At 38.4% G+C, this 57,671-nt stretch carries 57 protein-coding genes and 1 tRNA gene (2 of these 58 cut by a window edge); 38 read left to right on the top strand and 20 right to left on the bottom strand.

The features are described 5' to 3' along the window. The 3 genes in view from gmd to G9X63_RS05175 are tightly spaced (at most 2 nt apart) and all read left to right on the top strand, a layout consistent with a single transcriptional unit that may run on beyond the window. A protein-coding gene (gmd, locus tag G9X63_RS05185) for a GDP-mannose 4,6-dehydratase (RefSeq protein WP_130895875.1) crosses the window boundary here: on the top strand, positions 1-619 show its 3' portion. 461 nt of this gene lie to the left of the window's left edge; the window shows 619 of its 1,080 coding nt (coding positions 462-1,080); its start codon lies beyond the left edge, outside the window; its stop codon occupies positions 617-619. 1 nt (position 620) lies between these two features. Continuing rightward, a complete protein-coding gene (locus tag G9X63_RS05180) occupies positions 621-1,874 on the top strand; it encodes a nucleotide sugar dehydrogenase (RefSeq protein ID WP_252624756.1) in 1,254 nt (417 codons plus the stop codon). Positions 1,875-1,876: 2 nt separating this feature from the next. Beyond that, positions 1,877-2,353, top strand: coding sequence for a UpxY family transcription antiterminator (locus tag G9X63_RS05175; RefSeq protein WP_130922431.1), 477 nt, complete (start codon positions 1,877-1,879; stop codon positions 2,351-2,353). A 301-nt stretch (positions 2,354-2,654) separates the two neighbouring features. Here the strand turns inward: G9X63_RS05175 and G9X63_RS05170 are convergent, their stop codons facing one another. Together G9X63_RS05170 and G9X63_RS05165 are read right to left on the bottom strand one after the other, a co-directional pair. Next, complete coding sequence (locus tag G9X63_RS05170) at positions 2,655-3,014, bottom strand: four helix bundle protein (protein ID WP_252624749.1); 360 nt, start codon at positions 3,012-3,014, stop codon at positions 2,655-2,657. A gap of 230 nt (positions 3,015-3,244) precedes the next feature. Further along, positions 3,245-4,480 (bottom strand): nucleoside recognition domain-containing protein, encoded by a 1,236-nt coding sequence (locus G9X63_RS05165; RefSeq protein ID WP_252624748.1) that lies wholly within the window; start codon positions 4,478-4,480, stop codon positions 3,245-3,247. A 48-nt stretch (positions 4,481-4,528) separates the two neighbouring features. Between G9X63_RS05165 and G9X63_RS05160 the strand changes: the two genes are divergently transcribed. The 10 genes from G9X63_RS05160 (at position 4,529) to G9X63_RS05115 (ending at position 15,809) form a co-directional block, all read left to right on the top strand. Next, a complete protein-coding gene (locus G9X63_RS05160; protein ID WP_252624747.1) occupies positions 4,529-5,212 on the top strand; it encodes a M15 family metallopeptidase in 684 nt (227 codons plus the stop codon). A gap of 94 nt (positions 5,213-5,306) precedes the next feature. Beyond that, the gene (locus G9X63_RS05155) at positions 5,307-6,659 is read left to right on the top strand and encodes a TolC family protein (protein ID WP_252624746.1); all 1,353 of its coding nucleotides are present in this window, start codon (positions 5,307-5,309) and stop codon (positions 6,657-6,659) included. 358 nt (positions 6,660-7,017) lie between these two features. Next, positions 7,018-8,415, top strand: a complete 1,398-nt coding sequence (locus G9X63_RS05150; protein ID WP_252624745.1) for an efflux RND transporter periplasmic adaptor subunit — start codon at positions 7,018-7,020, stop codon at positions 8,413-8,415. Between the two features lie 76 nt (positions 8,416-8,491). After that, positions 8,492-8,565, top strand: a tRNA-Asn gene (locus tag G9X63_RS05145). Between the two features lie 870 nt (positions 8,566-9,435). Beyond that, positions 9,436-10,296 carry a DUF3347 domain-containing protein gene (locus tag G9X63_RS05140; RefSeq protein ID WP_252624743.1) on the top strand — a complete coding sequence of 287 codons (861 nt, stop codon included), beginning with the start codon at positions 9,436-9,438 and terminating at the stop codon, positions 10,294-10,296. Further along, positions 10,296-10,856, top strand: a complete 561-nt coding sequence (locus G9X63_RS05135; RefSeq protein ID WP_252624741.1) for a helix-turn-helix domain-containing protein — start codon at positions 10,296-10,298, stop codon at positions 10,854-10,856. Before G9X63_RS05140 ends, G9X63_RS05135 begins: the two co-directional genes overlap by 1 nt. 100 nt (positions 10,857-10,956) lie before the next feature. Beyond that, positions 10,957-11,670 (top strand): heavy-metal-associated domain-containing protein, encoded by a 714-nt coding sequence (locus G9X63_RS05130; RefSeq protein WP_252624740.1) that lies wholly within the window; start codon positions 10,957-10,959, stop codon positions 11,668-11,670. Between the two features lie 2 nt (positions 11,671-11,672). Beyond that, positions 11,673-13,901, top strand: coding sequence for a multicopper oxidase domain-containing protein (locus G9X63_RS05125; protein ID WP_252624739.1), 2,229 nt, complete (start codon positions 11,673-11,675; stop codon positions 13,899-13,901). 52 nt (positions 13,902-13,953) lie between these two features. Next, positions 13,954-14,514: a DUF2911 domain-containing protein gene (locus G9X63_RS05120; RefSeq protein ID WP_223130141.1), complete on the top strand. Its 561-nt coding sequence runs from the start codon at positions 13,954-13,956 to the stop codon at positions 14,512-14,514. 425 nt (positions 14,515-14,939) lie between these two features. Then, positions 14,940-15,809, top strand: coding sequence for an alpha/beta hydrolase family protein (locus tag G9X63_RS05115; protein WP_252624738.1), 870 nt, complete (start codon positions 14,940-14,942; stop codon positions 15,807-15,809). A gap of 330 nt (positions 15,810-16,139) precedes the next feature. On the opposite strand, the gene G9X63_RS05105 is transcribed toward G9X63_RS05115, so the two are convergent. The 4 genes from G9X63_RS05105 to G9X63_RS05090 all read right to left on the bottom strand — a co-directional run bounded on the left by G9X63_RS05105 (position 16,140) and on the right by G9X63_RS05090 (position 24,314). Further along, entirely contained in the window at positions 16,140-16,523 is a 384-nt protein-coding gene (locus G9X63_RS05105; RefSeq protein ID WP_161566399.1) for a hypothetical protein, read from the bottom strand. 79 nt (positions 16,524-16,602) lie between these two features. Continuing rightward, positions 16,603-18,633, bottom strand: a complete 2,031-nt coding sequence (locus G9X63_RS05100; RefSeq protein WP_252624737.1) for a heavy metal translocating P-type ATPase — start codon at positions 18,631-18,633, stop codon at positions 16,603-16,605. A gap of 25 nt (positions 18,634-18,658) precedes the next feature. Continuing rightward, positions 18,659-19,915: an efflux RND transporter periplasmic adaptor subunit gene (locus G9X63_RS05095; protein ID WP_252624736.1), complete on the bottom strand. Its 1,257-nt coding sequence runs from the start codon at positions 19,913-19,915 to the stop codon at positions 18,659-18,661. 1 nt (position 19,916) lies between these two features. Next, complete coding sequence (locus tag G9X63_RS05090; RefSeq protein ID WP_252624735.1) at positions 19,917-24,314, bottom strand: CusA/CzcA family heavy metal efflux RND transporter; 4,398 nt, start codon at positions 24,312-24,314, stop codon at positions 19,917-19,919. 18 nt (positions 24,315-24,332) lie between these two features. Here G9X63_RS05090 and G9X63_RS05085 point away from each other — a divergent pair, with 18 nt between their 5' ends. Continuing rightward, positions 24,333-24,551, top strand: a complete 219-nt coding sequence (locus tag G9X63_RS05085; protein ID WP_252624734.1) for a hypothetical protein — start codon at positions 24,333-24,335, stop codon at positions 24,549-24,551. Between the two features lie 46 nt (positions 24,552-24,597). Here the strand turns inward: G9X63_RS05085 and G9X63_RS11120 are convergent, their stop codons facing one another. The 3 genes from G9X63_RS11120 to G9X63_RS05075 form a co-directional block, all read right to left on the bottom strand. Then, the gene (locus G9X63_RS11120) at positions 24,598-24,912 is read right to left on the bottom strand and encodes a DUF6660 family protein (protein ID WP_329958174.1); all 315 of its coding nucleotides are present in this window, start codon (positions 24,910-24,912) and stop codon (positions 24,598-24,600) included. A gap of 130 nt (positions 24,913-25,042) precedes the next feature. Next, positions 25,043-26,407, bottom strand: a complete 1,365-nt coding sequence (locus tag G9X63_RS05080) for a DUF3987 domain-containing protein (RefSeq protein ID WP_252624733.1) — start codon at positions 26,405-26,407, stop codon at positions 25,043-25,045. A gap of 456 nt (positions 26,408-26,863) precedes the next feature. Then, a complete protein-coding gene (locus G9X63_RS05075; RefSeq protein WP_130895642.1) occupies positions 26,864-27,517 on the bottom strand; it encodes a recombinase family protein in 654 nt (217 codons plus the stop codon). 244 nt (positions 27,518-27,761) lie between these two features. Between G9X63_RS05075 and G9X63_RS11115 the strand changes: the two genes are divergently transcribed. Together G9X63_RS11115 and G9X63_RS11110 are read left to right on the top strand one after the other, a co-directional pair. Next, complete coding sequence (locus tag G9X63_RS11115) at positions 27,762-27,887, top strand: type I restriction enzyme endonuclease domain-containing protein (protein WP_223130146.1); 126 nt, start codon at positions 27,762-27,764, stop codon at positions 27,885-27,887. Between the two features lie 24 nt (positions 27,888-27,911). Further along, positions 27,912-28,175, top strand: a complete 264-nt coding sequence (locus G9X63_RS11110) for a DNA/RNA non-specific endonuclease (protein ID WP_338078491.1) — start codon at positions 27,912-27,914, stop codon at positions 28,173-28,175. Positions 28,176-28,222: 47 nt separating this feature from the next. On the opposite strand, the gene G9X63_RS05070 is transcribed toward G9X63_RS11110, so the two are convergent. Together G9X63_RS05070 and G9X63_RS05065 are read right to left on the bottom strand one after the other, a co-directional pair. Continuing rightward, positions 28,223-28,618, bottom strand: a complete 396-nt coding sequence (locus G9X63_RS05070) for a hypothetical protein (protein WP_252624732.1) — start codon at positions 28,616-28,618, stop codon at positions 28,223-28,225. Positions 28,619-29,055: 437 nt separating this feature from the next. Further along, positions 29,056-29,736, bottom strand: coding sequence for a recombinase family protein (locus G9X63_RS05065; protein ID WP_252624731.1), 681 nt, complete (start codon positions 29,734-29,736; stop codon positions 29,056-29,058). Positions 29,737-30,109: 373 nt separating this feature from the next. On the opposite strand from G9X63_RS05065, the gene G9X63_RS05060 reads away from it, so the two are divergent. The 11 genes from G9X63_RS05060 to G9X63_RS05015 all read left to right on the top strand — a co-directional run bounded on the left by G9X63_RS05060 (position 30,110) and on the right by G9X63_RS05015 (position 42,699). Further along, positions 30,110-31,222, top strand: a complete 1,113-nt coding sequence (locus tag G9X63_RS05060) for a hypothetical protein (RefSeq protein ID WP_252624729.1) — start codon at positions 30,110-30,112, stop codon at positions 31,220-31,222. Between the two features lie 112 nt (positions 31,223-31,334). Further along, the gene (locus G9X63_RS05055; protein WP_252624727.1) at positions 31,335-32,624 is read left to right on the top strand and encodes a DNA-methyltransferase; all 1,290 of its coding nucleotides are present in this window, start codon (positions 31,335-31,337) and stop codon (positions 32,622-32,624) included. 166 nt (positions 32,625-32,790) lie between these two features. Further along, positions 32,791-33,117 carry a hypothetical protein gene (locus tag G9X63_RS05050; protein ID WP_252624721.1) on the top strand — a complete coding sequence of 109 codons (327 nt, stop codon included), beginning with the start codon at positions 32,791-32,793 and terminating at the stop codon, positions 33,115-33,117. Continuing rightward, on the top strand, positions 33,071-34,711 hold the full coding sequence (locus G9X63_RS05045; RefSeq protein WP_252624719.1) for a hypothetical protein: 1,641 nt from the start codon (positions 33,071-33,073) through the stop codon (positions 34,709-34,711). The genes G9X63_RS05050 and G9X63_RS05045 overlap by 47 nt, the downstream gene beginning before the upstream one ends. Continuing rightward, on the top strand, positions 34,701-35,006 hold the full coding sequence (locus G9X63_RS11105; protein ID WP_420840746.1) for a helix-turn-helix domain-containing protein: 306 nt from the start codon (positions 34,701-34,703) through the stop codon (positions 35,004-35,006). Before G9X63_RS05045 ends, G9X63_RS11105 begins: the two co-directional genes overlap by 11 nt. Then, a complete protein-coding gene (locus G9X63_RS05040; RefSeq protein WP_252624717.1) occupies positions 34,993-36,222 on the top strand; it encodes a tyrosine-type recombinase/integrase in 1,230 nt (409 codons plus the stop codon). Before G9X63_RS11105 ends, G9X63_RS05040 begins: the two co-directional genes overlap by 14 nt. A gap of 42 nt (positions 36,223-36,264) precedes the next feature. Beyond that, complete coding sequence (locus G9X63_RS05035) at positions 36,265-38,406, top strand: KAP family P-loop NTPase fold protein (protein ID WP_252624716.1); 2,142 nt, start codon at positions 36,265-36,267, stop codon at positions 38,404-38,406. Positions 38,407-38,748: 342 nt separating this feature from the next. Beyond that, a complete protein-coding gene (locus G9X63_RS05030; protein WP_252624715.1) occupies positions 38,749-41,160 on the top strand; it encodes a TonB-dependent receptor in 2,412 nt (803 codons plus the stop codon). A 182-nt stretch (positions 41,161-41,342) separates the two neighbouring features. Beyond that, positions 41,343-41,537, top strand: coding sequence for a hypothetical protein (locus tag G9X63_RS05025; protein WP_252624713.1), 195 nt, complete (start codon positions 41,343-41,345; stop codon positions 41,535-41,537). Positions 41,538-41,573: 36 nt separating this feature from the next. Further along, on the top strand, positions 41,574-42,389 hold the full coding sequence (locus tag G9X63_RS05020; RefSeq protein ID WP_252624711.1) for a helix-turn-helix domain-containing protein: 816 nt from the start codon (positions 41,574-41,576) through the stop codon (positions 42,387-42,389). Between the two features lie 67 nt (positions 42,390-42,456). Then, positions 42,457-42,699, top strand: a complete 243-nt coding sequence (locus G9X63_RS05015; RefSeq protein ID WP_252624709.1) for a hypothetical protein — start codon at positions 42,457-42,459, stop codon at positions 42,697-42,699. A 91-nt stretch (positions 42,700-42,790) separates the two neighbouring features. Here G9X63_RS05015 and G9X63_RS05010 read toward each other — a convergent pair whose 3' ends face one another. After that, positions 42,791-43,402 carry a beta-class carbonic anhydrase gene (locus G9X63_RS05010; RefSeq protein ID WP_252624707.1) on the bottom strand — a complete coding sequence of 204 codons (612 nt, stop codon included), beginning with the start codon at positions 43,400-43,402 and terminating at the stop codon, positions 42,791-42,793. A gap of 194 nt (positions 43,403-43,596) precedes the next feature. Between G9X63_RS05010 and G9X63_RS05005 the strand changes: the two genes are divergently transcribed. Further along, positions 43,597-43,935 (top strand): carboxymuconolactone decarboxylase family protein, encoded by a 339-nt coding sequence (locus G9X63_RS05005; RefSeq protein WP_252624706.1) that lies wholly within the window; start codon positions 43,597-43,599, stop codon positions 43,933-43,935. A 169-nt stretch (positions 43,936-44,104) separates the two neighbouring features. On the opposite strand, the gene G9X63_RS05000 is transcribed toward G9X63_RS05005, so the two are convergent. Together G9X63_RS05000 and G9X63_RS04995 are read right to left on the bottom strand one after the other, a co-directional pair. Next, entirely contained in the window at positions 44,105-44,611 is a 507-nt protein-coding gene (locus G9X63_RS05000) for a cupin (RefSeq protein WP_252624705.1), read from the bottom strand. A 9-nt stretch (positions 44,612-44,620) separates the two neighbouring features. Beyond that, positions 44,621-45,532: an alpha/beta hydrolase gene (locus G9X63_RS04995; protein ID WP_252624704.1), complete on the bottom strand. Its 912-nt coding sequence runs from the start codon at positions 45,530-45,532 to the stop codon at positions 44,621-44,623. A gap of 201 nt (positions 45,533-45,733) precedes the next feature. Here G9X63_RS04995 and G9X63_RS04990 point away from each other — a divergent pair, with 201 nt between their 5' ends. Further along, positions 45,734-46,087 carry a hypothetical protein gene (locus G9X63_RS04990; RefSeq protein WP_252624703.1) on the top strand — a complete coding sequence of 118 codons (354 nt, stop codon included), beginning with the start codon at positions 45,734-45,736 and terminating at the stop codon, positions 46,085-46,087. A gap of 129 nt (positions 46,088-46,216) precedes the next feature. Then, complete coding sequence (locus G9X63_RS04985; RefSeq protein WP_252624702.1) at positions 46,217-47,413, top strand: FAD-dependent monooxygenase; 1,197 nt, start codon at positions 46,217-46,219, stop codon at positions 47,411-47,413. 343 nt (positions 47,414-47,756) lie between these two features. Here G9X63_RS04985 and G9X63_RS04980 read toward each other — a convergent pair whose 3' ends face one another. Then, positions 47,757-48,212 (bottom strand): helix-turn-helix domain-containing protein, encoded by a 456-nt coding sequence (locus tag G9X63_RS04980; RefSeq protein WP_252624701.1) that lies wholly within the window; start codon positions 48,210-48,212, stop codon positions 47,757-47,759. A 119-nt stretch (positions 48,213-48,331) separates the two neighbouring features. After that, complete coding sequence (locus G9X63_RS04975) at positions 48,332-48,682, bottom strand: hypothetical protein (protein ID WP_223129786.1); 351 nt, start codon at positions 48,680-48,682, stop codon at positions 48,332-48,334. A 71-nt stretch (positions 48,683-48,753) separates the two neighbouring features. On the opposite strand from G9X63_RS04975, the gene G9X63_RS04970 reads away from it, so the two are divergent. The 5 genes from G9X63_RS04970 to G9X63_RS04950 all read left to right on the top strand — a co-directional run bounded on the left by G9X63_RS04970 (position 48,754) and on the right by G9X63_RS04950 (position 52,171). Further along, positions 48,754-49,143, top strand: coding sequence for a DUF1398 domain-containing protein (locus G9X63_RS04970; RefSeq protein WP_130922393.1), 390 nt, complete (start codon positions 48,754-48,756; stop codon positions 49,141-49,143). Position 49,144: 1 nt separating this feature from the next. After that, positions 49,145-49,519, top strand: a complete 375-nt coding sequence (locus G9X63_RS04965) for a putative quinol monooxygenase (RefSeq protein ID WP_201738089.1) — start codon at positions 49,145-49,147, stop codon at positions 49,517-49,519. A 206-nt stretch (positions 49,520-49,725) separates the two neighbouring features. Beyond that, on the top strand, positions 49,726-50,526 hold the full coding sequence (locus tag G9X63_RS04960) for a type II toxin-antitoxin system antitoxin SocA domain-containing protein (RefSeq protein ID WP_252624699.1): 801 nt from the start codon (positions 49,726-49,728) through the stop codon (positions 50,524-50,526). 420 nt (positions 50,527-50,946) lie between these two features. Further along, entirely contained in the window at positions 50,947-51,819 is an 873-nt protein-coding gene (locus G9X63_RS04955) for a sugar phosphate isomerase/epimerase family protein (protein ID WP_130895660.1), read from the top strand. Between the two features lie 100 nt (positions 51,820-51,919). Then, entirely contained in the window at positions 51,920-52,171 is a 252-nt protein-coding gene (locus tag G9X63_RS04950) for a type II toxin-antitoxin system Phd/YefM family antitoxin (protein ID WP_252624698.1), read from the top strand. Positions 52,172-52,192: 21 nt separating this feature from the next. Here the strand turns inward: G9X63_RS04950 and G9X63_RS04945 are convergent, their stop codons facing one another. Continuing rightward, the gene (locus tag G9X63_RS04945; RefSeq protein ID WP_252624697.1) at positions 52,193-52,894 is read right to left on the bottom strand and encodes a type III pantothenate kinase; all 702 of its coding nucleotides are present in this window, start codon (positions 52,892-52,894) and stop codon (positions 52,193-52,195) included. 55 nt (positions 52,895-52,949) lie between these two features. Here G9X63_RS04945 and panD point away from each other — a divergent pair, with 55 nt between their 5' ends. Continuing rightward, on the top strand, positions 52,950-53,300 hold the full coding sequence (panD, locus tag G9X63_RS04940) for an aspartate 1-decarboxylase (protein WP_130895662.1): 351 nt from the start codon (positions 52,950-52,952) through the stop codon (positions 53,298-53,300). On the opposite strand, the gene panB is transcribed toward panD, so the two are convergent. Beyond that, positions 53,297-54,112, bottom strand: a complete 816-nt coding sequence (panB, locus tag G9X63_RS04935) for a 3-methyl-2-oxobutanoate hydroxymethyltransferase (RefSeq protein ID WP_130895663.1) — start codon at positions 54,110-54,112, stop codon at positions 53,297-53,299. The two genes, panD and panB, sit on opposite strands and share 4 nt — an antisense overlap. Further along, positions 54,109-54,909, bottom strand: a complete 801-nt coding sequence (panC, locus tag G9X63_RS04930) for a pantoate--beta-alanine ligase (protein ID WP_130895664.1) — start codon at positions 54,907-54,909, stop codon at positions 54,109-54,111. Before panC ends, panB begins: the two co-directional genes overlap by 4 nt. A gap of 52 nt (positions 54,910-54,961) precedes the next feature. On the opposite strand from panC, the gene coaBC reads away from it, so the two are divergent. Both coaBC and G9X63_RS04920 read left to right on the top strand, forming a co-directional pair. Beyond that, complete coding sequence (gene coaBC / locus G9X63_RS04925) at positions 54,962-56,152, top strand: bifunctional phosphopantothenoylcysteine decarboxylase/phosphopantothenate--cysteine ligase CoaBC (protein ID WP_130922388.1); 1,191 nt, start codon at positions 54,962-54,964, stop codon at positions 56,150-56,152. 55 nt (positions 56,153-56,207) lie between these two features. Continuing rightward, entirely contained in the window at positions 56,208-56,654 is a 447-nt protein-coding gene (locus tag G9X63_RS04920) for a DinB family protein (RefSeq protein WP_252624696.1), read from the top strand. Here the strand turns inward: G9X63_RS04920 and G9X63_RS04915 are convergent. Then, positions 56,651-57,671 carry the final stretch of a TonB-dependent receptor gene (locus tag G9X63_RS04915; protein ID WP_252624695.1) on the bottom strand. Its footprint extends 1,403 nt past the window's final position, so the window shows 1,021 of its 2,424 coding nt (coding positions 1,404-2,424); the start codon falls outside the window, past its right edge; the stop codon is at positions 56,651-56,653. The genes G9X63_RS04920 and G9X63_RS04915 overlap by 4 nt on opposite strands.

Genomic DNA, 57,671 nt, shown 5'->3' with positions numbered 1-57,671 from the left:
CTACCCGCGTTCTCCTTACGCTGTTGCTAAATTATACGGCTACTGGATCACGGTGAATTACCGCGAAGCTTACGGGATGTTTGCGGTAAACGGTATTTTATTTAACCACGAATCCCCCCTTCGCGGCGAGACCTTCGTGACGCGCAAGATTACTCGCGGTGTGGCCCAAATCGCTTTGGGACAAGAGAAAAAGATTCACTTAGGCAACCTGGACGCGAAACGCGACTGGGGCCACGCGAAAGATTACATCGAGGCGATGTGGTTGATTTTGCAACAAGATACACCGGAAGACTACGTGATCGCAACTGGCGTTACGACGACTGTTCGTGAGTTTATTCGCCTTTCATTTGCGGAATTAGGCATTGAAGTAGCCTTCTCAGGTGAGGGTGTGAACGAAAAAGGAACCGTCGTTTCTTGCTCGAACCCGGCCTACCAAGTACCGGTGGGACAAGAAGTGATCGCGATAGATCCACGTTATTTCCGCCCTACGGAGGTAGAATTGTTGATCGGAGATCCTACGAAGGCCAAAGAAAAACTAGGCTGGACCCTCAAATACGACTTAGCCGCGCTAGTGAAAGACATGATTCAGGCGGACGTAAAACTTTTCTCGAACAAATAAGATGAGTACACGGATCGCCATCATTGGCTTAGGATATGTGGGTTTTCCGCTGGCGGTGGAGTTTGGAAGAAACATCCCTACCCTCGGATTTGATATTGATACCAGCCGCATCGCGGAACTAAATACGGGTTTTGACCGCACACAGGAAGTGACCGCGGAGCAATTAAAGGAATCTGTTTCTTTAACTTTCTCTTCGAATGCCGCCGATTTAAGCACCTGCAACACCTTTATTGTTACGGTGCCTACCCCCATTGACCACTTTAAAAAGCCGGATTTAAGTCCCCTTTTGAAGGCATCGGAGATGATTGGGAAGGCCCTTAAAAAAGGCGACTTAGTCATTTACGAATCCACGGTTTACCCGGGTTGCACGGAGGAGGATTGCGTTCCGGTTTTGGAGAAATTCTCCGGATTAAAATTCAATGTAGACTTCTTCTGCGGCTACTCGCCAGAGCGCATTAACCCAGGGGACAAGGTGAATACCTTGACCAAAATCAAGAAAGTAACCTCCGGCTCCACTCCCGAAATCGCCGAAAAAGTCGACCAGCTTTACCGCTCCATCATCACCGCAGGCACGCACAAAGCGCCTTCGATGAAAGTTGCCGAAGCGAGCAAGGCCATTGAAAACGCCCAACGCGACGTCAATATCTCGTTCGTAAACGAATTAGCCTTGATTTTCGACCGCATGGGCATCGACACCACCGAGGTGTTAGAAGCCGCTGGAACGAAGTGGAATTTCTTGAATTTCAAACCCGGATTAGTAGGCGGCCACTGCATTGGCGTGGACCCCTATTACTTATTGCACAAATCAGAAAGCCTAGGTTATTACCCACAGGTTATCCTTTCGGGTCGCCGCGTGAACGATAACATGGGCATTTTCGTGGCGAATAAATTAGTCAAACTATTGATTAACAAAGGCCAAAAAATCGGCGGCGCCAAAACCCTCATGCTCGGCATCACCTTCAAAGAAAACTGCCCAGACATCCGCAATTCCCGCGTGGTGGATATCTACAAGGAATTGGTGGACTTTGGCATGGACGTAGACGTCTACGATCCCTGGGCAAACGCAGCCGAAGTGAAGCACGAACACGGCATCGAACTAGTCTCAAAACTAGCTGATAAATACCAAGCGATCGTTTTAACCGTAGCCCACAACGAATTCCTTGACCTCCCCTTCGCTGCCCTGAAAGCAGAGAACGGAGTCATTTTCGACATCAAATCTATTCTTTCCAAAGACCTGGCTGACGCCCGCTTATAAACATGGCTTGGTACGCGATTTATACGAAATCCAGAATGGAGAAGAAAGTCTCCTTGCGCCTCGAAGAGCTAGGTATCGAAGCCTATTGCCCTACCACCAAGCGTAAGAAGCAATGGTCTGACCGCAAAAAATGGGTCGAAGAAGTCCTCTTCCGCTCCTACGTTTTCGTTAATATCGACCTCGAAAAGCAAAGTGGCCTAGTCCGCCGCACCTTCGGTGTTGTGAACTTCGTGTACTGGCTCCACAAACCTGCCGTCATCCAAGACGCAGAAATCCTCGCCATCAGACAATTCCTTTCTGACCACCTCGAAGTAGAAACCATCGGCACCACCGCAAAAATCGGCGACTACATCACGATCGAATCAGGCCCACTCACCGGCCAAACCGCCAAGATTGTAGGGCTAAAGAATAAGCACGAGGTCCGCCTCAAAATAGAAAGCTTAGGATTTGAGTTGGTGGCGGCATTAGCAGATAAATAAAGGCATTAGCCTTTATTTATCTGCTAACTAAAGCATGTATTTAAAGCATAGAGCATAAAGAATAAAGATTGTATCAAAATGGGCGAAGCCTATTTTGATGACTTTAGAAATATTTCAGATACGGATACCCGCTCATTACTTTAAGATTAAATTCTAGGTATAGTATATGAAAGCATAGAGCACAAAGAATAATGATGGTTCAAAATAGGGCTTCGCCCATTTTGATGACTTTAGAAACATTTCATATATGTATACCCGAAGGGTATTCCTCCTTTATACTTTATGCTCTATTCTTTATGCTTTAAAATCGTTCTTTATTGAGAGTTTTGAGCGTCGCTGTCAATATTTTTAACAACTCTTCCAAGTCCTTCAAAGCAGAACACCCCTCTTCACCACTAAGAATTTTTGATCGCATTAATAAACGAATCCAGTAGTGTGTTTCTCGTGCTTCTTTGTATGCAATTGATATTTTGTATTTGAAATCGTTGCGTGAAAACCCTCCAATAGCCTCTTCTAAATTAGCCCCGTTTGAGGTTGAGCAACGCAATAATTGTTTTCCTAAAACGAATTCTTTGTCCTCATAAATCAGCTTTCTACATAGAGATACCATTTTTAGGGAAAAGTCAAAGGATTTTGTAAGTGCTGGATTTTCTGTCATCATAGTGGTTATTTGATGACAAGATTAGGGAATGTTTTGCGGAGGAGCTATCTAGTTATTTATAATTTATCATTATAAAGAATAGAGCATAAAGCACAAATAATAAAGTATAGAGTTGGAATTAAAATTGGTTATACCAATTTTAATGACTTTGGAAATATTTCAAATACGTATACCCGCAGGGTATTCCAACTTTATTCTTTGTGCTTTATTCTTTATGCTTTAATGTGGGTTTATCCAAAAAAAAGATAACTCACAAAAATAGCTGTAAGGATCCCCACTAAATCCGCCGTTAACCCCGCCCACAGCGTGTAGCGAATGTTGCGTACCTGGACAGAGCCGTAGTAAAGGGCGATGACGAAAAGGACCGTTTCCGCGGAGCCTTGGAATACACAAGAAAGGCGGCCGGCGAAAGAATCGGGGCCGAACGTTTTCATCGTGTCAATCATCATGGCGCGCGAGCCGCTACCAGAAACGGGGTGTAAAAGGGCGGTCGGCATCGCGTCTGTGAAGCGATTGTCTATGCCAATATAGTTGACGGCCATTTTCATCCCGTCTACGATGAAGTCCAAAACGCCTGAGTTACGTAGGCAAGAAATGGCTACGAGCATGCCTACGAGGTAGGGAATGATGCGGACAGAGGTTTCGAATCCGCCTTTGGCGCCTTCCACGAAGGTTCCAAAAATGTCTACTTTCTTATAAAAGGCAGCGGCAATGAAGGAGAAAATGAGGGCGAAAAGGATACCGTTGCTGAAGAGTTTGGACTGGATGTCGATTTGCTCTTTTGGGAGGCTGCTGAAGTACCATAAGATGCCCGCCAGGATGGCAGTTATACTGAAAAGCCAGCCAAAAAGAACGGGTTCAAACAGACGAATTTTTTGCTTGAAGGAGACGAAAATTAGACCTGTGATGGTGGCCGCGTAAGTGGCCATAAGGCAGGGAATAAAGACGTCTGAGGCATCTTGGGCACCATAAATGGCCCGCTGAGCCATGATGGAAAGTGGGATCAAAACGGGGCCTGCGCTGTGGAGCACGAGGAACATGATTTGGGCGTTAGAGGCGGTTTCTTTGACCGGATTCAAATCCTGTAAACCCTGCATCGCTTTTAAACCGAATGGAGTCGCAGCGTTATCTAATCCTAACAGGTTTGCGGAGAAGTTCATGATCATTTGGCCATGAACGGGGTGGTCTTTTGGAACTTCAGGAAAAAGTCGAGAGAAGAAAGGTTGGATTTTGCGGGCCAAAAAATGAATCGCACCCGCCTTCTCTCCTACTTGCAAAATGCCCATAAAGAAGGCCATGACACCCGTTAGTGGAAGAGCGACTTTCATAACGGCGACTTCTGCAGAGTCAAACATCCCGTCTACCAGGATTTTAAATATGTCGGTATTACCGAAGAAAATGAATTGAATGAGGGCGACGACGAAGGCGACACCGAAGAACAAAAACCAAATCCAATTTAAAGCCATAGGTAAGAGAGGTAAAAAACGATTAAATTTAGGGAAAATTCCGTCAAAATGAAGAATCTATTCGCTAAAGCAGTCCTCATGCTGCTAATTAGTCTATCAGTAAAGGCTCAAAAAACGACTTGTGCTGCCGAATTATCCATGCAGAAACAGGGGCTACAAGAGGTTACGTCCCATGTTCCAGGCGTTTTAGTTGAATTAAAATATGCGACAACTGATAATTTTATGAAGAAGGACGTGTATGGTTGTTTGACGCATGCGTATTTACAAAAAGAGACGCTGGCGATGTTGAAGAAGGCGCAGGAGAATTTGGAAAAAGCGCATCCTGGCTATCATTTGTTGATTTATGATGCGGCCAGACCGCTTTCGAAGCAGTGGGAACTTTGGAATACCTTAACGGAATATAGTCCAGAAAAACGCCGGACCTATGTGGCGGATCCCAAGGAGCATTCGATTCACAATTATGGAAGTGCGATCGATTTGACGGTGGCGGATGAGACAGGAAAGCCGCTGGAGATGGGGACGAAATATGATTTCTTTGGCGAAATGGCCTACCCGAAAGAAGAAGCGAGGTTATTGAAGGCGGGAAAATTAAGCCAAAAAGCCATCGATAATCGCCTCATTCTACGCAAAGCCATGAAAAGTGCGGGCTTTATGCCCATCGAATATGAGTGGTGGCACTTCAATGCTTTTTCGCGCAAAGTGGCAAAAGAAAAGTTCTCCGTTATACCATAAATGGGGTTTCATCCTGAAGCCTTGCCGTTTATCCTAAAATAAGGAGCGGCTTTCGCGGGATTGTTTACCTTTGCATACATTTTATTGTTGACCTATGTCTTTAAAAATATTCAGTCTTTCTGCTTTGCTTTTGGCCAGCGGAATATCAGCGACAGCTCAGAACGCTTCAGCGATTCAGGCGAACGGAAATACAGTTCAATTATCGCTTTCGAAGGCGGTTGAAATCGCGTTACAACACAATCTAAATGTGAAGTCTTACGAGGTGAGTTTGCGCAACGCACAATTTCAGTTGCAGCAGTCGAAGAACAACGCCTTGCCTAATTTAAGTGCGAATATTAACCAATCTGCTTCTTTTGGACGTAGTATTAACCCCTTCACGAACGGCTACGATTCCCGTAACATTAATTACAATAACCTGGGTTTAAACGCAGGAATGCTTGTTTTTAATGGGGGCCAAATCCGTAACACGGTTCTCCAAAACGATTACAACCTGAAGGCATCGCAAGAAGATTTGGCATCCATCAAAGAAAATATCTCTCTACAAGTGGTGCTTTCGTACTTAGCCATTTTGAATTCGGAAGATCAATTAAGCATTGCGAAGTCACAGACTGAAATTACGAAATTACAGATTTCTCGTACGGAGAAATTGGTGAATGCGGGCTCCCTTGCCCCTTCTAACCTCTTGGATTTGAAAGCGCAGTTAGCGAATGAAGAATCGAACGTGGTGAGTTTCCAGAGCTCTTTGGACCTCAATAAATTGACCTTAATTCAATTGTTAAATGATTCGAGCATTTCGGCCATTTCGTTACAACGCATTCAGGTTCCTACGCCTAGTTCTAACGGATATGACACGGGAATGGATGATTTATATGCCAAAGCTTTGGCGATCCAGCCTCTAGTGAAAGCCGCTGATCTACGTGTACAAAGTGCCTTAAAAGGTATTTCGGTGGCCAAAGCAGGTACCATGCCTACCCTATCCCTAAGCGCAAGTATGTCTGCGAACCAGTCGAATGCCTTAACGATGGGCTACTTTGATCAATTAAATAATACTCAAAACAAGGTGATTTCGCTAGGATTAAACATCCCGATCTTCGCGCGTTTTGCGAACAAAACGAGAATTGCACAGGCAGGTTTACAACGCGAGAACGCTTCGATTGAAGCCTCAAAAGCGCGCTTAACGCTGCGCCAAAACATCGAACAAGCCTACGTTAATTTAAATAACGCGGCGATGAAATACGAAGCAGGCCTTTCGCAAGTATCCGCTTTAGAAGAGTCTTTCCGCGCAGCTGAAAGCCGTTTTCAAGCAGGAACAATCGATTTCGTAAGCTATAACTTACAAAAAACGAATTTAGACAAGGCGCGCTTGAGCTTGGTACAATCGAAATATGACTTCGTGTTTAGAACGAAGATTTTGGATTTTTATCAAGGGAAGAGTCTGGTTTTTTAGTTGCAAAGCAACTGAAAAACCATAGTCGCCGCGTTGCGGCTTAGTCACCTCTACGAGGTTTAGTCAAAGAGTCGAATAGGTTGACTTTTTTACTAAGACGAAGTCAACTAGATTGCGGAGCAATGACTAAACAACAAAGTCGTGACCCATTGACTAAATCGCGAAGCGATGACTAGAAAAAGAATTATAAACAATAAATAAAGTTACAAAGACTAAGACGAAGTCGACCAAACTGCGAAGCAGTGACTAAATCGCATCGCGATGACTAAGCCGTGGCGCGGCGACTAGATCGCGAAGCGATGACTCATTGACTAAGCGACGTAGTCGCGACTAAGTCACAAAGTGACGACTAAAAATTATGGCAACAAACAACAACAGTAAGCGGACTTGGATGATCATCGGAGGCGCGGTGGTATTGATTTTTGGTGGATTATTTCTAGCCAAAAAAATGGAATGGATCGGGAAAGTAGAGCCTACAGAAGTAGAGTTCGCGAAGGTTTCTCGTTCGACGATCATTGAAAAAGTAAGTGCGTCTGGAAAGATCCAGCCGGAAGTAGAGGTGAAATTATCGCCCGACGTTTCTGGGGAGATTGTTTCCTTGAACGTAGCGGAAGGCGATTCCGTAGTGGCTGGCCAGGAATTGTTGAAGATTCGTCCTGATAACTATGTGTCTCTTTTGGCACGTGCAGAAGCACAAATGAATGCGACGAAAGCAAACATGGAGCAAAGTAAGGCAGTGTTAGCCCAAAGCGAAGCACGTCTTTCTAAGGCCAAAATCGACTACGATCGTAACGCGAAATTGCACAAGGATAAAGTAATCTCTGATGCGGACTTTGACCAATTCGTATCAGCCTATACAGTAGCTAAACAAGATTTGGAAGCGGCAAAAGCAAACGTAAACGCCGCGAATTACAACGTTAAATCTTCACAAGCGACCTTAAAAGAAGCGAAAACGAATCTAACGAAGACGACGATTTATGCCCCACAAAGCGGTATCATCTCGAAGTTAAACGTAGAATTAGGGGAGCGTGTCGTAGGAACGTCACAAATGGCGGGAACAGAAATGTTGCGTATCGCGAACTTGAACAAAATGGAAGTACGCGTAAACGTAAACGAAAATGACATCACTCGTGTAAGCATCGGCGATACCGTATTAATTGATGTAGATGCATTCTCTTCAAGCGAGCGTAAGTTCAAAGGGGTGGTATACGAAATTGCGAGCTCAGCGAATTCAAGTGGAGCGTCTGCTGTTTCAAATGATGCAGTAACGGAATTCGAAGTGAAGATTCGGGTTTTGCGTTCATCTTATGCAGATTTAATTAAAGGCAAATTATCGTATCCTTTGAAGCCTGGAATGACAGCGTCTGTGGAGATTTTGACCAACAGAAAAGAAAACATCGCTACGGTACCTTTATCTGCAGTAACCACTCGTGAGATCGGTGCTGAGGTGAAAGAGGGCGAAAAGAAGGAAGAGGACGGAACGAACGCGACGAACTCTAACGATGCCTTAGAAGCGAAGAAACGCAAGGAAAACACGAAAGAAGTAGTATTCGTGATGGAGAAAGGTAAAGCGAAAATGATCCAAGTGAAAACAGGCATCTCAGATTTTGAAAATATCGAAATCGTGAACGGCTTGAAAGACGGACAAGAGATTATCGCAGGGCCATATGCGACAGTTGCTAAGAAGCTGAAAGAAGGAGACTTAGTGAAGAAGAAAGATCCGAAAGCAGCAGAAAAGGCCGCTGACAAGAAATAAATTCAAAAAAAACAGGGGGCTATCTTGCATTTAATGATTTAGCCCCCTATTTTTGCAGTCCCAATAGGAACAAAATTCCTTCTTAGCTCAGTTGGTTAGAGCACATGACTGTTAATCATGGGGTCCCTGGTTCGAGCCCAGGAGAGGGAGCAAACAAGAAAGTCACTAGAAATAGTGACTTTTTTCGTTTAAAATCCATCCATATTTCCTCTATTCAACGATTTTTGTGGTTCGAGCCCAGTAGAGGGTATGGTGGTTTTAAGACCTTTTTCTAAGAGGATTATATCTGATATTTTCGTTTTGTGCCAAGAATGTGCCAAGAGTTGGTTTGGATATTGGAAATCCGACAAGTGTTTTTCTTTTAACTTCGTTTAAATTGGAGGTAGTATTTGACATTCATCACTTTTTCATTCATTGTAAGAAATTGCACGTTTTATCATTAATTGTGAAATTAGTATAACAGCACTTTATTTGAAGGAAGTATTAAAATTTAGAGCTAATTCATTAAAAATTGAAACAAATTCGTACTTTTATCGTTATAAGTACCATGTTGCAAAAATTTCACATACTTCTCATAATTACATTTCTTGGCTGCCTAACCGTGCCCGTGAAATCCTATGCGTGTGGAACAAAGCACACTAAAGAAGAAAAATCATGTTGTTTGAAAGAAAAACCTGAGAAATCTAATAAAGATAATTGTTGCGGAAAACACAAAATGACCGGACAAAACGAAGGGAACAGTTGTGGAGGGAATTGTGATAATTCTACGTGCAGTTGCCCATCACCTTTCTCCACATTGGTAATACCTGATTTTTTAGTAAAATTCAATATCAATACATTCACAGCTCGCAATTCAGTAAAATCGTTTTATAACCAAACTTACCATTCATCAGGTTTTGGTTACATTTGGACACCCCCCAATATAGGTTAATTTATTACCTTGACAGCCATTGGTCTGTCTTATCGGAAGCAAAGTATTGCTTTAAAAATCAATTGTTTTTTACGTAAAATTATTAAAAAATGAAATCAATAAAATTATTGATGGCAATAACATTATTGCTATCCATCTCGACATGTTTTGCAGAAATTAAAAATGCCAAGGTAGAAACTGTTCACATTTATGGAAATTGTTCTATCTGTAAAAAGACCATCGAATCGGCGGCCAATGTAAAGGATATTGTTCAGGTGGAATGGAATAAGGATACAAAAATGGCCTTCATAACCTATGATGAAAAGAAAACAAATCAGGATGAAATTCTAAAACGAATTGGTTTGGCAGGTTATGATAGCGACAAATTTCTCGCTCCTGACAATGTTTATGCTAAACTTGAAATTTGTTGCCAATATGAACGGACAGGAAAAGTTGTTGCAAAAGTTGAAGAATTAAAAGCTGTAAGTCTTGATGTGGAAGAAAAAGTTGTCATGCCAATTTTAGTAACAAAAACACAAGGAGTGCAACTAAAAGAGGTCTTCGATTCTTATTTTGCAGTCAAAGATGCTTTGGTAAAAACGGATGGTAGCTTGGCAGCCACCAAAGCTGTTTTGCTGTTAAATTCTATAAACGTAGTTAAAATGGAAAATTTAACGAATGAAGAACATGTAGAATGGATGAAAGTGATGAAAGATTTGATTTTTGATGCGGAACATATTTCGGAGACCAAAGATGCCAGCCATCAAAGAGACCACTTTACATCTCTATCTAAAAACATGTATTCGGTGATGAAAGTCTCAAAACAAGAGACACCAACATATTATCAATTTTGTCCAATGGCTAATAAAGGAAAAGGTGCAAATTGGTTGAGTAAGGAGAATATCGTTAAAAACCCCTATTATGGTTCTAAAATGTTGGGATGTGGTAAAACTGTTGAAACAATAAATTAATGAAACTATACATTAAAAACATGGTTTGTAATCGATGTAAAATGGTAGTGAAGTCTGAGCTAGAAAAACTTGGACTTCACCCAATTCACATTGAGTTAGGTGAGGTAGAAATAAAAGAAGAAAATATAGATTCCATAAAATTGGATGTAATCAGTGTCTTCAAGTCTGTTGGGTTTGAATTAATTGATGACAAAAAAGGTAGAACAATTGAACAGGTAAAAAATCTAATTATTGAATTGGTTCATCACAAAAACAATGACTTAAGAGTTAATCTTTCTAATTATTTATCTCAACACTTAAATCAAGAATACAAATCTCTGAGTAAGCTTTTTTCGGTAGTAGAACAGCAAACCATTGAACAATTCTTTATCAAGCAAAAAATTGAAAAAGTAAAAGAATTGCTCATGTATGAAGAATTAACATTGAGCCAGATTGCATACCAATTGAATTACAGTAGTGTTGCGTATCTAAGTAATCAATTTAAAAGGGAAACAGGTTTTACAACGTCCTATTTTAAACAACTTAAATCAAGTAAAAGAACCGGTATTGACAGTGTATAAGACAGGAAATCTTATAAGATTTCTAAAAAATAACGTAACGTCACGATAGTTTTAATTTGGGAAATTTGCGTTTTATATAACTCTGTTTAAAAACACAAATATGACACATACATATCAATTAACTGGAATGACTTGCACAAGTTGTGAAGCAAAAGTAAAATCATTGTTAGAGAGGGTTGAAAATGTAACCAATGTTGAGGTTTCTAAGGAATACGATTCGGTTACAATTTCAATGGATAGGCACATCAACTTGTCAAATTTCCAGAAAGTATTAGATTTAAAATATACCATTTCTGCAAAACAAAACATTGAATTAGAGGAACAAGCAAAATCGTGGTTTCAAACTTATGCTCCAATTTTACTGATTTTTCTCTATGTCTCTACCATTACTTTATTGATACAACTGAAAAGCGGACATTTTATTTTAATGGAGGCGATGCAGCATTTTATGGCTGGGTTCTTCTTAGTGTTCTCATTTTTCAAATTGTTAAATCTAAAAGGTTTTGCTGAAAGTTATGTCATGTATGATGTGGTAGCAAAAAAATTCCCCTTTTGGGCATATTCATACGCTTTTGTAGAGGTTGGCTTGGGTATTTCTTATCTTTTAAATTACAATCCTTTAGTAACAAATGCCTGCACGTTTGTGGTCATGAGTATAAGTATAATAGGTGTTTTGCAGTCAGTATTTGATAATAAGAAAATACAATGTGCTTGTTTGGGGGCAGTTTTTAATTTGCCAATGAGTACTGTGACAATTATCGAAGATGCATTGATGATTGTAATGAGCGGATATATGATTTTAAATTTATTTTAAACATGAGATTGATACCAATAATTGCCATTTTTGTCCTGTTTTCACCAACTGTTTTCGCCCAAAAAGTTGTTCGTTATGACCTTAACGTAAAAGACACCTTAGTGCATTTTGCTGGCAAAGAAAAACGAGCTATTGCAGTTAATGGTCAAATACCTATGCCTACTTTGACTTTTACCGAAGGCGATACGGCTGAAATACATGTTCATAACCAGCTTAAGGAGGAAACCTCTTTGCATTGGCACGGTCTATTTTTACCCAATAAAGAAGATGGGGTTCCCAACCTGACACAAATGCCCATTCGGCCAAATACAACTCATATCTATCGTTTCCCAATTATTCAAAATGGTACTCATTGGTATCACTCACACTCAGGGTTACAGGAACAAATAGGAATGTATGGCAATTTTGTCATGTTAAAAAGACCCAATGACCCAACCTTTAGAAAGGGAATAGATGACTTACCAACGCTTCCCATCGTATTGAGTGAGTGGACTAATCTCAACCCTGAGAATATCCATAGGATGCTGCATAATGCTAATGATTATCCTGCATTGAAAAAGAACTCGGTTCAAAGTTATGGTGAAGCAATATCAGCCGGTCATTTTAAAACTAAAATGAAAAATGAGTGGAAGCGAATGATGGCGATGGATGTGAGTGATGTCTATTATGAAAAAATATTCATGAATGGTCACCCAAGTTCTGAACTTAAAAGTATCTCAGGAAATGAGTTGAAAGGCAGAGACAAGGTTAGATTAAGAATTTCAAATGGGGGTGCATCATCCTATTTTTGGCTGACTTACGCCGGTGGTAAAATTACAGTAGTCGCAAATGATGGCAATGATGTGGAACCGGTTGAGGTAGACAGATTGATTATTGCGGTATCGGAAACGTATGATATTATTGTCAATATTCCAGCAGATAAAACCGCCTATGAATTCTTAGCAACGACGGAAGACCGGACTAATTCAGCATCCATTTATATTGGAAATGGAATTAAACAGTTGAAATCACCTTTACCCCGATTAAAGTATTTTGAAGGGATGAAGATGATGAATGACATGATGAAGATGAATGGCGAATTGGATGATATGGGTATGGCCATGAGTTTAAATCAAATGGATATGAATGTGGTGATGTATCCTGAAATAACTGGCGATGCTAAGCCAAAACAAGATGACAATGACCCCAATCGTTATAATGCCAATGCACTGGGAGACATTGTTACCCTGAATTATGCCATGCTGAAGTCCCCTAGCATAACAGCATTGCCCAAGGATGCTCCAGTAAAAGAATTGTACTTTAAACTCTCCGGTAATATGAATCGATATGTTTGGAGTTTAGACAATAGGGTCGTTTCAGAAGCCGATAAAATCCTTATCAAAAAAGGAGAAAATGTTAGAATTATTCTCTACAATGGTTCCATGATGCGCCATCCGATGCACCTACATGGGCATGATTTTAGGTTACTTAACGGTCAAGGACAAAATGCTCCTTTAAAAAACATTGTGGATGTTATGCCGATGGAGACGGATACATTAGAATTTAACGCCAATGTTGAAGGTGATTGGTTTTTCCATTGTCATATTTTGTACCATATGATGAGCGGAATGGGTAGGGTATTAAGTTATGAAAATCAGATGCCCAATCCATTGATTCCTAATCCAAAACTAGCGCAACGGAAACTGTTTGCAGACGACCGCAAGTTTCATTTTATGGCTGAGAATGATTTTGCAACCAACGGTAATGATGGAATGGCCATGTTACAAAATACGAGGTGGAGCATTGGTTCAGAATGGCGATTGGGCTATCATGATTTTCACGGATATGAGGTAGAAACACATATTGGTAGATATGTTGGGAAAATGCAGTGGTTAATGCCATTTATTGGCTTTGATTGGCGTTATAGAAAGTTTGGAATAGATGAACAGGAAACAAATCTATTTGGGCAATCAAATAGTAAGGACCTAAGAAGTCTTGTTACAGTCGGCGTAAATTACACGTTGCCATTACTCATTGTTGGACAAGCTGAAATCTATCAGGATGGAAATATTCGTTTTCAACTTATGAGAGAAGATATGCCTATTACCAAACGACTTAGAGTGAGTTTTATGCTTAACACCGATAAGGAATACATGGCAGGTTTTCGTTACATCGTAAACAAAAACATGGGCATTACATCACATTATGATAGTGATATGGGATTGGGTGCTGGAATAACTTTTTCTTACTAAAAACTTTTTAATTGTCTATTGAGATAATTTAACTTCAATAAAAAACAAAATCATGAAAAAAAACATTGTTTTAAACCTCTTGTTGACATTACCTATTGGCGTTTTTGCCCAACACCAAAACCATCAACCCAAAGTCGATACCAGTCAAACAGCAGTCAAGCCCAAAAGTCCAAAAATGACGGCAATGGCAATGGTAGGCACAAATCATGTACATATAGAATACGGTTCACCGAGTGTGAGAGGGCGGAATATTTGGAATGGTTTAGTTGCCTTCAATCAAGTATGGTCATCGGGAGCTCACAAAGCTACTTGGATAGATTTTGGTCATGATATAATGGTTGAAGGTAAAGTTATTACAAAAGGTAAATATGGATTTTTTACTATTCCTGATAAAGAAACGTGGACTTTGATTTTGAGTAAAACGTGGGATATGCACTTATCGGACGATTATAAAGAAGAAAATGACATCATCCGAATTAAGGTAAAACCCTTCAAAAGCGATAAATTAGTTGAAGCCCTTACGTATGAAGTAATGCCGACCAATGCTAACGAAGGCAAAATAAAATTGAGCTGGGAGTATTTGAATGTTGAGTTTCCATTTAAAAACAAGTAACTGATTTTTTTGGAAAGAAATGACTGATTTCCAACGTCCAAACCAAGCCTTTGCACATTCTTGGCACAAACGGAAAATCACGGTTATAATCCTCTTAGAATGGACACTTATATTTTGAAATATTCACTAAGTAAATAAAACCGTCAAAATATAACATCTGACCCATTTTACTTTCGAATCTAATCGTACGCTAATTGATTAAAATCGGTTTCAAATATGATGGTTTTGCAATTACCATATTAAAAATTAGGGAATTAAATTGACCCATCTATTTTTGATTACTGCTCCCCTTACAGACGAAAGATGCAGCTATAATGTGATGATAGAGTATGTGACTATTAGGAAATTAAAGGGTTGAACTTCGTGTCAATTTGCAGAAAGTGAATGCTTTGTCTTTCCAAAATGAAATTAGTTACCTTTAAGGTATGATGAAAGTTATCTTTTTATTACTCATACAGACGGTCATTGTTAATCAAGGTTTTGCCCAAAAATTTAACCCTGTTATAAAACAAGATATTATAATCAATAGTGAAGGGGTTAATCTTGCAGGAACTATATATAAACCTAAAAACGCTTATGCCTCTGTTGTAGTTGTACACGGTTCGGGCCAAGAAACAAGAATGACTGAATTCGCTGAGTTACTTGCAAATAATGGAATTTCAGTACTTACCTATGATAAACGGGGGGTTGGTAAATCTGGGGGAGTTTATGCTGGTCCAGAGGTTGGAACAAATAATGTTGATTCCCTTAATATCAATTTATTAGCCAAAGACGCACTTGCTGCATTGAATAAAATAAAAAATTATAGTAATGGTACGCCAATAGGACTTCTAGGTTTCAGTCAAGCTGGATGGATTATTCCTATTGCAGCAAATAATAATCCACTTGTGAATTTTATGGTTTTATTTAGTTGCCCTACAATCACTTCCCTTGAACAACTTAGGTTTCAGTTTTATACCAACGGGAATACTGATTTTTGGGTAAACCATACTGAAGAAGACACTCGAAACCATATCAAAAACGATTCAGACCGTTATCAATTTATCAGTACTGACCCAAAGGTTGCTTTAAGAAATATTTCGGCGCCATCACTTTGGCTATTTGGGGAAAAAGATATTCAGATTCCCGTAAAATTATGTATTGAACAAATCAATACCCTTAAATCAGAAGGAAAACCATTCGAATATACTTTATTCTCAAATTTAGGACACAATACTGCATTTACTGATGACAAATCCCCTGTAGAAAATGCTATTAACTGGATAAAGGAGAAAACTAAAAATTTCAAACCTTAAAATATTTTTAGTTTAAGTGTCTGATTAAAAGATGCAAAACTTAACCCGCTGATAGACAACAAAAAAGGCGACATTTCTGTCGCCTTGTGCACTTGTGCTCCCCTTACAGACGAAAGATGCAGCTATAATGCGATGATTGAGTATGTGACTATCAGGAAATTAAAGGGCTGAATGCTATATATAAATTCTTTAGCGGTTTTGATATTTTAGTTAAAGAAAAGAGTATGTAAATATCTACCTGGTGCAAGAATGGCAAAACTTCCTGCAATGATAATACCTCCGATATATAACCTAATCATTGAATTTTTGTGTGTTTTAATATCCCCTCGTTTAATTGCAAACCAAGCCTTTGGGACAGTATATATAGTTAAAATGCTCAGAAGGTGAAGTAACCCAAAATGATTGAAAATCCGTTGACCTACTTGAGCTGGTATAAATAAAGTTAAGATGCCTGTAATAATGTTGGGCAAAGTATTTACATTCGGTAAGATTTATTGAAATGAGAATTGCATTTTCTTTGGCAGGTGCAAAATCCGTGTAAAGCCAATTACCATAATGCAGTTCGCTTTCGTCAATGATGCCTTCAATTGCTCCGTTTAAATCGTCTTTGTGTATTGGGCAATACCCATCTTGCTTTGAAGTATAAAAAGCAAATTCAGCCTCTTGCACTGGGGCTGAAAATGGGATGATATTTAATTGAAGTGTCTGCTGCATAACTTACTTGTTGTGTTGTTTATTTATAAATTATATTGATGGTTGGTTCCTCACTTTGTTTTGTTTGAATATTACAAATTTAAAACTTCATCCGTTGTATTCGCACCGCATTTAATATTGCCAATAAAGCCACTCCAACATCCGCAAAAACGGCTTCCCACATGGTGGCTAAACCACCTGCACCCAATACCAATACAATGGCTTTTACTGCAAATGCTAAAATGATATTCTGTATTACAATGCCCCTGGTGGCTTTGCCTATTTTAATGGCGGTGACAATCTTTAAAGGCTGGTCTGTTTGTATCACTACATTGGCTGTTTCTATTGCTGCATCGCTGCCCATTGCACCCATTGCAATGCCCACATCGCTTAAAGCCAATACGGGTGCATCGTTGATGCCATCGCCTACAAATGCAATGATTTTTGTCTTGTCCTGTTTTAGTTCTTCTACTTTCTGTACTTTGTTTTCTGGTAGCAAATCGCCAAAGGCGGTATCAATGCCAATTTGTTTTGCTACTTTTTGGGTAATGGAATTTTTATCGCCACTAAGCATTATGGTTTGTTTAATGCCGTTGAGGTGCATTTGCCTGATGGCTTCCTTTGCATCCTCTTTTACTTCATCGGCTATCAATACATAACCTGTATACTGGTTGCCTATGGCTACCAGTACAATGCTTTCTATAATTTCGTCAATAGCTGCATCGTATGTGATATTATATTTCTTTAGCAGTTTTGTATTACCTGCCAATACTTCTTTCCCGTTCACATTTCCCTTTAAGCCATGCCCTGAAATTTCTTCTATCTCTGTCGCCTGGTAAGTTTGTGTTTCGTTCTTTTCATACTCGGCAATGGCTTTGGCAATAGGATGTGTTGATTTGCTTTCTAATGCAGCTAATGTTTTTATGAAATCTGTTTTGTCCATTCCATTAGTTACAATTGCCTGCACTTTAAAAACACCTGCCGTTAGTGTGCCGGTTTTGTCCATCACAACGGTATTTATTTTGGTCATTAACTCTAAATAATTAGAACCTTTAAACAAAATACCATTTCTTGAAGCCGCACCTATGCCGCCAAAATAGCCCAATGGAATAGAGATAACCAATGCACAAGGGCAACTGATAACTAAGAAAATTAAAGCCCTGTACAGCCAATCATTAAACACATAATTGCTTAGAACAAAGTAGGGAACCACCACCAATGCTACTGCCAAAAAGAAAACGATAGGTGTATAGATTTTGGCAAATTTTCTTATCAGCAATTCTGTTTTTGCCTTTCTTGCAGTAGCATTTTGCACCATTTCCAAAATCCGTGCAAGGGAACTATCGGCAAATTTTTTGGTTACTTTCAGTTCAATTACTTTATCAAGGTTTAGCATACCTGCCAATACCTGTGCTCCTTTATAAATAGATTTTGGTTTGCTTTCTCCTGTAAGTGCTGCGGTATTGAAGCTGCTGCCCTCACTTAACATTTCACCATCTAACGGAATTTTTTCGCCTGCTTTAATTTGTATGGTTTCGCCTATTTCTACTTCTTCGGGTTTTATTTCTTCGTATTTATTATTCCTTAAAACGCTGGCAGAAGATGGACGGACATCTAATAAGGCTTTGATATTGTTTTTTGCTTTATTAACTGCTGCCTTCTGAAACAATTCACCAACGGCATAGAATAACATTACCGCAACACCTTCGGGATATTGACCGATGGCAAAAGCCCCCATAGTGGCCAATACCATTAATGTAAACTCGGTGAAGAACTCTTTTTTAAGACTGGCTTCCCATCCTTCTTTTATTACCGGTAAACCAACAGGTAGGTATGCAATAGCATACCATGCAAGGCGTACATAGTTTGTAAAGAATGAGGGTTTGAAATAATTATCCAACGCAATGCCAATGAGCAACATAACGAAACTGATAATGGCTGGCAGGTATTGTTTCCATACACTACTATGAGCTTGCAATTGGACTTTATCTTGTCCACTATCAATGGTTTTCTTTTTATGCAGCAGTTGTTCTGCACCTGCTTCGGTATAGATTTTTTCTTCTAATGTGCAGCAGGTCATCCTGCCTTGTTCATCGTAAGTATGCTTATGATTTGGGGCTGTATTTATCATTTTATGAAAATTGATTTAGTTATTATTATTCTTCCTCTTTACCACCACTGGTTTTTGATAATACATAAAATGCACCTTTGGTTGCAATCCTTGCACCTTTCGGTATTTCTTCCAATGGCGTAATTTCTATGTAGCCCAATTCTGTTACACCTGTGGTTACTTCTATCTTTTTAAACTGAATATGCTTTTCAGCTTTGGCTTCTGTATTCTTTTCTGACTTTTCCCCTGCTTCCTTTTTTTCAGCCTTCTCTTTACCTTCGCTTTCCTCATCCACAACCATAAAAATATATTGCTTGCCTTCTGCACTTACCACTGCATCAACAGGAACTGCCTGCACTGTTTGATTACCTACATTAATCAATGCAGATACATACATACCCGGTAACAATTTGATGCCGCCTGTATTGTTGATTTTGGCATGTACAATTACCGATTTGTTTTCATTTTCAAAAGATTGATTGATACCGTAAATAGTACCTGTTATTTGCTTATTGTTCTGATTGGATAGAATGAACTCTACTGTCTGCCCATTCTTTACTTTAAACAAATCCTTTTCATACACCTGCAAATCACAATGAACTTGTGAGTTATCTACAATATCCATTAAGGAGGTTTGCATATCAATATAGCTGCCTGTTTTTATGGGAATATGCCCTATTACACCACTGATAGGTGCAGTGATGGGAATTTGATTTACAAAATTCCTGTTTGCTACAGATGCAGGACTGATGTTTAATTGCTGTAATTGTGTTTCTATCCCTTTCAGCCTTGCTTTATCCGTTTCATATTTGGATGCTGCCTGTTGAAACACTTTTCCTGTACCTGCACTTTCGGTATTCAGTTCCTTTTGGCGTTGGTACTCCTGTTCAGAATAAACAAATTCTTTTTTCAGCATGAGGTAGTCCTGCTGCAACTTCACAATGTCTGTGTTTTCTAATATTGCTACTGTTTGCCCCTGGCGAACATAGTTGCCTTCCAACACTAATATTTTTTTAATGATGCCGGACACCAATGAATTTACATCGGCTTTATTTTGTGAGGGCACTTCCAATTGTCCGCTTGACTTTACCACACTGTTTAGATTTTTCATTTCTATTGTACCTAACTCAATGCCTACGGCTTTCATTTGCTCCTCCGAAACTTCTATGGTTTCTGAATGGGTTTCCTCAACTTTAGTTGTTTCTTTTGTTTCCGTTTTATTGCCCGATTTGCAGGATGTAAAACCGATTGCAACTACAAAGAGTGCAAATGCTATGATTGATTTTATATTTATTGACTTCATTTTATTTATTTCCTTTTAAGTAGTTTAACAATATGATGGACTGATTGAACTGGTTTACTGCATCAGTGTATTGCAGCCGGGTATTGATAGCGGTTTGCAGGTTTTGGATGTACTCCATATACCCAATTTCGCCTTTGGTATATGCTGTGTTTGAAATCCTGATAATATCGTCTGCCTGTTTTAAACCTGTGGTTTCGTAATACTGCAAACCTTCTTTTGCTTTCAGGTATTCGTTGTATTGCACTGCATAACTACTTTGCATGTATAGCAAGGTTTGCTGCCGTTCTGTTTCAATCAACGTATTATTAATTTTGGCAGCTTTTATTTTTGCTTTTTGTGAACCAAAGAATAACGGCACTCCAATACCTACCTGAAATCCTGCTATCCTTGTACCAGGGAAATAATTACGGTTAATTTTTGCTGGGTCAAACCCTTTGATAATAGCCTGATGATAATAGCCCACATTCAAATCAGGAAGTAGCTTGCTTTTCTCCAAATTTATTTGTGATGTACTTACATTCAGCCGTTGATTATAATACTCTATCAGCGGATTTGATTTTATTGCAGCCGTGTCAAACTTGTAATCATCCGGCATCTTGGGTAATTCATTTTCTTTTGGCATTACCGGTTCGGATGTATTCAGCCATTTCTGCAATACCAATTGATAACTGCTTAATGTTGTATTGGCTTGCTTTAACTGCAATTGGTTTTCTTTGTATCTGCTTTCGGCTTGCATTTTCTCCAACTGGTTTGTTTCACCTGTATTATAGCGAAGGGTAGCCCGTTTGAGAAAGTTGCTGTAAATACTATCCTGCTGTTGCAACAGCTTTATTTTTTGTGAACTATAAACCAAATTGTAATAGGCTTCGGTTACTTCTTTTATTATTTCATTCTGTGATAGCAATTTTGATTTTTGTGCTAATAATGTTTCCTGTTTCAGTAGTTTATTTTGATTAGCATACACAGTAGGGAAAGCAATGGTTTGAGTAATGCCTATGCTGTTATCAATATTGCCGCCACTTGTTGGGTCTTGCACTAATTGCAGGTTTGTTTTATCAGGATTAAAACCTGTTTTTTGCAGTACCTGAGATTGCCGAATGTATAGGTCGGCTCCCTTTATTTGCAGGTTATTTTTTAAAGCTATATCAATACATTCCTGTAAAGTTTTTTGATTGCTTTGTGCATAAGATTTTTCTGCAAACAAACTGATGAATGTAAACAGCAACAACACAGCCGCTGTATTGCCGGGGAGTTTTGTTTTTTTCATTTTATTTAGTTTGAAATTAATTTTAGTGTTGAATAAAATGTAGAGTGCAGGAAGTACAAGCAAGGTGAAAAGCGTAGCTGTAATTAAACCGCCAATAACTACGGTGGCTAATGGCTTTTGCACTTCACCACCTGCACCTGTGGAAAGTGCCATTGGTAAAAACCCTAATGATGCAACTGCTGCCGTCATAATTACAGGACGCAGCCTTATGGCTGTACCTTTTCTTACCCTTTCATATATATCGGTAATGCCTTCGTCTTTTAACTGGTTGAAGTAACCAATCAATACAATGCCATTTAATACTGCTACACCAAACAAAGCTATAAAACCAACACCTGCCGAAATACTGAATGGCATACCTCTTAGCCACAAAGCAATGATGCCACCAATGGCGGATAATGGAACTGCGGTAAAAATCAGGAATGATTGTTTTACACTGTTGAAAGTAAAGTAGAGCAATACTAAAATGAGTAATAATGCTACCGGCACTGCAATACCTAACCTTGCCTTTGCTTCTTTCAGGTTTTGAAACTGACCACCATAGGTATAGTAATAACCTGAAGGTAGTTTTAGTTTTTCATCTAATATGGGTTGTATTTCTTCTACCGTGCTTTCAACATCTCTGCCATGAACATTGAAACCTACAAAAGTTCTACGCTGCCCATCCTCATGACTTATTTGTGCAGGGGCTGTTTTGAATGAAATATTTGCTACCTGGTTAATAGGCACTTTGTTGCCTGATGGCAATGGCACATAAAGGTTTTCAATATTGCTGAAGTCTTTCCGCAAATCTTTTTGCAACCGTACTACCATGTCAAACCGTTTATCTCCTTCAAACACAACACCTGCCACATTTCCTGCAAAAGCAGTTTTCAGCACCATGTTTACATCACTGATGTTTAATCCGTATTGTGCAATTTTATCACGGTTATACTCCACTTGTATTTGTGGCAAGCCGCTTATTTTTTCTACAAAAGGTTCACTTACTCCTTTTACATTTTTTATCAAACCTGCTATTTTATTTGCCTGAGCATTCAGTATTTCCAAATCTTCACCATAGATTTTTATTGCCACATCCTGTTTGATACCTGTAATTAATTCATTAAACCGCATCTGCATTGGTTGTGTAATTTCAAAATTTACACCGGGTAAAATGCTTAGTGCTTCTTCCATTTTTTCCATCATTTCTTCCCTGGTATGTGCAGATGTCCATTCTTCTTTAGGCTTCATGGAAAGCATCATATCGGCTCTTTCTATCGGCATCGGGTCGGTTGGAATTTCAGAACTCCCTATTCTTGTTACCGCCTGTTTTATTTCAGGAAACTTATCCTTTAAAATTTTCTCCGCCTTGCCAAATGTTTCTACTACCTGCGTTAATGATGTGCCTTGTGCCATGCTTATTTCAACGGAAAGGTCGCCTTCTTCCAATGTGGGGATAAACTCACCGCCTAAGCTGTGGAACAGGATTAAGCTGCCGGCAAATAATACTACCATAGCAGCCACAATAGTTTTTTTCCAATGCAAAGCCCAATTGAGTAATGGTGTATAAAGTTGTTGCAAGAAATCAATTATTTTATCTGATATATTGCGTTTATGTATTGCCTTTTTACTAAGGAACAATGCACTCATCATTGGCACATAAGTCAATGAAAGAATAAATGCCCCTAAAATAGCAAAGGCAACTGTTTGTGCCATTGGCCTAAACATTTTGCCCTCAATACCAACTAAGGCAAAAAGGGGCAGGTAAACAATCAAGATGATTATTTCGCCAAAGGCAGCACTATTACGGATTTTGGATGCAGCCTGAAATACTTCTTCATCCATTTGCGGCTGTGTAAGTTTTTGCAAATCGACATGATGATGTTTACTCATGTAAATGCGGTGTACAATTGCTTCTACAATAATTACCGCACCATCTACTATAAGCCCAAAATCAATAGCTCCCAAACTCATCAGGTTGCCACTTACACCAAATAAATTCATTAAAATGATGGCAAAGAGCATGGCTAAGGGAATAACAGAAGCTACTATAAGACCTGCCCTTAGATTTCCTAACAGCAACACCAATATAAACACTACAATCAGTCCTCCTTCAATCAAATTCTTTTCTACCGTACCCATTGCCCTGTTTACTAATTCTGTTCGGTCAATAAATGGTTCTATTACTACGCCTTCGGGCAATGATTTTTGTATTTGTGCCATTCGCTGTTTAACATTTGTAATTACCTGTGCAAAGTTTTCACCTTTCAGCATCAGGGTAATACCTGCCACTACTTCGCCTTCACCGTTTCTTGTAACTGCACCGTACCGTGTTGCACTGCCAAACTGTACCGTTGCCACGTCCCGGATTAATACAGGAATGCCGTTTACGTTTTTTACAACTATTTTTTCAATATCACTTAATGACTTTACCAGTCCCAAACCACGAATGAAATAAGCATTGCTGCGTTGTTCTATGTAGCTGCCCCCGGTGTTTTCATTGTTACTCTCTAATGCTTTGTAAATTTCAGGTATGGTAATATTCATTGCATTGAGCTTGTCGTTATCCAAAGCAATTTCATATTGCTTTACATAACCACCCCAACCGCTTACTTCTGCCAAACCTTCTGTACCTGCCAATTGCCTCCGCACAATCCAATCCTGCATGGTACGCAAATCAGTAGCGGTGTATTTGTTTTCAAAGCCTTTTTTGGCATGAATGATATATTGATATATTTCACCCAATCCCGTAGTAATAGGCCCCAAAGTGGGCTCACCCAATCCTTGCGGAATTTGTGCTTCGGCTTCTTTAAGTCGTTCACTTATTTGCTGCCTTGCCCAATAGACATCAGCATTGTCTTTAAAAACAATTGTGATTACGGATATACCACTACGGCTAATGCTCCGCTTTTCAATTACATTGGGAATATTTGCCATTGCCAACTCAATAGGTGTGGTAATAAACTGCTCTACCTCCTGAGCACCTAATGTTGGAGCTTGTGTAATTATCTGTACCTGGTTGTTTGTGATGTCGGGCACGGCATCAATTGGTAACCGCATAGCGGATATAACGCCCCAAATAATGAGAGCCAATGTAAAAGCCCCCACTACAAGTTTGTTTTTTATTGAGAACTGAATTATTTTTTGAAACATTGAAAATTTTATTTGTTTATGAATTTTATGTATTGGTTAATCCTTGCAGCAATAGCGAACAACATCAAGATGCATATTATCGCTATCCCTACCGCTTTGAATACCTGCAAAAGAGTAAGCGGTTTACGCTTTTTCTTTTTGCTTTTAATGGACAATTTGTTTTTGATTTATATGATTAATCACGGCTATAAACCGGGAAGCATACCACAACGTAAAATGAATTACATCAAACTATAAAGCCTGATGAATAGCATTAAGGAAACGAAATGTTGTGATTTGTAGATTAACCTATCTTAGGCGGTTGCCAAACAGAATGGAAGTCGTAGGAGTTAAACACTATTTCGTAATGAAACTTCACAGATTGAAATAGCATTTTAGGCATTTTGTATAATGCCAAAGGCTGATAAAAAGCTGATGCAGGACAGTGGGAACAAGTACAGAAGGGAGTACAGGCTTCGTCACCAGTTTGGTGTTGTTGTTGCTGAGTAGTAGCAGAAATCTTTTGCTCAGCCATTACATTACGCTCCTGCCTGTCAATGCATGGAAGGCATGACAGCACCAAAAGGTAAATGCTCATTATGAAGGCAAAAAATTTCATTGCGGCAAATATAAGCAGAAATATGAAAGGTTGTACCCCCAACCTGCAAAACTTGCAAAGTCTTCAAAGTCTGCAATGTGTAGAAGGGTTTGAACTGGTGGGGCAAAAAAAAACCCCCGAAGGAACAGTTTCAAATGCGTTGGTATGAACCTGCTTTGATTTTGGTAAGGGTGTACCCGGTTGCAGATTTTAGCACATCATCAACCGTTCTGGCAGATAGCTTAAATTTAGTGCCTACTTCGGTTGCTTCCTTCCTTGTAAATTCTTGGGGCAAAGCCTCAAAGAATTTGCGTTTGCCATCGCCTGAATGAAACTGCATGGTTTCATTTTGCTTGGGTAGGTTATTGAACATTAGTAAACTATGCTCTAAGTAGGTTTGAACTATTAGTAAGACTGTATTAAAATCTTCATCGGTACAAATAATTGTAGCGGTCATTTCTCCATTTTCAAACTTTCTTAATGCTGATAGTATCATACAAAGCCTAAAGAAAATTAAACCCATACGATAAACTACCCCTGCTGCATCTTCACTGGTGAATGTAACTACCTCTGAAAGCATTAAAGGAAATTCTGTATTGATTGTGAGCCATTGTGAGGGGGTTAATTCAATTGTAGTGTGTGATTGTTCCATTAAACTTATCAAGCCTAAAACCTGTTCAGAAAGTGCCTCAAAGTGGTCGTTAAAAACAATGGTGTTGCTCTGAGGTGATGGGTCTTGCCATTCAATTTTATTTTTATAGTTATAGAATAAGAAACGGCTAAACAAACCATCTTCTGCGGATGATAATAACCTGGGGGCTTGTGCAGGTGTGCCTGTTAAGGCCACCGCCAAACATGGGTCGTTTATTTCATCGTATTGGTTATCCGTTTTTCGGGTACTTGATACTGTTTCGTGGTGAAATGCAGTTCTTAGAATGGTTGAATAATCGCCCCAATCCTGTTTTTTTGCTCCACTCATTGTATCGGCTTCTGTTTCGCAAATAATGCCTTTGCCGTCATTGGCTTTTAAGTGTTCTATCATTCTTGCCTTACTGCAATCGGCTGGAATGAATACTATTTTGAAAGGTGGCTTTTCAGGTTTTTCGGGTGCTGGCTCTCCTTTGCTCTTGGTACGTTCCAACTGTTTAAAATCTGCCATTTCATTCTCATGTACTTTTTGAGCATCCCTGCTTTGCTGTAATATCTTCTGATGGTACTTGTCCGCTAATCGCTTTGCATTTTTCAATACTCCTTTGCCACTTGCTGCCGGTGCAATGATGAAAGTGTACAAGTGAGGAAAAACTCTTTCCTGAAAATACACACCAGTTACGTTTGGTAAACAACCGCTAAGAATAGAAATAGCACCAGTAATGAATACATCTCTTTTACGTTTGTCGGTAAATGCCCTCGCACCTTCTTTAATGATATTAGGCAAAGCCTCAAATACTTCGTCAGGGATTGTAGGAGTAGTTTTTAAATAATCTTCTAAAGGGTCTTCATCTGTTTGAGGGTGCAACTGCTAAGACTATCAATGCGACTCTTTTGACTTGCGATGGAGATTTTGACCACATTCCAAATTCTATGCTGAAGGTTAAGAAGTTTGAGTACGCCAAAATAAACATAATTTGACAGTTGGATGAAGAATTATACCAATAAACATTACAGCTCAAATAGACTTAATCTTGATATTAAAAATATGTACACTAGACTTTTAGATACAAATAGTCCGGCCATAGATAAATTCTGTCAAGAGCATAAATACATTTACCGTTATTTGCCTTTTGAAAGATTTTTGGAGGTACTTCATAAAAAGCAGCTTGCATTCATATCGCCAATAAAATGGAATGACCTCTTTGAGATTTACTGGTGAGTTTTTTGGTGAATTCACTGCATGTAAAAAATCAAACTTGTTACCGGGATGATTAAATTGGAAACGTGGTCCCGGTATCTTCATTTTTAGATGAGCAACAGTTTAGACCGTCAGGATTCCTCTTTTGATTGCTGTCTTTTTAACTTTCAATATGGTGTTGGTTGATGTATTGTTTGTTAGTCCTGATACTTGGCGGATTGATAACCCTTTTTTCAGATACTTTAGTACCTGTGGGTACTTGCTGAGTAATTCCTCTTCTGTTTGAAACGAACCTACCTTTCTCCCGATAGGATTAGTCTTACGGTACTGCTCAAAACCGGAGCGTAATCGTTGAACAATATTATTTCTCTCCAGTTGGTTTAACGTGTTTATGATTTCCAACATGAACTGGGTCATAGGGTTGATATGGCCTTTATCATCCAAGGTCTCTATGTTAAAGTTCTTGATGAATATAGACACCTTCATAGCATTACATTGATTCAATATCTGTAAGACCTCAAGAGAATTTCTGCCGATACGACTAAGTTCCCAAATTAAGATTTTCTGAACGGGATTGTTTTCTATGTAGGTTAACATGGATTGAAGAACTGGTCTTTCAGATGTCTTCTTGGTGCCGGATATTTTCTCCTCAAATATCTGTAAGACCTGATAGTTCATTCTTTCAGCGTATTCCTTTAATTCTTCTGTTTGACGAAGGGTGTCTTGTATCAATGTACTTACCCTTGAAAAGATGACAACTTTGGTTTTTTGTTTCATTTTATGTTTTTAGCCAAAATTAGAGCAGTATTTTGACCGGTGCGGCATCTTTTTCAAGGTTTTTTTGAGACAGTTTTAAATTGAGACATTTTTATCTCGATTGATGAAGTCATTCAATGCTTGGTATGACATGTTTCGGTATTGGTATTCTTTCTTAGCATACTTCCTGTACTTTTTTGCTTCAGGATGGTCGCAACTAATCAATTCAAGAAATTGGTCTCTGGTTAATTGAGATAAAGATGTGATGAGACCAATTGCTGTAAAGAAGATACTTCGTAAACACGGTTATCCACCTGATATGGAGTTGAAAGCAACCGAGACGGTGATAGAACAGGCAAAGTTGTTGGCAACAGATTATTCAAGTAATTAAGACAAGTGCAATTCATTAAGGTTAATTTTCTATTTCTTTTACTATTATTGGTATCATGTGCTAAAGAAGAACCAATCACACCTGATACCGGAGATTACACCCCGACAACATCCAAAGATTATTGGATTCATTTTATCTAATTCGGGGTCATCTTCACCAGTTAGGAGTTTCGCAGTAACTGTTGATGAGATAGAGAAAAGGACAGGTATCGATTTCTTCCCACAATTGGAAGATGGTGTGGAGAATCAGATTGAAGGAGTTGTTAATTATGGGGGTTGGAACTTGTAACAAGTCAACCGGTATTGATGACTTCCTGTAACTTACATTAAGATGTACTAATCGTCTAAATCATCCACATCGTAGTCCTCAAGATTGAGTTCGAAGTCTTCATCACTTAAATGAATATTCCTTCTAAGTGGACCAATATAGAACATGTTTTCATTAACAAATTCAATGTGTTGATTTTGGATTGATGAAATTATCGATAGATTAAAAATAAGTTCTTTCAACGAGGTACTTGTAATTGCTACCATGTCATTTTCTTCCAGTTTTAGGTCTTCTAATACTTTGTAGAATAACGCTTCATAGAACTTAACCTCCTTTAGAAGTCCAAGGTTTCCAATTGTATGTGAGGCATCAGGGTTAGTAAATGTTATATTCAAGACCTTTAATTTTGACAAATTCTCTCTATCAAAATTGTCTTCTATCTGAGTAAATCCTTGTAATCTCATTTTCGTGTATTCTTTACTTTCAATTCGTTTATTATGTTCTGAGATAACCGCTCAAATTGGGATTCTGATAGAATGATTTTCTTCGAAATAGTCTTAGTCTTGATGGTATTTTTCATAAATGTCCTTTACTATAAATACCGGAAAAAATGCCAAAATTTTTGAAATGAGATTTCACTTTAAAAAGTTTTCTTTAGGATTTTAGAGGATTAAGTTCCCTTTTGGATTAAAATTTCTGGCAGATTTTTATTTCCATTAAGTCATTGAAATGGGTTTTAAAGGTAAAATACCCCTTTAAGCAATTTCGGATACGGGGACTGCCGGCACCACCTCCTGCAGGGAAGAGGGGGCCAAGTTACAACGTCCGATTGCTGGTTCATTTTACCGGGAGTTTATTAATTATACTTGTTCCCCGTAACCTGATTAAATAGAATCTGTTATTAAGTTGTAAGAATTCCCAATTTTAACGCAGTCTTTTTAACCTTCATGATTGTAGTTAATGATTTCTTTTCCGTGAGTCCTGAGATTTGGCGAATACTAAGATTTCGTTTCAGAAGTTTCACCACATCCTTGTGATTAGATAAAAAGTCTTCGTCTGAGACTACCTGTCCTTTTTTTCGTCCTACCTTTCCTCCATTTGCCAAGTAATTTCTGTAACCAGATTGAAACCTAACTTTTGTTGTCTCTGCCTCCATGGTCGCTACACTGGCTAAAATCTGAACCATGAACATTGTCATTGGATTGACACTTTTGTCAGGGTTAAGTGTCTCCAAGTTATAGTTTTGGATATAAAGTGAGACTTTCCTGTCTATGAATGTTTGTATTACTGATAACCCTTGCAATACTGAACGCGAAATTCGCGAGAGCTCACTGGTTAGAACCTTGTCAATTTGAATATGACCATCAATCCCATTATCAATATCATTTAAGAGTTGATTCAGCACCGGTCTATCCTCGTTCTTCTTGAATCCACTGATTTTCTCCTCATAGATGCCGACCAAATTGTAGCCGAGCCTTTTAGCGTATTCTTTTAGTTCATTAGTTTGTCTGTCTGTATTCTGCCTGTCACCTGTTGAGGAGACACGTGAAAAGATTACCACATTTACTTGTTTGCGTTCCATATTATTTCTTTGAATTGATATGGGCTAAAATACAGCGCATTATTGACCTGCCGGAGCAATCTTCAAAGAATTTTATGGAACACTTATTTTATTGGAACGAATCGAAGGAGTTATAATTCCAGGCAATTCAGGAAAAGACTCTTACTTCAGGAGGGGGTCAATATCACACTTAATATTTTACGGCAAATCAGACAGGCCGTTTTTATTAAAATTCTTGATTTTGATAGTGCTGTATAGAACTTGTGGGGATTAATTGATTAAAGTATCGAGAATAATATATCAATAGGTTTTACGACAAAAACACATTACAAAACTGATGGAAGTCTTGCTAATAATATTGTGAAATGCTAACTTATTCAACAAATCTATATCGATGAATATATATATATCTGGAACACCAGGTGTTAGCGCATCAACTATTAATGATACAATTAGATTTTTAAATAAATCTCATGGCCAATTAATATTTATCAAATCAGAAGGGCTGAGTGAAAAACAGTTGAGTAGAGTGTTGAAAACGGAAACGCAAATTGAATCTTTTGATTTCCCTCAATTGGATGACATCGCCGATTTCTATCGAACATTTAAAGAAATTGAAGATGCAGACTTCATAGTATTTCTTTCTGATTATAAACTTGATTACGAAAAATATGATGGGGAAAAGAGGTGGTTTAGTTATTTCTCCAAAAGAAATATTGTGGTTAAAACTTATGGCTGGGAAGGATATACCCTTAATAGAAGTTATTTGGCAATTGCACATCAAATAGTTGAGAATATATTTCAATCATTATCGGGTCTAATTATAAAAGAAAGAGCAGATTTTGATATGTATCACTTTGATAATAATTCAGTGTGCATTAATAATTTCGCCTTATTAGAGGAGCAAATTAAAATTAAATTGTTGTCAGGTATAATTTGCGAAACCTGCATTTCCAAATTTTCAAGTAGAAAGATAGAGAACAAATATTATTACCAACAGATTGATGATATTCTTGAAAGGGTAAGAAGGGAATTGAAAATTAAGGTTCGAATAGAACCAGTTTTTGAGGACGTCAATGTTCATGAAGATGGCTCCATTGAAATTGGAGGTCATAAAGTTGTATTTGAAAAGAAATACCTCCATTATCTGTATTTATTTTTTCTAGTAAACAATGGGAATTCATTTACTGAAAAAAATATCTTTCAATTAGATGACTATGGAAATAACACGCTAATAAGTCTAATAAAATCATACAATATAATTTATGGCCATGGTTATACTCCGCCGAATCTCAATAATATACCTAAATTGATTCAAAAGAGAATTAAAAGTGTAGGTGTTGGCAGCTCTACATTTAATAGTTATCGTTCTGAGATATGTAAGTTGGTGCCAGAGCAATATGGTATTTCTACTTTATCAAATGGGAACAAGAAATTTAAATTTTCGGTCAATATACCCCCTGAAAAACTTCACCTTCCAAATTCATTTTTAGGCTTTAGGAGGTAGTTTTTGAAAATATTTTAATAAAGTCAGCGCTGACTTTTAGAGTCAGCACTGACAATTAAAAAACTTTCATAACATTATTTTTCCTGAAATTTCAAGGTGTAAAATTTGGGTCATGCAAACGAAATCGTATGCCCAACAACAAGCGGAATTACCCCTTGAAGTTGTTTCGAACTCACAAGGTGAGATGGTCGAAAAAAAGTGTTTCTCAGAAATTTCAATTTCTGGATTAGTGTTGGAGGACTTAAGTCCTGTGCTTCAGTCGAGAGTAGAATCGACGGAAGATTTAGTAATGTTGTTAACCATTATTTCTTTTGAAAAGGACGGTGGAGAAGAGGCTCGAAATCTCAAGTTAGTTAAGACCATCTCCAATGGTAAGATGACAATTGAGAGAGGATTTAAATTAATGGAATCCTATAGAGTAGCCAAGAAAACACAAGGTCAAAATTCATTGACTGAGGCGTTCGACCATGTTAGCCATTTTGGTAAGGGATATGCAATCTATAATAAGGATAGCAGAAGTCTTAAAGAGATTGCTGACAAGTCGGTGCAATCTGCAGTGTTATCCCCTCCGTATGGCTTAGGTCAACGAATCTATCCAACTGGAGTTATGATTGCAGACCAATTAGGTTCAGAATCCTCATCAGATGGTTATGTAGAAAACTCTGTGGCTGAGTATTACGCCGAAATCTACCGCGTGCTTAAGGACGAAGGAAGTCTTTTCATTAATATTGCGGATACCTACAAAGGCGTAAGTTGCTTGGTAACACACAAATTGGTGATTGCAATGGTAGAAGCCGGTTGGCATTTAGTTGGAGACTGGACTTGGAAGAAGACTAACCCGAAACCTGTTGGAAAAATTAAGCGTCTTCAACCCACTACTGAGCGTATTTTTCACTTTGTAAAGGACCCGAAAAACTATTACTTTAGAGAGTTCACCCATTGGAAGCAAGGAGAATTATTTGGTATTCAACGTGGATGTAATGATGCAAAGTCTGGTGATAAAAAGGACAAAGTAAAATGGTCATTGAAAAAGCCTATTAAACGCTTCAAAGACTTTCTTGATGAACAAGATGTTCAAGGAGTAATTGAGGGCGCAGCATTCAATTGGGCTGAGTTACGCAAAATTGACCCAAATTTTAATCACTTGGCTCCTTTTCCAGCCTACTTGCCAATTTTACCCATCTTAATGACATCAAAGATTGGAGATACTGTACTTGATATTTTCTCGGGTACGGCAACTACGGCAGAAGTTGCATTACAGTTAGGGCGTAATGCAATTGGATACGATACAGACCCTGTCTCAATTGAGTTTTCTAAAAAGCGATTGGACCTTGTAGAATTAAACCTACCAACAGAGGCAGAAATATCAGAATTCGAAAATCAGTATATGGCAGCGGCATAATCAATTCACCCCTCATCGCAAAATCAAAGTGATGTAGCCAAAACTCCATTTTCTTGGCCTTAATATCCCCATAATTTATGGGTAAGGGATTCTTTGTCTCAATGGATTTTGGATTATGTCATCTTGATTATTACTGAGGGTTTTTAAAAATTAAATTTTATAAACGATGGCAGAGTCTAAAAAAATTATTGTAGAATTTTATTATGAAGTACGTGGGTTTCAAACATTCGAAGTTCCAACTGATTACGAAGTATCAGAGGTTAATCCAAATGATGCATACGATACATTGCTTTACCAATTTGGATTGGAAGAAGAATGTATTAAGTGCAATCCAATTGATGTAAATCAGTACGGAGGAGGAAAAGGTATGTTCAAAGGATTTGGTGACATCATCGAGGTTGACGAAGAAGTAAATGTTGTTGATTTTGAATTCAACCAAATCTTCTTTGAAGAAGAAGGAATTTCCAGTGAATCGAAGGATGATGAAAAGTAAAACATTAACAATTATCATACCTACTTCTGTGGATGTAAAAGCTATGGTGGCGGGACTTAATGTCTCGCCAACCAAAGCGAAGGGACTTGAAATGCGAATCAATTATTTTCTATCACAGGTGATGACCACCAACGAAAATTGGAAGCTAAACAAGAGTAATAACTTTTACCGTAATATCTGTTCAAAGACCATAAAACTAATTATTGGGGACGACTATTATGGTATAATGGAATTACTTACGGGTGGAGAAGACCCAGTAGTAGAGTCAGATGAATCGTACTCCAACTTTTTAACTTATGACCAATACTGCAAGGGTTACAGGTTAACAGCCAAATACAATACAGGTGAATACGCTTATCGTGAATTGCCTAACAAATTCTCATCAAAGGTGTTAAAGTACCTACCTGAAGATGCGGAAACTGTAAGAATGACTGAACGGTACTCCTTCCTTTTGGTACAGTATCAGAAACATCCATTAACAGTTAATTCTTCCATCTACACATACCTATCCAACTTTGGACGTCAACTATTGGAACGAGTGGAAGATGATAACCAGCACCAAAAGAACATGATTTACAACCTCATCGGACGTTGGTTATACTACGTTGAAAAGATTGAAAATGGCGAACTTAAGCCAATGGTAGCCGGTACTAACCATAGGTTGAATTCTGTGTTCACTAACCTACCTAAAAGGTTAAGAGGATTTATTGAATGTGAGGGTAAACCACTATATTCTGTTGACTTAAGTGCCAGTCAACCTTACATCTTAAGTAAGGTGATAGATAGTAGATTCTTTCATGATACTAGTAAAGGATTTAATCTATTCTCTATCTATAAGGAGGTATATAATCATCTTATAGATAATGGGTATCTAATATCTGTTCCTCCTTATCCTAATTCAGGTATGTATCCCTTTATGTGGAGTGTTTTTTTCACCCCTAAAGAATTGAATTCTATCTTAGAATACCAACAGATTCCGTTCCTAAACGACTACTACAGGTATGTGATTTCCAAGGGATATAATTACCAGTTAACGGAACAGGAACTACTTGACAAACGAACGGAATTCAAAAAGTCAACAATGTATATCCTGTTTGATGACAATAAGGGACACCGGTTGGTTAACCAACAAGTCCGATTGTTCAAATATGTTTACCCTGGTGTGAACAAGTGGTTGGAGTTATCACACAAAGTGATTGGAAAAAGGGAATTCTCCCTTGTCATGCAACGGTGCGAAAGCTGGTTACTTCTAAACAAAGTATGTAGGGAATTTTTGAATCAACATCCTAACATTCCACTGTTCACAATCCACGATGGATTGTACACCTATTGGGAATACACGAAAGACCTTACCAGGTTAATTCTAACCCTTTGTAGTGAATTCGTTGGTGTGGAACCTGGTTTGAAAATTGAACCTCCCAGCTTGGAGATTTACCCACGCCAGCAAGATGTCGATGAAGAATGGGTTGAGTTCAAACCCATCAATTCACAGGACAGATTCGAAAAAATTAGGGGCGGGGTATTTTCCTCTAATATAGCGAGGGGCAAAATTTATTTATCAAAATCATATAATCAATTATTAAATGCGGCGTAATCCATGCTTGTATTCTACATTTGGCGCCGTTTTTCAACAAACTATCATGAGAGACTTCGTTTATATCTACACTAAGTACCTAACCGTTAAGATGACATGTGATTATCTTAATATATCCCGTTCCACATTGGGGGAATGGATGAAGAATGGTAAGATACCATTTTCAAAGATTGGTCGGTCACCTCGATTCGACAGAGATGAACTTGACCAGTGGATTAAATCAGGAGTAAGAACAACTATGGACCTACCTCCATTACCAACATTAAATAGAAAAGTACGTTATGGCAACAATTAATATCCGCTTAGACAAAAGAGGTAATAGACCCGATAAACATGGGAGATTTAACCTTTCGGTTATCGTTCAACACCAAGGCGAAGTCTTGTACCTGAATGTTGATAAGCTGACGGAACAACAGTATAATCATGTTTTTGTCAAGCGGTCGCTAGATGAAAAGAGTAAAGAATATCGCCAACGGTGCGATGAGTTTTTGGAGAAGGCCGAGAAGGTATTCGAAAGAGTAATACTATTTGATAGACAACAATTTCGAGAGGAGTTTTTTAAGGAGGAGGTAATTGAACCGGTCATTAATGTCACACCAACGGAAATGACCTATTTCGAAATGGCGGAATATTTTAGAGAGAATAAGAGGTTAAAACCTGCTTCGAAAAACAGAATGAAGACCGCAAGAAATCAGTTGGAGAAGTTCAAGCCGGGGTTAACCTACAAGGACATTACTGTTAACTTTCTACATGATTTTGAATATGAGGTGTCAAAGCGAGGAGGGTCACCTGCAACCATTTCAGGTTACATGACTGATATTCGTACAGTTATCAACTACCACAGAAACATCACCAAATTCATTCCTCAAGATTATGAGTATCCGTTTGGAGCAGGTGGTTATGGTATCAGAACCTATTTCCCCTCCAAGGTGGTATTAAGAGCGGAGGAAATCCAAGCAATTGCCGAACTTAACGAGTTTGAGACAGAGGAACAGGAATGGGCACGTGATATTTGGTTGTTCTTGTACCGTTGTAATGGAATCAATTTTGTGGACCTTTTAGCAATGAGATGGGACCATATTCAGGGAGGTAGTTTTAGGTTCTACAGAACGAAAACAAAGACTACCAGACGAAGTAATATCAAACCAATTGTAGCTCCAATTACGGATAAACTTCAAGAAGTGTTGGATAAAGTGGGAGTCAAGGATAGTCCATTTATTATCGGGAAGATGAAGGATGGTTATACTGACACTACCTTATCAAACAAGTCTCATAAGCTGTGTGGTGAAATTAATAAGGAGCTGAGGTATGTAACAAAGAAATTGGACTTGTCTTTAAACCTTGTGTTAGATATTGCGAGGGATTCGTACGCTACCACTTTGAATAGGAATGGACGTTCAATAAACCATATTGCAGAACACTTGGGTCATGCAACTACGGTTGTCACGCAACACTATGTCGGTCAGTTAACGGTGGAGCAGTCAAAAGAGATTAATAGTTGTTTGTATTGATTTAAACAATAACTTTAGAGAGATAAAAAATTTCCTAAAGCTATGATTGAAATAGACAAACCAATTATAAAAGAAGCTGATGACCAGTTTTCAAGAGTTGATTATGTTAACTCCATTGCCAATCATATTAAAAACAATAAAACTAAGGATTGTACTATAATTGGTATAAATGGAGCTTGGGGAACGGGGAAAACAAGTATTTTAAACCTCTTAAAAAAAGAATTACAGAAACAATTTTTTTATACCGAGGAATTTAATCCTTGGCGATATAAATCAGAATCTCAAATGCTTATAAAATTGTTTGAGAAGATTCATTTAGGCTCTAAATCAGACAAGAAATTAAAGGATTCAGTAAAAGAATTGGGTAAATGTTTGTTGGAGTATGGAGAGTTTGTAGCAGTACCGGAGATAAAAATCGGACCATTTGGGGTAGATTTTTCAAATGTTGCTAAGGGTATAACCAAAGGTATAGGGAAAAAATTAAGTAAAAGGAAGCATACATTAGAAGACGTTAAGGAGAGAATTAATGTGATTTTAAGCGATTTGGCTTTACCATTAATAATATTTGTTGATGATATTGATAGATTGGATAACACTGAAATAAGGCAACTCTTTAAACTTTTAAAGTTGACCGCTGATTTTAATAATCTAATTTATATTGTTGCATTTGATGATGAAGTCGTTTCTAATGTACTCAATGCCGATTATTTGGGGAGCGGGGATTTAAATGGAGGGAAGGAGTTTTTAGAAAAAATCATAAATATCCCCTTGCCAATTCCTCATTTGAGTAATCATCACAGGCATATGTTTCTTATCAATAGACTTTCAGAATTTTCAAGTAAACTTAAGATAAATCTGTTTGATGATTACGAATTTAATGGAAGACTTCGGGATTGTTCATTCATGTTACTTAAAACGCCAAGAGATGTAAAAAGAGTAATTAATTCCATTTCCTTTTTAAGAGAATGTTTGAAACAGGAGGTATCAATTAATGATTTGATTATTCTTGAAATATTAAGATTATATGCTCCTGAGGTATTTCGTCAAATTATAAAGTTTCAAGATTATTTATTTAATAAAACACTCGAACAGCCATTTAAATTTTTGGATTCCTCAAGTAGTACAACTGAAACCGGCGATTATTTTTTCTCTTTTATAGATACTGTCAGGTACAAGAAAACGGAGATAATTAGTATAATTTCCTATTTATTCCCAAGTAACACACTTTTCGGTTCTCGTCAATTGCTTCTGAGTCAACAAAGAATAAAGAACTTGTCGGCGCAAAATAGAGTAGCATTAAAAACTAATTTTGACCGGTATTTAAAAATTGGATTACTTGAAAACGAGCTTTCAACAGAAGATTTGGATTCCATTATTCATGGAATTGAAACTTCAATATTGGAGAAAAGTTTGATAGAAGTTGAAAAATTAAGCGATGTAAATTTCAATCAAATATTTGAATATCTTAAAATTTCTGAAGATTCAATTTCTGAGGATACCAAGTATAAGCTCTATCAAATTTATTGTATCTCTGATTATTTTAACAGAATTAATGAATTCGACTTTATTTTTGGTATGAGTCCAATTCATCATGTATTTAAAAACCTTGGGTCATTATCTAAACTTGATTCGTTTGTCAAAGAAACAATTGATAATTGTGCTCATCTATTAAGAAAGTTTTACTTAATTGTTCAATTTAAAGAGGCATTGGAGTTAGAACCGAAAAACCAAGAGATTTTAAATTCTGTTGAAAAGGTAGCTTTAGAGGAAATTGAAAATATATTTGATTTAGAAAGGTCTCTAATATTTGAAAACCCTGATGACAACAAATGCCACGATATTATAAATTTAATCTTTCAATATGGGCAGGATAAAATGTTCTGCGAAAGGGTACTTAATTATATTCAAGCAAAAGGAAATGTCTTAAAGGTGGCTCGTTCTATCTTAAATAAGGTAACTAAAATAAGTCATAAACCAGTTGTTTATTATGATGATGAGCTATCCGATTCGTATTTTCTCCGACTTGAAAAAATTATAGATAGAGAGGTATTGGTTGGAAAATTTAACGAATTGAAAGAAATGTATCCGCTTAATTATACATTAACGGATGAGGTTACTAAAATAAATGGGATTATTATTCACAAATATTTAGATTATGTTGAAAGAACACAAATGATAGATTGATTATACGCCAAGAATCACGCCAAGAATGTCGAACAAGTATGGACAAAGTCGGACATTCGTTATAAATCTATTTTTAATTTCGACTAAATGAGGGTTTAAACCCCATATGATAACATTACTTTATGACCCCAAAAAATCTGTTAATCATGGGGTCCCTGGTTCGAGCCCAGGAGAGGGAGCACAAATCAAAAAGAGGTCATTTCGACCTCTTTTTTTGTTTAAAAACCATCATATCTTTCTGTAAAGAGACATTTTTTGTGGTTGCATCTTTTTCAATTTCAATACCTCATTTTTCGTAAAAGAAGTGTGCTTTTGATTAAATTTGTCAAAAAACAAGGGAATATGAAACGATTAAGATTTTTGTTCATTATAATTTTTCAATGTTTGATTTTCTCAATCACAAAAGCTCAGACTAACGTAACCTTATCAGGAATTGTAAAAGACAAAAATAGCAAAGCTAATTTGCCTTATGTAAATGTAGTTTTGAAAACCGAAAAAGACAGTAGTTTTATAAGTGGTACTGTTTCCAACGAAGATGGACGGTTTTCAATATCAAAGATAAAATCAGGCAACTACTATTTAGAAGTTTCCTTTGTAGGCTATAAACCAACAAAAAAGACACTTTTTATAGGGAATTTATCTGAATATCTTGATATTAAAACCATTGAGATAGAAGAAAAATCCACCGAATTACAAGAAGTTTCTGTAATAGGAAAAACAGCCGGAATAAGCGAGGAAATGGATAAAAAAACATTTTCTTTGAAAGGCAATATTAGTCAAAATGGAGGTTCAGTACTTCAAGCAATGCAAAATTTGCCAGGTGTAACTGTACAAGACGGAAAAGTTCAGTTGCGTGGGAATGATAAAGTAACCGTTCTTATTGATGGTAAACAAACAGCATTGACAGGTTTTGGCAACCAAACTGGATTAGATAATATTCCGGCTTCTGCCATTGAAAAAATTGAAATTATCAACAATCCGTCTGCCAAATATGACGCCAACGGGAACGCCGGAATAATTAACATCATTTACAAAAAAAATAAGAAAGAAGGGTTTAATGGTAAAGTAGGTTTTACAACAGGTTTAGGGTCGCTATGGGAGCGAAAGGAAAATTTACCAACGATAAGACCGCAGTACACTTTTACACCAAAAATAAATCCAAGCGTATCGCTGAATTACAAGAAAAATAATATAAATGTATTTTTTCAAGGCGATTATCTTTACACTGAAACGCTTAATAAAAATGAATATGTAACACGAAAATATGATAATGGGGAAGTCAGAAATTCACAACTAAAACGGAATAGAAATACACATTTTACAACACTCAAATCTGGAGTTGATTATGCAATCAATGACCAAAACTCATTGACTATTTCAGGTCTGTTTGGCAGTGAAAAAATTATAGACCGAGGGGACCAACCCTTTTTTAACGGCGATTTTTCAGAACGAAAAAGACTTTGGCAGTTTTTAGAAGATGAATTAAAAACGACCCTAATGGCAACTGCAAATTATCAGCATAAATTTATAGAAGCGGGACATTTACTAAACATTGGTTTCAATTATACATTTCATCGAGAAGATGAAAAATACTTTTATGACAATTATTTGCCAACCTCCACTGGAACGGATGCGTTTAAGTTATTGTCAGATGAGCAGGTGTATGATTTAAATTTTGACTATATAAAACCGCTTAAATACGGACGAATAGAAACAGGCATAAAATTTCGTAATAGAAATATTCCAACCAATATGCAGTTTATTCCAGGGGTAAATTCTATTTTAGACATCAATGCTGGTGGTTGGGCAACTTATAAAGAATTAATACCTGCGGTTTATGGCAACTACATTTTTGAAAACAAACAATGGGAAGCCGAAATAGGATTACGAGTGGAATATGTAAAAATACAGTATGATGTAAATCCTGACCATATCGTTTATAAAAGCGATGGGTATAATTACACCCAGCCTTTCCCAAATTTGCGTTTGGGATACAAATTAGATGAAAACAATAAAATTTCTTTTTTCTACAACCGAAGAGTTGACCGACCTAATGAAGTAGATATTCGAATATTCCCAAAATATGATGACGCAGAAATAATTAAAGTTGGTAATCCTGCATTGCGCCCACAATTTACAAATTCGATAGAATTGGGCTATAAAAAAAGTTGGGGAAAAGGCAGTTTATACAATGCTATTTATCATCGATTTGCTGATGGAACTATCACAAGAATTTCAAGCACCGTTCCACCAAGCAATTTAATTTATGCCGTATTTCAAAACGCAAATAAAAGCTACAATACCGGGGTTGAGATGGTTTTAGAACAAGAAATTTCTAAATTATATTCATTCAATATCAATTTAAATGGATACAGAAATCAGATTGATGCATTTACGGTTGTTAACAAATACCCTTTAACAAATACATTTTCAGCGGACCAACAAGAAATATATTCAGGAAACATAAAAATGAATAACTCGTTTCATTTTCCTAACAATATTGACGCACAAATAACAGCCATATATTTAGCGCCAGATATTATTCCACAAGGCAAAATAAAATCAAGGTTTTCGTTAGACTTCGGATTAAAAAAAGCAATTCAAAAAGGAAAGGGGGAATTGTTTTTTAACGCAACAGACTTGCTAAACACAATGGTAATTAAAAAAGATATCCAAGGTCAAGGATTTTATTATACGAGTGACGACTATTATGAAACCCAAGTAATACGACTCGGATATAGTAATAAATTTTAATGATATGGCAGCCGCCAAAAAAGGAATTTAACGCTTTAATTTCTTGATGGACGGAAGCTCAAGCAATGAAAAAGGCTGCAACATTTCACCTATTAAGGGAGCAAGCCGATCAGAAATGATCGGCTTTTTTGTTGTATTTAGGGTTGTTTGAAGGATTAAAAAAATTCATAGTATATTTGATCATGCTAAAATTAGATCGGACATATAGCACCTCTGGAAACCTTTTTGATCAAAAAGAAGAGGCTACACATTATGTAGGAATGAGCAAGGAAGAAATAGGTAAGGTTTTTGCCTATTTAAACAGTGTTTCTTTTAATTATCCTTTTGGCACCCCCCCTAAAATGGACAAAGCGGTCTTTTCAATGCGCAAGAATTAGTCGCCGAACTAATGATTTAAAAAATCTCTCTTTTTTGTGATAAAGACCATTGAACCCTCTTCTCCCATTCTGAGAAAGTACGTAGAATGCTTCTATTTTTACGAAGGCAAACCGAACTCCTCTTTTAGTTACTTAGCGTTCCCGCATTTTAACACGGGCCTTTCTTTTATGAAGGGGGCCTCGGTTCAAAGGCATGATTGGACTCTTCAAGTATCCGAAAATAGGACGGATAGCGTTCATATTGAAATACTCGGTAAGTATACGACTCCCGTTTTCTTAGAATATAAAGGATATTTAGGAGAGATTTCGGTCATCTTCAAGCCTCTAGGAATAAACCGATTTTTTAAGGACAATTATCTTTCTTTGGCGCCTCATTTTTCACAGGAATTGGTGAATGATGTGTGGAGAAAATTGGGTGAAACTTTATTTTCTGGGGATGATGATATTAGCAAAATAGAATCATTTTTGCTTTCACAATTGGTTGATCATCCTGAGTTTTCTACCGTTGAAATGGCGTTAGAATTGTTAGAAAATAGCGATGAAAAAATGGCGATATCCACCATCGCAAGTAAAGTAGGACTGAACGCTAAGACCTTTCAAAGGTATTTCCAAAAACACATGGGTTGTAGTCCCGTTGAATACCGTAGAATTTTTCGATTTAGAAGCTCTTTAACGAACAAGTTGAATAGTGCTGAATGGAAGAATTTAACAGATATTACTTATGAAGGAGGGTATTATGACCAGTCCTATTTCATTAAAGAGTTTAGAAAAATCACTCATCATAATCCGAAAGACTTTTTCAAATCAACGAGTAAAGTGGACGGCGATAAGATTATTTGGGAAATTAAATAGTGTCCTAAAAGTACAATTTTGATAGAATTCTGGCGCTTAATTTTGGGATAAATTAAACGATAGCTCCATGAAAACATCATTTAACAAGTTCCTCTACATCGGTTTTTTACTATTAGGATTATTTCAAGCACTTTTCTCTAAAGATTATATGCAAGCAGCGGCATCGCTGGGCATAGGTTTAGCATTTGACCCATTCAATCCAGAACAAAAATGGAGTGACAGGCCTACTTGGCAAAAAATGGTCCTCATTGTAAATCTTTCCATTGTATTTGGATTGATATTTATTGAAATCTTCAATCTATTTTTCTAGTTTCTACCATTTCACACGATTAGTTAGCTGGTAGTTTAAAACAAAAAAGAGGTCATAAGTGACCTCCTTTTTGTTAAATTAATTCTATGTGTTAATTGGCTCTACCCACTTTCGTTGCCTCCGGAATTTCTATTAATTTTCCGGATTTAACATCATAAATATAACCGTAAACAGGAATGTACGAAGGCACTAAAGGGTGCGATTTAATTCTTTTCACATCGTCAATAATACTTTCTGTTTGATTACTGATAGTCAAGAAAGATATATGCTTGGCTTCATTTGAGCCACCTTCTTCTGTCACATTTTTCCAACCATTTTCGTCAACCGAAGCTGTTGAAAGACTTTTAGCTAATAAATCACGGATAATTTCGTCCGTAAAATATTCCATTCCGCAATCGGTGTGGTGAATAACAAACCATTCAGCGGTTCCCAATAATTTGTGAGAAATCACTAAAGACCGAATGGCATCATCACTTGCTCTTCCGCCAGCATTTCTGATTACGTGTGCATCACCTTCCGATAAACCCGCGTATTTAGCCGGGTCTAAACGAGCATCCATACAAGTTAATATGGCAAATTTCCGGCTCGGAGGTAAAGCTAGATTGCTTTTTTCACCAAAAGACTCTGCATAAGTAGCATTTGCGTCTATTACTTCCTGATGTACTTTGCTATTTTCTTGTTGTAAAAGTTCTTTATTGTTCATATTTATTTTTTCAAAATTATATCTACTAAACATGAAATAATGACTTTTTGTTTTGGTTCGAATCCAGATCTTAACCTATTGGGTGTTCATATACAGCAAATTCATATAAGTGTAGTAGTGGTTTTTTTTAGAAGATACAATCAAGATTTATTAAACGAAGTGATTACCTTATATTTGTTAAAACGAATTATAAAATGAGCGAAGAAAAGAACGTATCCGCAGCAGAGAAAATGTTAGGTGATTTTGCCCCAAGATTATTGGGCTACACAGACAATGTATTGTTTGGCGATGTGTGGGAGGGCAAGGAACTATCAAGACGCGAAAGGAGCCTGATTACCGTGGCGGCTTTGGTAGCTGGAGAACATTCCAACCAACTCAAATTTCATTTGAATTATGCCAAAGAGCACGGCTTAACGGAAGCGGAGCTCGTGGAAGTTATCACCCACTTAGCTTTCTATGTAGGTTGGCCAAAGGCAATGACGGCTATTATGATTGCGAAGGAGGCGTTTGGGCATGAAAATCAAGGCAGCTAAATTACGTTTTGACTTATCGGGATATTACTTTTTTGGACTAGTCCTTCTGGTTTACTGGGTTTTTGGTCTTCGTATTTTGCCAAATTTTTTAACGGCACAGCTGATTTTTACTTCTATTTTCACTTCCATGCTGGTGTGCTCATTCTACTCATCTTTCGTATCAAATCATTTATTTCCAATACTCAAATACTGGCCCATCATCTCCAAACACAGGATCTTTTTCTGGAAGTGGAATACTAGCGATTTCTGCCAAAATAGATGAACTATCTTCCTTTTTCAAACTAAACTTCAGGTTCCATTCTGCGCCATTCGGATAGCCTCCAACAAATTGATATTCTATCGAATTGTCGACCGAATAGTGCCCAACACCTGCGGGCAAGATGATTACGTCTCCCTTTTCCACGGTAACAATTTCTCCCTTTTCACCACCTAGCTTCAAGCGTGCTTGGCCACTTTTAAGTCCCAAAACTTCATGCGTATTGCTATGAAAATGGTCTTCGGTTAATATGATATCGTGCCAGTTATTCCCCCATCCGTTTTGGCAAAATAATACTTCCCGATCCTTCTGATCAGCGTGCTGAAGGGCATTTTTATAAATTACCACGGGGAGAATGTTGTTCGGAATATCTCCGTCATTCTCGAAAAAGTAGGTGATAATATCTTGTTTGTTCATCATTCTCTGAACCTATTTCGCCGCTAAGAATTTATTCACATCTAACCAGTGCATAAACGCATCAAACCATTTATTACTCGTTCTGTTTGGATTGCCTAAACCAAAACCATGACCCCCGTTTTGGTATAAGTGAAACTCCACCGGTCTGCCCGCTTTGAACCACGATTCAATCACCCCAAACTGGGAGTTAAATAAGAAGTCATCTGAGGCAATCGCATTAAACATAGGAGGTGCGTTCGCAGGCACTTTTACTGGGCCCATTCCGCCGTAAATGGGTCCAATAAAGGCAAGTTTCATCGTTTTCGAATTAAGGGTTGCGTGCATCGTTAAACCAGCGCCAGCAGAAAATCCAATCATGCCAATACGTTGTGTATCCACTCCCCAGGCTGCCGCGTTTTTGATGATCATGGCATAGGCAGCCTCTGCGTCAGTCAACTGGTTCGATAGATCCATTTGAGCCATTGGATTCGTATTCTTTGCCGTGCTGTCTGTCTTTTGTGGTGCCGGACGTGGACGGTTCATCCAAGCCGTAAAGTCGTCTAATTTTTCAGGGGTTGGGAACAAGCGGTATTTTAGGACGAAAGCGGTTATTCCTTTTTTGGCCAAAGCCTCAGCCACTTCCCAGCCCTCATTTCCCATCGAAAGCCAACGGTATCCCCCACCTGGCGCCACAATAACAGCAGCCCCATTTGCCTTGCCCTTTTCAGGGAAGAAAGGCGTTAAAGTAGCTTGGGAAATATTCCGCGCCATCGGATCGCCCCACTGGCGAAACCACGTTTCCGGCGCCGGCTGGTCCTTTACAGAACCAGTATTTAAAGGAATCGCATTAGGCTCTTTAGGTGCTTCTAGCGGATAAATCGTTCCATCTTGCGCGATGGTATTGAATGCCAAACAGGTGAGAATGGCAATAAATAGCTTTTTCATAGGTTTACGAGGTTTAGAATGACAAGATAAATAATATGAGTTATGGATATGTAATGGTTTATCATTTAATTTGACTTATTAATTTCACTTGAATGAAACAATTCTTTACTAAGTATCGAAACCAAGTGATTGTGGGCGTTATAGTCTATCTCTTCTTGATTTTTAGAGATGTAATCAAGTCTGTTTTTTAGTCAATCAATTATGAAAAAAGTAGCCTTTATCCTTAGTCTTTTCTTGATGGTATTTTCTGTAAAAGCCCAGGACAATATTAACATCAATTTCTCCAATGATTACAAAGATGTGTATCATCTCTCGTTAATTATTTATACTCCAGATGGTAAAATACAAACCCGCGTTAGTAATCTAAATCCGGCTGAAACCAAGACTTATTCCTTACCTGCTCGTACAGAGATATTCATCGCAGATTATAAACAAGAAGCTTTTGCGATGAAAGGAAATGATATAAAAGCAACAGGTGTGAAACCTTTTCTTGTGCTGAAAGATTCGGATTCCGAAGTCCTTATTAAGTTAAGCTCTCTTAGGTCCGGATCATAATTTGCTTACATTTGGCCAAGCAATAGCTAACTAAAATATACCGGCACTTTTCCCGAAAGCTCTTGATAAGTGCTGAGCGATATACCTACGCAACGAGCTATTGTTTTTCATCGCAGTGTAAGAATTAATATGAAGGCAAAAAAAATACTCATCTCAGGCGCAAGCATCGCTGGCCCAACCCTCGCTTTTTGGTTATACCGATATGGTTTTGAAGTCACGATTGTAGAGCGCGCGGAATCATTACGTTTAGGGGGGCAAAACGTCGACATCAAGGGAGCCGCCCAAAAAATTGCCCAATGGATGGGCATCGAAGAGGAGATTCGAGCAGCGGATACGGGGGAATTAGGGGTTTTATTTGTTGATAAAAATAATGTCACCAAGGCCGCTTTACCGAAAGGCGAATCCAATTTGGGAACGAGTGAATTAGAAATTCTTCGTGGGGACTTAGTGAAGATTTTATACGAGCATACGAAGGAAAATGTCGAGTATCTTTTTGGCAATCAAATTATCGCGCTCGATGAACATCAAGATGGGGTAAAAGTCACTTTTCAAAACGGTGAAATCCGTGATTTTGATTTAGTTATTTGTGCGGATGGGATTCGTTCGCGGACGCGGAGTTTGATTTTTGGCGATGAGCCTGTCGTAAAACCGGTGGGTCTTTATGTTTCCTATTTTACGATTCCCAGAACAGCTACTGATAGTCGATGGGCTCGCTGGTATAATGCGACTGACGCCCGCGTGATCTTCATGCGCCCTGACAACGAAGGCACCACACGTGCGTCTTTTTCGTTTATGTCGGAACCCAAGGGTTACGAAAAACTGTCACAAGAGGACCAAAAAGCCTTGTTGCAGGAAAAATTTGCGGATGCTGGTTGGGAAGCTAAACGGGTATTAGCGGAATTAGATAACAATGCGGACGTTTATTTTGACGCCATCAGCCAGGTTTTCGCACCCCGTTGGTCCGAAGGCCGTTGTGCCATGACTGGCGACGCTGCCTTTTGTCCCTCCCCATTAACTGGAATGGGCGTTAGTTTGTCGGTGGTGGGTGCGTATATATTAGCGGGGGAATTATCTCGCCATGACGATCATAGCGATGCCTTTGCCGCTTACGACAAAGCGTTCAGGCCTTATGTGACGGAAATCCAAAAGCTTCCTCCGGGTGTTCCTAGGCTAGCTCACCCTAAAACGAAGCTCGGAATATTCTTCTTGAACACGATTCTCAACTTGATTTCGAGTAAGTTCGTGAAAAAAATTGGGCAGCTATTTTCCGATAAGAATAAGTCCTCGACGGACGATACGATTGAGTTGGAGGAGTATGGGAAATAGTGTTTTATAATAATGCATGCAGGTAATCTGCAGTATCTTTTAATCCATTTTTTCGACAAATATTTAATACCTGATATTCGTCTAAATCAGGGAGTTTTAATGTTTTCGTTATAGATTCATAGTCTTGAACCATAGCTCCGGAAATGCCAAATTTACATTTTCAATGCGCTTTAGTATTTCTGCTTCTGAAACATTTTTTCGCCTCATAACATCAGCCCATTCCGTAAAAATATCAGGACTCCATTTTGGAGTATATAATTCATAGTGGGCAAACCATAGGAGGATATCCCGGGTTAAGATCGGATAAATGACATTAGTGTCCAGAAAGCAGGTAAACTTAACGCTATGAATCATAAAGCCCGAGGTCTTCATCCATTTTCATCATGTCGATAATTCGCGCGCGTTGTTTGGAATACATGTGGGCTTTGTATTGCATAATATCTTCGAATTTAATTCGACGATGCTTTCCTACTTTGATAAAAGGAATTTCTCCACTTTCTAGCAATGAAATCAAATGGGGTCTTGAGCATCCCAATAATTCGGATGCAGCCTGTGTAGTCATTTCTGTTGCTATGGGAACGATGGAAATGGGTTTACCTTGACTTGTCGCTTTTAGGATTTTTGCCAATAGCTTTAAGGCCTTTAGCGGAACCCTGATTTTTTCAGAGGTTTCTTCAATTTCAATTTCTGGGTTTGTTGCATGAAGGGATTCCAAAGTCGCAGATAGCGCTTCATAGGATTCTTTCGCAACCCTTTGCTCCTCTTTAGTGGGTCTACTTATTCTTGCTTCGGCTTCCATTTGTTTAAGTTGATTTACGAAATTAAATGAAATAACTGAATTAAACGAAATAAATGAAAATATTTTATTACGTTGGACGATAGATGTCGATTAGTTTGTGAATATGCTATTTCTTTGGACTAGTTTTTATATCCCATCGAAAGCCCTACATCACCCTTCACATCTAGCTTAACGTCCACCGATTTATCAGATGAATTTTCAATTCGAAGAGCGGTATTTTTCCCTACTTTAAGTTTCACATTTGCTGCGGGTTGTAACGTCAAAGGAGAGTGACGTCCCCCATCGATTGGATATTGCCAAACCGTTAATGGAGAAGTCGAAGTATTAGTCACACTCGCAGTAAAACGGCCATGCTTATTATTTCCTAGAATAAACGCATCGTTCGCCTGAATAGTAGTAGTGGAATGAAGCATATTGCAAGCAGAAAGGAAGATTCCGGTTATCAGGATGCTAAAAATGGATTTGATCATTTTAGTTTGTTTAGTAGCTTAACGGCATTTAGGAGGAAAAGTTTTAGCTTTGAGAATTATAAAATGACCTGATGTTTACCCTTGACCAAATAACCTCCGCCCACAGCCTCGTCAAATCAGGGGCCGATTTCCCTCCATATATTCGCGACTTGAAAGCATTAGGTGTCATGAATTACATAGCTTTTGTGGCGGATGGGCACATCGATTATTTTGGCGCGGAAGAGTATCTAGTGCAGGCTACCGGAAAATATGAGGCTTTGTCCAAAGCGAAAACTGTCAACATCCCCTTATTTAAATCAGAGCTAATAGCCCACCAACAAGGCAAAACAGACTACCCCGCTTTCATTCAGATGTGCGCTGAAACGGGCATCGAAAAGTGGGAAGTTAACCTCGAAAAATTAACCTGTACCTATTTCGATATCGCAGGAAATGAAGTAGTAACCGAACAAATCCCCACCTAAAATGAAACAAATTTTCTTCGTTCTATTTCTGCTAATGGCTAGCCAAATCTATGCCCAAGACTCCAATCGCATGCACCGCATTGCGAAAATCAAAGTCGATGCGAAGCAACTTGACGTCTATAAATCGCTTTTAAATGAGCAGATGAATACCGCGATAAAAGTGGAACCAGGTGTTTTATCGTACACTGCAGTGGCGGATAAAAAAGACGCGACGAGCATCATTATTTTCGAAGTTTACGCGAGTGTGGAAGCGTATCAGTCTCATATTTTAACGCCCCATTTTAAGAAATACAAAGACGCGGTAAAGGACATGGTTTTGTCACTAGAACTGATCGATACGGACGTCGTTTGCCTAGCTAAGAAAGAAAATTTCTGATGAAATCATTCAAAGAATCTTTGTCGCAACCAGCACCTGATCCGCAGCTATCTATAGTCTTAAAAAGTCTTTGGTACGATGCCAAAGGAGACTGGGCGAACTTAGTTTCTTATTTTATCGAGAAAGTTTGATTATCAAACAGTTGATAGTTTTATTATCAAACAATTGTTTATCTTTGATTCATCATAGTGCTAAACAATAGCGAAATGTCTGACAAACTCACTAAAAAAGATATCGGTTATAGAGTAACAGAGCTTCGGAAGCGGAAAGGCTTGTCTCAGGATGATTTAGCCAAGAAAGTACATATTTCTAGATCCTCATTGACTCAAATTGAATTAGGGAATAGGGGCGTCGATGTATTAGAATTGCATAAACTTTCGCTTCAACTTGGCTTTTCATTGGATGAATTTTTATCCCCTGATTTTGATTTGAATCCTGATTTTGTGGAAGAAGAAAATGCGCTTTTGGAAAAAAAAGAACGCATTTCCGTACCCAAACTTCACGTAGAAAAATTTATAAATGTGTTACTCTATTTATTAGAGCGTTGCGCTGGAAAGCCCAATGTAGGAGAAACAGTCCTGTATAAACTACTTTATTTTTCGGATTTCAATTATTACGAATTGTATGAGGAGCACTTAACAGGAGCACAATACCGCAAATTACCTTTTGGCCCTGTCCCTCAAAAACTGGATAACCTTATTCAGCAGATGATTGAAAAAAAACAGCTACAGCGCGTTAAATCAGTTTATCGAGGCTTTCCGCAAACCCGTTATTTGCCCTTAGTAAAAGCTGACTTAAAAGTATTGAAAGCAAGTGAAGCTGAAGTTATGGATCGCGTAATCGAGCAAATGAGTGACTGGTCTGCTTCCGCTATAAGCGAGTACTCTCACAAGGATATGCCTTGGTTAGCGTCGAAAGATGGAGATATAATTAATTATGAATTAGCTTTTTATCGGGAAGCTCCCTTTTCTGTTAGAAATTATGGGGAGGAGGCAGAAGCACCATGATTTTTTTAGAATTAGATGAATTCCAGAAGGAGCTAAAATTCTTACAAAAGAAATACCGATCCCTTTTAGGGGATTTGGAAGTACTTAAGCTTGTTTTAGGAGTATTGCCTAATCAGCGCCCACCTTTTAGTTTCGAAATTTCAGATTTAGGTCTTACAACTTGTATTATTAAGGTCAAAAAAATAGCCTGTAAATCGTTAAAAGGTAGAGAGGTTAATTCAGGACTTCGGTTGATTTATGCTCATTTCCCCGAGGAGGACAAAATTGTCTTTGTGGAGCTTTACCACAAGAACACAAAAGAGAATGAAGACCGAGGTCGGATTTTAGCGAATTTCAGTTAAATCGAATCCGGGTTCTATTTTATCAAAAAAATACATTAAATTGTGCCTTTAATGATTTAATCCTACGTTAACTATGAAAATGAAATCAATTGTAGCGGTATTAGCCTTAACGGCGATGACCCTATTCTCGTTCAAAGCATCTGATAAGGAGGTGCAATCTGACAAGCGTTTTGGCGGTTTAGCCTTGTACACGGTTCGTGATGCTATGAAAGATGCACGCGCAACCTTAGAAAAAGTAGCACAAGCAGGTTATGTAAACGTAGAATCTGCGGGTTACAACAATGGTAAATTCTATAATTTGTCTCCAGCGGATTTCAAATCATTGTTAGATGAGATGAAATTAACGCCGATTTCGGCACACCAAGGAACAGTAACGTTTGAAAATATTGATCAACAAATCGCTGATTTAAAAGCGGCAGGTTTCAAGTACTTTGTTGTACCAGTTCCCCCAATGGGCTTGTTTATGTATGACGCAGTAAACAAGAAACTAGCGATGAAAGGTGGCGCTAAGAATTTGGCAGAAATCTTAGACAAATTAGGCGAGAAATGTACGGCAGGCGGTTTGCAATTGTTATACCACAACCATGATTTTGAATTCCAAAAAGATGCGGACGGTATTGTTCCGATCGAGTATTTATTAGAGCATTGCAATCCAAAGAATGTTAACTTCCAAATGGATTTATACTGGGTAACGAAAGCGGGGGCAGATCCGGTGGATTATTTCAAACGCTATCCAGGTCGTTTCAAAATTTGGCACGTAAAGGATATGGACGATCAAGGTCGCTTCGCTCCAGTGGGTAATGGAAAGATTGATTTCAAGCGTATTTTAGACAACAAGAAATTAGCGGGTATGCAATACTATTTCGTAGAGCAAGATGCTTGTTTTAACGAAACGGCTTTAGAGGCGATCGTAATCAGCCACAAGGGTTTAGAGAAAATTGGATTCAAGTAATCTTTGATTTATAGCATAGAAAGAGCCTCGCAATTGCGGGGCTTTTTTTATTTGTTATTTTCAAAATATGTACATATATTTGTACATAAAATTGTACATTATGTTAACGACTACTTTATCAGACTTCAGGAAAGATATTAAGAGCTATTTTGATCGTGTGACCGAAAGTTTTGATACCTTAATTATAAACCGAGGAAAGGATTCTGGGGTCGTAATAATGTCTTTAGAGGAATATAATTCCCTTAAAAGCACACAGCATGAACTTTCCTCTCGCAAGAATCAACAGCGATTGGATGAATCTATCGAATCATTAAGAGCAGGCAAGAAAGTATATAAGGACCTCGCTGAATAATGAAAATCGTTTTCATTACGATTAACTCTTAGGGATTATTGACAAAAAACCCCTCCAAGCTAATTCCGAATCCACTACATAGTGTTCCGCAAAATACCCAGCGTCTCCCCCCGTTAAGATCACGTTAAGAGTAGTGAAACGGGATTCAGCCTCTTTTATAAATCCATCAATCTCGAAAAATGTACCCGCCATTACCCCTGCATTTAGATTAGAATCAGTGTCTGTTCCCCAAGGTGTAAAATCAGGCTTAAGCGATACATGCGGTAATTTGTCTGTGAATTCAGCCATTGCTTTAGCGCGCATCTGTAAGCCAGGACTGATCGCGCCCCCTATAAATTCGCCTTCAGAAGAAATTAAATTGTAGGTGATGCAGGTTCCTAAACAAATACAAAGAGAATTTTGACTTGGAAATTCAGCGAGACAAGCTTCGGCTAAAATGAGGCGATCAAGGCCTAGAGTAGAAGCGTCATATGCTGAGAAACGGACTGTCGCGTCTTCTTTGGCAATCAAACGAACTTGAAAATTTGCCTTCAAAAAATCAATTATCGCATCAGGGATTTCAATCACACTACAAATCGCGATGAAGCTGATGGTATGAGTAGACGTAAGTTCAGCGATACTTGCCAGTGACACATCCGCGACAAACCCCGTTTCGCGCAGCTGAGAGCCATCAAAAAACGCATATTTTAGGCGTGTATTTCCAAAGTCAAAGCAGAGTATCATACGAGGTTGTTAATAATTTGGTAATTTTGGGGAAAATAAATCAATCCGCAAAACCATGTACCAGATTCAAATTTTAAAATCCAAAGTTCACCGCGCTACGATTACCGAAGCAAACGTAGATTATGTAGGCAGTTTAACCATGGACGAAGATTTAATGGATGCGGCGAATATGATCGAGCACGAAAAAATCCAAGTAGTCAATGTCAATAATGGCGAACGCATCGAAACCTATTTAATCAAAGGCAAAAGAGGCTCTGGCGTTATTTGCTTAAATGGTCCCGCGGCTAGAAAAGGCGTCGTAGGCGACATAGTTATCATTATTTCGTATGCGTTAATGGACTTTGAGGAGGCTAAAACTTGGCATCCTACGGTCATTTTTCCAAACGAGAAAAACCATCTTGCTTAATACGATTCTTCTGCTGAAGGAAATTGCGCTTGCTTCACGTCTTGCACATAGGCGCTTGTTGCACGCGTAATTTCTCCGGCTAAATCCGCATATTTACGTAAAAATTTAGGCTTGAATTCGTTATTCATTCCTAGCATATCTTGCATCACTAAAACCTGTCCATCGCAATTCACCCCTGCTCCAATTCCGATGGTGGGAATTTGTAAGGCAGCGCTCACCTTTGCTGCTAAAGCAGCAGGAATTTTTTCTACTACTAACCCAAAGCAACCAGCTTCTTGTAACATAAGCGCTTCTTTTATCAATTTTTCCGCGGCTTCTTCGCCTTTCCCTTGAAGACCATACGATCCAAATTGGTGGATACTTTGGGGAGTTAAGCCCAAGTGACCCATAACGGGAATACCAGCTTTTGTGATTTTCAGAATTGATTCTAACACCTCTTCTCCTCCCTCTAATTTCACCGCGTGCGCTCCCGTTTCTTTCATAATTCGAACAGCAGACGCAAGTGCGATAGCACTGTCAGATTGATAAGAACCAAAAGGCATATCCACTAAAACCATCGCTCTTTTTGCTCCTCTGCTGACGCATTGGGCGTGGTAAATCATTTGGTCTAGCGTAATAGGCAAGGTTGTTTCGTGACCCGCCATTACATTACTGGCGCTGTCTCCCACTAAAAGCACGTCTGTTCCTGCAGCGTCTAAAAGCGTCGCCATGGTATAATCATAGCAAGTTAACATCGCAATTTTTTTCCCCCGAACTTTCATGGATTGAAGGCCAGTCGTGGTGATTCTTTTTACTTCTTTTAAGTAGCTCATGAAAATGTTTTATTATCTATTAGGCGGACGCCGCCAATGAAGGCAGCGACTAAAATAAGACAGGGTTTTTCGCCGTAAGGCTTTTCTAGTAAGGTAGTAGGGTCCACGCAAGCCACGTAATCGATGGATTCAAAACCGTTTTCCAGAAGGGATTGTTTGAATGCAAACTCGGAGGAAAGGTTGAATCCTTTGTAAATGGCCAAAGCCTGTATTTTTTGTTCCTCAGATAATCGGGCATTTCGGCTGCTTAGTGCTAAACCTTCTGCTGATCGAACGGTAGGACATTTCACTAATTCAACGGATGAATTCGTTAGTTCTAACATCTTTTGTACTACGGCAATTTGCTGGTAATCCTTTTCACCCATAAAGAGCTTTGTAGGCTGCACCGCTTGCAGTAATAAATCCACGACGACACATACCCCTTGAAAATGCCCAGGTCTATATTTCCCCTCTAATATAGTCTCTAGAAAGCCTAAATTATATGATTTTAAATCCGCAGTTCCGTTTGGATACATTTCGGAAACGCTGGGATAAAAAACCGCATCGCAGCCTGCATTTCGTAATTTTTCTAGATCTGCTTCGAGCGTTACCGGGTATTTATCGAAATCACTGGGATCGTTAAACTGGGTAGGATTGACGAAAATGCTGCAAACGCTTAGTTCACAAGCTTTTTTCGATGCCTCCATTAAGGCCAAATGTCCTTCATGCAGTGCTCCCATCGTGGGTACAAATCCAATCGATTTCCCGGTGGAATGTAGGTAACTTTGAAGCTCGCTCGTTTTTTGAAATTGTTTCAATTCATTATGTTAATGGGCGAAATTACCATATTTTTGGCCAAACTTTTCTAAAATGACTCTCCAAGGGAAAAAAATAATACTGGGAATTACGGCCAGTATTGCCGCCTATAAATCGATACAATTAGTCCGCTTATTAACGAAAGCGGGGGCTGAGGTACGGATTGTGATGACGAAGGACGCTAAAGAGTTTGTTTCCCCTTTAGTGCTTTCTACTTTTTCCCATCACCCAGTGTGGATTGAGTTTCACGAAGGAAATGTGTGGAATAATCACGTGGAGCTAGGGTTATGGGGAGATGTTTTTATTGTTGCGCCGGCTACTTGTAATACCTTAAGTAAGATGGCGAATGGGCTGTGTGATAATATCGTTTTGGCTACTTACTTATCTGCTAGATGTCCTGTAATAGTGGCCCCAGCCATGGATGAAGATATGTTTTTACATCCCGCGACGCAGCGATCATTAGAGCTACTTCGCTCCTATGGAAATACGGTTTTAGCAGTTAATTCAGGTGAATTAGCGAGTGGATTAGTAGGTCAAGGTCGTATGATGGAGCCGGAGGAAATCGTTCAGTATTTAATTCAGACCACGTTTCGGGATACGATTCTGTCTGGCAAACACGTCCTGATTACGGCGGGTCCTACCCAAGAATTACTAGATCCAGTACGCTATATTTCTAATTTTTCAACCGGGAAAATGGGGATTTGTCTCGCAGAAGAATGCTACTTACAAGGGGCAGAAGTAACCTTAATAGCCGGGCCTTTACAAGTCTCTACCCACATTCAGGGAATTAACGTAGTGAATGTTAGGTCTGCCGCTGAAATGGAATTAGCCTGTTTAGTTCAAGCGGCTTCCTCTGATATTATTTTCATGGCAGCTGCAGTTGCCGACTACCGTCCTGCCTCACCTGCTAAAGAAAAGATAAAGAAGTCAGAAGCAATGTCTACGCTTGTTTTAGAGAAAACGACAGATATTTTATCGGCATTAGGTGCGGTGAAAAAAGCACATCAAACCCTAGTAGGATTTGCGCTGGAAACCGAAAATGAAGAAGCGAATGCATTGAAAAAAATGCAACAAAAAAACACCGATTTTATCGTGTTAAATTCGCTGAAAGAAGCGGGAGCAGGTTTTGGTTTAGACACGAATCAAGTGACGATTTTTTCTGCTTCAGGAGAAAAGAAAAAAGTAGAGTTACAATCTAAAGTAGAGGTGGCAAAGGAGATTATAGAATTCGTTATTGCACACTAATTTTTTCTAATCCGTTTTACAAGAAGCTTTTTTGTTCTGTTAAATTATTAAAAAAATGAGCTTATTAAAAGAACTAATTGCCCTTTACGATCGCGACCTGAAGTCGCTTCGCAATGAAATCGAATCTTACCCCGATGATGCTTCGGTTTGGAAAAAAGCGGAGGGGATTAATAACCCTGGAGGAAATGTATTTCTACATTTGATGGGTAATTTGAACACTTTTTTCGGGGCAGTTTATGCGAATACGGGATATGTTCGTGATCGCCCGCTTGAGTTTTCTGCGAGCGGAATTTCCCGAGCAAAATTACTTGCCATGTTGGATGAAATTCATCCGATTGTTTTACAAGTCCTTCGTGATTTCCCGGCTGAAAAACTAGGGGAAATCTACCCCATTAAAATATTCGATGAGGAGAAAACGGTCTCGTATATTTTCATCCATTTGGAAACACATCTAGCCTATCATTTAGGCCAAATTAATTACCACCGCCGAATCTTAAGTTAATTCACAAACTTCACATTCAATCCCACATACCAAGTCCGGCCATCCGCAGGTAAAATGCCTGGGCCCGGATAACCACCAGATCTTCGAGTAAAATAGCGCGAATCACCTAGATTGTTCACTCCAAACTTCAAAGTGGCGTATTTTTTAAACTTGTAAGAGCCAGAAACATCTTGTACCTGATAAGCAGGAATTAAACCTGTCGTTGCTGCCGCATTAGCTGCCATGGTATTGCTGGCATCTGCAAAAGCTTGACCAATGTCACTGATCTGCCAACTTAATGAAAGGCCTTTTTTCGAATACGTAATTCCGTAACGGTTGATTTTTTCAGGAGCATTTTCGACGCTTTTGCCGGCTAAATTGCTTTCCATGATTTTGCCGCTTACCACAGATGTTGTTTTGAAATCGAGGTAGTGTGCTTGAATGGCAGCGATGGAGGCAAAAACCGAGATATTACCCATTTTTGAGGCTTTCAACCAAGCGGTGGTAGGGCTAAATTCAATGTAGGCCTCAGCGCCTTTGGAAACAGAATGACCTAGATTAGTACGGAACTGGTAGATTTTACCATCGCTATTTGTGCGCGAGATAGTACCCACGCGGTTATCGTAATCGAGGTGGAAATAGTCTACATCGAATGTCAAATAATTACCCAGTTCGCCTCGGTATCCCAGGTCAAAGTTGAAGCCTTTGGCATCCGATAAATTCGGGTCAATGACGTCCGTTGTAGCAGGAGGTAACAGGTCAGAAGCCAAAACTGGGCGATAAGCTTGCGCAATGTTCGTGTAGAGTTTTGTTCCCGAGCTTACCTGGTATTCCGCTCCTGCACCTAGTAACACGAATGATCGTTCACGGGTGCTTGGTGTGGCTGCGAGTGGAGTGCCAGATGAACTAAGTCCAGATTGACCCATCATGTGCGTTTCGATTTGTTCTAAACGGGCGCCTATTGTCATTAGTAAACGTTCTGATGGTCTTAGAATAGTTTCCGCAAAAGCCGCGTAATTTGTGTTATGGAAAATTAAA

This window comes from Aquirufa antheringensis (genome assembly GCF_023921165.1).
In the GTDB taxonomy this organism is placed as follows: domain Bacteria; phylum Bacteroidota; class Bacteroidia; order Cytophagales; family Spirosomataceae; genus Aquirufa; species Aquirufa antheringensis.
This window is presented reverse-complemented; position numbering and strand designations above follow the sequence as displayed.

Bases quoted from the DNA above. Each gene is read 5' to 3' on its own strand.
- G9X63_RS05150 (WP_252624745.1), top strand. From the start codon at position 7,018: ATGGCAACAAACAACAACAGTAAGCGGACTTGGATGATCATCGGAGGC.
- G9X63_RS04945 (WP_252624697.1), bottom strand. From the start codon at position 52,894: ATGATACTCTGCTTTGACTTTGGAAATACACGCCTAAAATATGCGTTT.
- G9X63_RS05090 (WP_252624735.1), bottom strand. From the start codon at position 24,314: ATGTTTCAAAAAATAATTCAGTTCTCAATAAAAAACAAACTTGTAGTG.
- G9X63_RS05100 (WP_252624737.1), bottom strand. From the start codon at position 18,633: ATGATAAATACAGCCCCAAATCATAAGCATACTTACGATGAACAAGGC.
- panD (WP_130895662.1), top strand. From the start codon at position 52,950: ATGTACCAGATTCAAATTTTAAAATCCAAAGTTCACCGCGCTACGATT.
- G9X63_RS11120 (WP_329958174.1), bottom strand. From the start codon at position 24,912: ATGAAATTTTTTGCCTTCATAATGAGCATTTACCTTTTGGTGCTGTCA.
- G9X63_RS04920 (WP_252624696.1), top strand. From the start codon at position 56,208: ATGAGCTTATTAAAAGAACTAATTGCCCTTTACGATCGCGACCTGAAG.
- G9X63_RS05140 (WP_252624743.1), top strand. From the start codon at position 9,436: ATGAAATCAATAAAATTATTGATGGCAATAACATTATTGCTATCCATC.
- G9X63_RS05010 (WP_252624707.1), bottom strand. From the start codon at position 43,402: ATGAACAATAAAGAACTTTTACAACAAGAAAATAGCAAAGTACATCAG.
- G9X63_RS11115 (WP_223130146.1), top strand. From the start codon at position 27,762: ATGAGACCAATTGCTGTAAAGAAGATACTTCGTAAACACGGTTATCCA.
- G9X63_RS05070 (WP_252624732.1), bottom strand. From the start codon at position 28,618: ATGAGATTACAAGGATTTACTCAGATAGAAGACAATTTTGATAGAGAG.
- G9X63_RS05015 (WP_252624709.1), top strand. From the start codon at position 42,457: ATGAAAACATCATTTAACAAGTTCCTCTACATCGGTTTTTTACTATTA.
- G9X63_RS05105 (WP_161566399.1), bottom strand. From the start codon at position 16,523: ATGCAGCAGACACTTCAATTAAATATCATCCCATTTTCAGCCCCAGTG.
- G9X63_RS04995 (WP_252624704.1), bottom strand. From the start codon at position 45,532: ATGAAAAAGCTATTTATTGCCATTCTCACCTGTTTGGCATTCAATACC.
- coaBC (WP_130922388.1), top strand. From the start codon at position 54,962: ATGACTCTCCAAGGGAAAAAAATAATACTGGGAATTACGGCCAGTATT.
- G9X63_RS05155 (WP_252624746.1), top strand. From the start codon at position 5,307: ATGTCTTTAAAAATATTCAGTCTTTCTGCTTTGCTTTTGGCCAGCGGA.
- G9X63_RS05085 (WP_252624734.1), top strand. From the start codon at position 24,333: ATGAATTTTATGTATTGGTTAATCCTTGCAGCAATAGCGAACAACATC.
- G9X63_RS04990 (WP_252624703.1), top strand. From the start codon at position 45,734: ATGAAAAAAGTAGCCTTTATCCTTAGTCTTTTCTTGATGGTATTTTCT.
- G9X63_RS05060 (WP_252624729.1), top strand. From the start codon at position 30,110: ATGAATATATATATATCTGGAACACCAGGTGTTAGCGCATCAACTATT.
- G9X63_RS04970 (WP_130922393.1), top strand. From the start codon at position 48,754: ATGTTTACCCTTGACCAAATAACCTCCGCCCACAGCCTCGTCAAATCA.
- G9X63_RS05065 (WP_252624731.1), bottom strand. From the start codon at position 29,736: ATGGAACGCAAACAAGTAAATGTGGTAATCTTTTCACGTGTCTCCTCA.
- G9X63_RS04985 (WP_252624702.1), top strand. From the start codon at position 46,217: ATGAAGGCAAAAAAAATACTCATCTCAGGCGCAAGCATCGCTGGCCCA.
- G9X63_RS05165 (WP_252624748.1), bottom strand. From the start codon at position 4,480: ATGGCTTTAAATTGGATTTGGTTTTTGTTCTTCGGTGTCGCCTTCGTC.
- G9X63_RS05040 (WP_252624717.1), top strand. From the start codon at position 34,993: ATGGCAACAATTAATATCCGCTTAGACAAAAGAGGTAATAGACCCGAT.
- G9X63_RS05180 (WP_252624756.1), top strand. From the start codon at position 621: ATGAGTACACGGATCGCCATCATTGGCTTAGGATATGTGGGTTTTCCG.
- G9X63_RS05095 (WP_252624736.1), bottom strand. From the start codon at position 19,915: ATGAAGTCAATAAATATAAAATCAATCATAGCATTTGCACTCTTTGTA.
- G9X63_RS05115 (WP_252624738.1), top strand. From the start codon at position 14,940: ATGATGAAAGTTATCTTTTTATTACTCATACAGACGGTCATTGTTAAT.
- G9X63_RS04950 (WP_252624698.1), top strand. From the start codon at position 51,920: ATGTTAACGACTACTTTATCAGACTTCAGGAAAGATATTAAGAGCTAT.
- G9X63_RS05175 (WP_130922431.1), top strand. From the start codon at position 1,877: ATGGCTTGGTACGCGATTTATACGAAATCCAGAATGGAGAAGAAAGTC.
- G9X63_RS05075 (WP_130895642.1), bottom strand. From the start codon at position 27,517: ATGAAACAAAAAACCAAAGTTGTCATCTTTTCAAGGGTAAGTACATTG.
- G9X63_RS05130 (WP_252624740.1), top strand. From the start codon at position 10,957: ATGACACATACATATCAATTAACTGGAATGACTTGCACAAGTTGTGAA.
- G9X63_RS05125 (WP_252624739.1), top strand. From the start codon at position 11,673: ATGAGATTGATACCAATAATTGCCATTTTTGTCCTGTTTTCACCAACT.
- G9X63_RS04955 (WP_130895660.1), top strand. From the start codon at position 50,947: ATGAAATCAATTGTAGCGGTATTAGCCTTAACGGCGATGACCCTATTC.
- G9X63_RS05050 (WP_252624721.1), top strand. From the start codon at position 32,791: ATGGCAGAGTCTAAAAAAATTATTGTAGAATTTTATTATGAAGTACGT.
- G9X63_RS04960 (WP_252624699.1), top strand. From the start codon at position 49,726: ATGTCTGACAAACTCACTAAAAAAGATATCGGTTATAGAGTAACAGAG.
- G9X63_RS04975 (WP_223129786.1), bottom strand. From the start codon at position 48,682: ATGATCAAATCCATTTTTAGCATCCTGATAACCGGAATCTTCCTTTCT.
- G9X63_RS05055 (WP_252624727.1), top strand. From the start codon at position 31,335: ATGCAAACGAAATCGTATGCCCAACAACAAGCGGAATTACCCCTTGAA.
- G9X63_RS05160 (WP_252624747.1), top strand. From the start codon at position 4,529: ATGAAGAATCTATTCGCTAAAGCAGTCCTCATGCTGCTAATTAGTCTA.
- G9X63_RS05025 (WP_252624713.1), top strand. From the start codon at position 41,343: ATGCTAAAATTAGATCGGACATATAGCACCTCTGGAAACCTTTTTGAT.
- G9X63_RS05170 (WP_252624749.1), bottom strand. From the start codon at position 3,014: ATGATGACAGAAAATCCAGCACTTACAAAATCCTTTGACTTTTCCCTA.
- G9X63_RS04980 (WP_252624701.1), bottom strand. From the start codon at position 48,212: ATGGAAGCCGAAGCAAGAATAAGTAGACCCACTAAAGAGGAGCAAAGG.
- G9X63_RS05030 (WP_252624715.1), top strand. From the start codon at position 38,749: ATGAAACGATTAAGATTTTTGTTCATTATAATTTTTCAATGTTTGATT.
- G9X63_RS04965 (WP_201738089.1), top strand. From the start codon at position 49,145: ATGAAACAAATTTTCTTCGTTCTATTTCTGCTAATGGCTAGCCAAATC.
- G9X63_RS05120 (WP_223130141.1), top strand. From the start codon at position 13,954: ATGAAAAAAAACATTGTTTTAAACCTCTTGTTGACATTACCTATTGGC.
- G9X63_RS05000 (WP_252624705.1), bottom strand. From the start codon at position 44,611: ATGATGAACAAACAAGATATTATCACCTACTTTTTCGAGAATGACGGA.
- G9X63_RS11105 (WP_420840746.1), top strand. From the start codon at position 34,701: ATGCGGCGTAATCCATGCTTGTATTCTACATTTGGCGCCGTTTTTCAA.
- G9X63_RS05135 (WP_252624741.1), top strand. From the start codon at position 10,296: ATGAAACTATACATTAAAAACATGGTTTGTAATCGATGTAAAATGGTA.
- G9X63_RS05035 (WP_252624716.1), top strand. From the start codon at position 36,265: ATGATTGAAATAGACAAACCAATTATAAAAGAAGCTGATGACCAGTTT.
- G9X63_RS05005 (WP_252624706.1), top strand. From the start codon at position 43,597: ATGAGCGAAGAAAAGAACGTATCCGCAGCAGAGAAAATGTTAGGTGAT.
- panB (WP_130895663.1), bottom strand. From the start codon at position 54,112: ATGAGCTACTTAAAAGAAGTAAAAAGAATCACCACGACTGGCCTTCAA.